The sequence below is a fragment of the Streptomyces sp. NPDC056347 genome, from assembly GCF_042262625.1.
Taxonomy (GTDB): domain Bacteria; phylum Actinomycetota; class Actinomycetes; order Streptomycetales; family Streptomycetaceae; genus Streptomyces.
In genome coordinates this window covers 1-56,925 of record NZ_JBHJQP010000013.1, presented here as the reverse complement: position 1 = coordinate 56,925, position 56,925 = coordinate 1, and the positions used below count along the sequence as shown (strand labels likewise).

General features: G+C 71.0%; 43 protein-coding genes and 6 pseudogenes (1 of these 49 only partly in view). 13 read left to right on the top strand and 36 right to left on the bottom strand.

Annotated elements, in window-relative coordinates:
* The 9 genes from ACFCV8_RS05640 to ACFCV8_RS05600 form a co-directional block, all read right to left on the bottom strand.
* Window positions 1–687: the 5' portion of a 4'-phosphopantetheinyl transferase family protein gene (locus tag ACFCV8_RS05640; protein ID WP_376683960.1), read on the bottom strand. It extends 102 nt beyond the left edge of the window; 687 of the gene's 789 nt are visible here — the first part of the coding sequence; it begins with the start codon at window positions 685–687; the stop codon falls past the left edge of the window.
* A gap of 36 nt (window positions 688–723) precedes the next feature.
* Window positions 724–2,100 carry an alkaline phosphatase family protein gene (locus ACFCV8_RS05635; RefSeq protein WP_376683959.1) on the bottom strand — a complete coding sequence of 459 codons (1,377 nt, stop codon included), beginning with the start codon at window positions 2,098–2,100 and terminating at the stop codon, window positions 724–726.
* Complete coding sequence (gene eboE / locus ACFCV8_RS05630; protein WP_376683958.1) at window positions 2,097–3,278, bottom strand: metabolite traffic protein EboE; 1,182 nt, start codon at window positions 3,276–3,278, stop codon at window positions 2,097–2,099. Before eboE ends, ACFCV8_RS05635 begins: the two co-directional genes overlap by 4 nt.
* Window positions 3,279–3,290: 12 nt before the next feature.
* Window positions 3,291–4,148 (bottom strand): TatD family hydrolase, encoded by an 858-nt coding sequence (locus ACFCV8_RS05625; protein ID WP_376683957.1) that lies wholly within the window; start codon window positions 4,146–4,148, stop codon window positions 3,291–3,293.
* 54 nt (window positions 4,149–4,202) lie between these two features.
* On the bottom strand, window positions 4,203–4,868 hold the full coding sequence (locus tag ACFCV8_RS05620; protein WP_376683956.1) for an EboA domain-containing protein: 666 nt from the start codon (window positions 4,866–4,868) through the stop codon (window positions 4,203–4,205).
* Window positions 4,865–5,746 (bottom strand): sugar phosphate isomerase/epimerase family protein, encoded by an 882-nt coding sequence (locus ACFCV8_RS05615; protein ID WP_376683955.1) that lies wholly within the window; start codon window positions 5,744–5,746, stop codon window positions 4,865–4,867. Before ACFCV8_RS05615 ends, ACFCV8_RS05620 begins: the two co-directional genes overlap by 4 nt.
* Window positions 5,743–6,684 carry an SCO3242 family prenyltransferase gene (locus ACFCV8_RS05610; protein ID WP_376683954.1) on the bottom strand — a complete coding sequence of 314 codons (942 nt, stop codon included), beginning with the start codon at window positions 6,682–6,684 and terminating at the stop codon, window positions 5,743–5,745. Before ACFCV8_RS05610 ends, ACFCV8_RS05615 begins: the two co-directional genes overlap by 4 nt.
* Window positions 6,681–7,868 (bottom strand): inositol-3-phosphate synthase, encoded by a 1,188-nt coding sequence (locus ACFCV8_RS05605; protein ID WP_376683953.1) that lies wholly within the window; start codon window positions 7,866–7,868, stop codon window positions 6,681–6,683. Before ACFCV8_RS05605 ends, ACFCV8_RS05610 begins: the two co-directional genes overlap by 4 nt.
* A gap of 103 nt (window positions 7,869–7,971) precedes the next feature.
* Window positions 7,972–8,763 (bottom strand): Tat pathway signal sequence domain protein, encoded by a 792-nt coding sequence (locus ACFCV8_RS05600; RefSeq protein ID WP_376683952.1) that lies wholly within the window; start codon window positions 8,761–8,763, stop codon window positions 7,972–7,974.
* Window positions 8,764–9,135: 372 nt separating this feature from the next.
* On the opposite strand from ACFCV8_RS05600, the gene ACFCV8_RS05595 reads away from it, so the two are divergent.
* The gene (locus tag ACFCV8_RS05595) at window positions 9,136–10,041 is read left to right on the top strand and encodes a hypothetical protein (RefSeq protein ID WP_376683951.1); all 906 of its coding nucleotides are present in this window, start codon (window positions 9,136–9,138) and stop codon (window positions 10,039–10,041) included.
* An 82-nt stretch (window positions 10,042–10,123) separates the two neighbouring features.
* Here ACFCV8_RS05595 and ACFCV8_RS05590 read toward each other — a convergent pair whose 3' ends face one another.
* The 13 genes from ACFCV8_RS05590 to sbnA all read right to left on the bottom strand — a co-directional run bounded on the left by ACFCV8_RS05590 (window position 10,124) and on the right by sbnA (window position 32,603).
* Window positions 10,124–11,533, bottom strand: a complete 1,410-nt coding sequence (locus ACFCV8_RS05590; RefSeq protein ID WP_376683950.1) for an MFS transporter — start codon at window positions 11,531–11,533, stop codon at window positions 10,124–10,126.
* Window positions 11,530–12,501 carry an ornithine carbamoyltransferase gene (locus ACFCV8_RS05585; protein ID WP_376683949.1) on the bottom strand — a complete coding sequence of 324 codons (972 nt, stop codon included), beginning with the start codon at window positions 12,499–12,501 and terminating at the stop codon, window positions 11,530–11,532. The genes ACFCV8_RS05590 and ACFCV8_RS05585 overlap by 4 nt, the downstream gene beginning before the upstream one ends.
* A 6-nt stretch (window positions 12,502–12,507) precedes the next feature.
* A complete protein-coding gene (locus ACFCV8_RS05580; protein WP_376683948.1) occupies window positions 12,508–19,074 on the bottom strand; it encodes an amino acid adenylation domain-containing protein in 6,567 nt (2,188 codons plus the stop codon).
* On the bottom strand, window positions 19,071–24,134 hold the full coding sequence (locus tag ACFCV8_RS05575; RefSeq protein WP_376683947.1) for an amino acid adenylation domain-containing protein: 5,064 nt from the start codon (window positions 24,132–24,134) through the stop codon (window positions 19,071–19,073). The genes ACFCV8_RS05580 and ACFCV8_RS05575 overlap by 4 nt, the downstream gene beginning before the upstream one ends.
* Before the next feature lie 73 nt (window positions 24,135–24,207).
* The gene (locus tag ACFCV8_RS05570) at window positions 24,208–24,429 is read right to left on the bottom strand and encodes an MbtH family protein (RefSeq protein ID WP_376683946.1); all 222 of its coding nucleotides are present in this window, start codon (window positions 24,427–24,429) and stop codon (window positions 24,208–24,210) included.
* Window positions 24,430–24,584: 155 nt separating this feature from the next.
* Entirely contained in the window at window positions 24,585–25,763 is a 1,179-nt protein-coding gene (locus ACFCV8_RS05565) for an FAD-dependent monooxygenase (RefSeq protein WP_376683945.1), read from the bottom strand.
* Window positions 25,760–27,199, bottom strand: a complete 1,440-nt coding sequence (locus tag ACFCV8_RS05560; RefSeq protein ID WP_376683944.1) for a condensation domain-containing protein — start codon at window positions 27,197–27,199, stop codon at window positions 25,760–25,762. Before ACFCV8_RS05560 ends, ACFCV8_RS05565 begins: the two co-directional genes overlap by 4 nt.
* A complete protein-coding gene (locus ACFCV8_RS05555; RefSeq protein WP_376683943.1) occupies window positions 27,196–27,912 on the bottom strand; it encodes a 2-hydroxychromene-2-carboxylate isomerase in 717 nt (238 codons plus the stop codon). Before ACFCV8_RS05555 ends, ACFCV8_RS05560 begins: the two co-directional genes overlap by 4 nt.
* Window positions 27,913–27,950: 38 nt before the next feature.
* Window positions 27,951–28,694 carry a 3-oxoacyl-ACP reductase FabG gene (gene fabG, locus ACFCV8_RS05550; RefSeq protein ID WP_376683942.1) on the bottom strand — a complete coding sequence of 248 codons (744 nt, stop codon included), beginning with the start codon at window positions 28,692–28,694 and terminating at the stop codon, window positions 27,951–27,953.
* A gap of 107 nt (window positions 28,695–28,801) precedes the next feature.
* The gene (locus ACFCV8_RS05545) at window positions 28,802–29,899 is read right to left on the bottom strand and encodes a beta-ketoacyl synthase N-terminal-like domain-containing protein (RefSeq protein WP_376683941.1); all 1,098 of its coding nucleotides are present in this window, start codon (window positions 29,897–29,899) and stop codon (window positions 28,802–28,804) included.
* A gap of 34 nt (window positions 29,900–29,933) precedes the next feature.
* The gene (locus ACFCV8_RS05540) at window positions 29,934–31,226 is read right to left on the bottom strand and encodes a beta-ketoacyl-[acyl-carrier-protein] synthase family protein (protein WP_376683940.1); all 1,293 of its coding nucleotides are present in this window, start codon (window positions 31,224–31,226) and stop codon (window positions 29,934–29,936) included.
* The gene (locus ACFCV8_RS05535) at window positions 31,223–31,486 is read right to left on the bottom strand and encodes an acyl carrier protein (RefSeq protein ID WP_376683939.1); all 264 of its coding nucleotides are present in this window, start codon (window positions 31,484–31,486) and stop codon (window positions 31,223–31,225) included. Before ACFCV8_RS05535 ends, ACFCV8_RS05540 begins: the two co-directional genes overlap by 4 nt.
* A gap of 67 nt (window positions 31,487–31,553) precedes the next feature.
* Window positions 31,554–32,603: a 2,3-diaminopropionate biosynthesis protein SbnA gene (gene sbnA, locus ACFCV8_RS05530; RefSeq protein WP_376683938.1), complete on the bottom strand. Its 1,050-nt coding sequence runs from the start codon at window positions 32,601–32,603 to the stop codon at window positions 31,554–31,556.
* A 219-nt stretch (window positions 32,604–32,822) separates the two neighbouring features.
* Here sbnA and ACFCV8_RS05525 point away from each other — a divergent pair, with 219 nt between their 5' ends.
* The 3 genes from ACFCV8_RS05525 (at window position 32,823) to ACFCV8_RS05515 (ending at window position 36,582) form a co-directional block, all read left to right on the top strand.
* Complete coding sequence (locus ACFCV8_RS05525; RefSeq protein ID WP_376683937.1) at window positions 32,823–34,439, top strand: tryptophan halogenase family protein; 1,617 nt, start codon at window positions 32,823–32,825, stop codon at window positions 34,437–34,439.
* A 93-nt stretch (window positions 34,440–34,532) separates the two neighbouring features.
* Complete coding sequence (locus tag ACFCV8_RS05520) at window positions 34,533–35,069, top strand: flavin reductase family protein (RefSeq protein WP_376683936.1); 537 nt, start codon at window positions 34,533–34,535, stop codon at window positions 35,067–35,069.
* Window positions 35,056–36,582, top strand: a complete 1,527-nt coding sequence (locus ACFCV8_RS05515; RefSeq protein WP_376683935.1) for a cation:proton antiporter — start codon at window positions 35,056–35,058, stop codon at window positions 36,580–36,582. Before ACFCV8_RS05520 ends, ACFCV8_RS05515 begins: the two co-directional genes overlap by 14 nt.
* A 461-nt stretch (window positions 36,583–37,043) precedes the next feature.
* On the opposite strand, the gene trpD is transcribed toward ACFCV8_RS05515, so the two are convergent.
* The 5 genes from trpD to sbnB form a co-directional block, all read right to left on the bottom strand.
* Complete coding sequence (trpD, locus tag ACFCV8_RS05510) at window positions 37,044–38,189, bottom strand: anthranilate phosphoribosyltransferase (protein ID WP_376683934.1); 1,146 nt, start codon at window positions 38,187–38,189, stop codon at window positions 37,044–37,046.
* A 19-nt stretch (window positions 38,190–38,208) separates the two neighbouring features.
* Window positions 38,209–38,589: a hypothetical protein gene (locus ACFCV8_RS05505; protein ID WP_376683933.1), complete on the bottom strand. Its 381-nt coding sequence runs from the start codon at window positions 38,587–38,589 to the stop codon at window positions 38,209–38,211.
* Window positions 38,590–38,835: 246 nt separating this feature from the next.
* Complete coding sequence (locus ACFCV8_RS05500) at window positions 38,836–39,474, bottom strand: anthranilate synthase component II (RefSeq protein ID WP_376683932.1); 639 nt, start codon at window positions 39,472–39,474, stop codon at window positions 38,836–38,838.
* A complete protein-coding gene (locus ACFCV8_RS05495; protein WP_376683931.1) occupies window positions 39,471–41,261 on the bottom strand; it encodes an anthranilate synthase component I family protein in 1,791 nt (596 codons plus the stop codon). The genes ACFCV8_RS05500 and ACFCV8_RS05495 overlap by 4 nt, the downstream gene beginning before the upstream one ends.
* Window positions 41,262–41,274: 13 nt before the next feature.
* A complete protein-coding gene (gene sbnB / locus ACFCV8_RS05490) occupies window positions 41,275–42,315 on the bottom strand; it encodes a 2,3-diaminopropionate biosynthesis protein SbnB (RefSeq protein ID WP_376683930.1) in 1,041 nt (346 codons plus the stop codon).
* Between the two features lie 385 nt (window positions 42,316–42,700).
* Between sbnB and ACFCV8_RS05485 the strand changes: the two genes are divergently transcribed.
* Both ACFCV8_RS05485 and ACFCV8_RS05480 read left to right on the top strand, forming a co-directional pair.
* Entirely contained in the window at window positions 42,701–43,264 is a 564-nt protein-coding gene (locus ACFCV8_RS05485; protein WP_376683929.1) for a dihydrofolate reductase family protein, read from the top strand.
* A gap of 157 nt (window positions 43,265–43,421) precedes the next feature.
* Window positions 43,422–44,171 (top strand): annotated as a pseudogene (locus tag ACFCV8_RS05480) (transposase family protein).
* Window positions 44,172–45,056: 885 nt separating this feature from the next.
* Here the strand turns inward: ACFCV8_RS05480 and ACFCV8_RS05475 are convergent.
* The 3 genes and pseudogenes from ACFCV8_RS05475 to ACFCV8_RS05465 form a co-directional block, all read right to left on the bottom strand.
* Window positions 45,057–47,174 (bottom strand): tetratricopeptide repeat protein, encoded by a 2,118-nt coding sequence (locus ACFCV8_RS05475; protein WP_376683974.1) that lies wholly within the window; start codon window positions 47,172–47,174, stop codon window positions 45,057–45,059.
* Complete coding sequence (locus tag ACFCV8_RS05470; RefSeq protein WP_376683975.1) at window positions 47,171–47,659, bottom strand: hypothetical protein; 489 nt, start codon at window positions 47,657–47,659, stop codon at window positions 47,171–47,173. The genes ACFCV8_RS05475 and ACFCV8_RS05470 overlap by 4 nt, the downstream gene beginning before the upstream one ends.
* A 70-nt stretch (window positions 47,660–47,729) precedes the next feature.
* Window positions 47,730–48,143, bottom strand: a pseudogene (locus ACFCV8_RS05465) (AfsR/SARP family transcriptional regulator); the annotation flags it as partial.
* Between the two features lie 620 nt (window positions 48,144–48,763).
* Between ACFCV8_RS05465 and ACFCV8_RS05460 the strand changes: the two are divergent.
* The 3 genes from ACFCV8_RS05460 (at window position 48,764) to ACFCV8_RS05450 (ending at window position 50,492) form a co-directional block, all read left to right on the top strand.
* Window positions 48,764–49,048, top strand: coding sequence for a hypothetical protein (locus ACFCV8_RS05460; RefSeq protein ID WP_376683928.1), 285 nt, complete (start codon window positions 48,764–48,766; stop codon window positions 49,046–49,048).
* A gap of 209 nt (window positions 49,049–49,257) precedes the next feature.
* The gene (locus tag ACFCV8_RS05455; RefSeq protein WP_376683927.1) at window positions 49,258–49,956 is read left to right on the top strand and encodes a tyrosine-protein phosphatase; all 699 of its coding nucleotides are present in this window, start codon (window positions 49,258–49,260) and stop codon (window positions 49,954–49,956) included.
* Between the two features lie 77 nt (window positions 49,957–50,033).
* The gene (locus ACFCV8_RS05450; RefSeq protein ID WP_376683926.1) at window positions 50,034–50,492 is read left to right on the top strand and encodes a PH domain-containing protein; all 459 of its coding nucleotides are present in this window, start codon (window positions 50,034–50,036) and stop codon (window positions 50,490–50,492) included.
* Window positions 50,493–50,558: 66 nt separating this feature from the next.
* Here the strand turns inward: ACFCV8_RS05450 and ACFCV8_RS05445 are convergent, their stop codons facing one another.
* Both ACFCV8_RS05445 and ACFCV8_RS05440 read right to left on the bottom strand, forming a co-directional pair.
* Entirely contained in the window at window positions 50,559–50,804 is a 246-nt protein-coding gene (locus tag ACFCV8_RS05445; protein WP_376683925.1) for a transposase, read from the bottom strand.
* Window positions 50,805–50,816: 12 nt separating this feature from the next.
* Window positions 50,817–51,634 (bottom strand): IS5 family transposase gene (locus ACFCV8_RS05440; protein WP_376683924.1). Its coding sequence is split into 2 segments (ribosomal slippage): window positions 50,817–51,286 and window positions 51,286–51,634, totalling 819 coding nucleotides; the frame shifts between segments, so codons are not numbered across the junction.
* Between the two features lie 590 nt (window positions 51,635–52,224).
* Here ACFCV8_RS05440 and ACFCV8_RS05435 point away from each other — a divergent pair.
* The 3 pseudogenes from ACFCV8_RS05435 to ACFCV8_RS05425 form a co-directional block, all read left to right on the top strand.
* A pseudogene (locus tag ACFCV8_RS05435) lies at window positions 52,225–52,376 on the top strand (IS5/IS1182 family transposase); the annotation flags it as partial.
* A gap of 55 nt (window positions 52,377–52,431) precedes the next feature.
* Window positions 52,432–53,081: pseudogene (locus tag ACFCV8_RS05430) on the top strand (IS5 family transposase); the annotation flags it as partial.
* A gap of 1 nt (window position 53,082) precedes the next feature.
* Window positions 53,083–53,358, top strand: a pseudogene (locus ACFCV8_RS05425) (IS5/IS1182 family transposase); the annotation flags it as partial.
* Between the two features lie 26 nt (window positions 53,359–53,384).
* Here the strand turns inward: ACFCV8_RS05425 and ACFCV8_RS05420 are convergent.
* The 4 genes and pseudogenes from ACFCV8_RS05420 to ACFCV8_RS05405 all read right to left on the bottom strand — a co-directional run bounded on the left by ACFCV8_RS05420 (window position 53,385) and on the right by ACFCV8_RS05405 (window position 55,914).
* Window positions 53,385–53,783 (bottom strand): hypothetical protein, encoded by a 399-nt coding sequence (locus ACFCV8_RS05420; RefSeq protein ID WP_376683923.1) that lies wholly within the window; start codon window positions 53,781–53,783, stop codon window positions 53,385–53,387.
* 61 nt (window positions 53,784–53,844) lie between these two features.
* Window positions 53,845–54,658 (bottom strand): annotated as a pseudogene (locus ACFCV8_RS05415) (peptidoglycan DD-metalloendopeptidase family protein).
* A gap of 2 nt (window positions 54,659–54,660) precedes the next feature.
* On the bottom strand, window positions 54,661–55,323 hold the full coding sequence (locus tag ACFCV8_RS05410) for a lysophospholipid acyltransferase family protein (protein WP_376683922.1): 663 nt from the start codon (window positions 55,321–55,323) through the stop codon (window positions 54,661–54,663).
* Window positions 55,324–55,536: 213 nt separating this feature from the next.
* Window positions 55,537–55,914, bottom strand: a complete 378-nt coding sequence (locus ACFCV8_RS05405; RefSeq protein ID WP_376683921.1) for a VOC family protein — start codon at window positions 55,912–55,914, stop codon at window positions 55,537–55,539.
* 182 nt (window positions 55,915–56,096) lie between these two features.
* On the opposite strand from ACFCV8_RS05405, the gene ACFCV8_RS05400 reads away from it, so the two are divergent.
* Window positions 56,097–56,885, top strand: a complete 789-nt coding sequence (locus ACFCV8_RS05400; protein WP_376683920.1) for an IclR family transcriptional regulator — start codon at window positions 56,097–56,099, stop codon at window positions 56,883–56,885.
* Window positions 56,886–56,925: the final 40 nt, after the last annotated feature.

Genomic DNA, 56,925 nt, shown 5'->3' with positions numbered 1-56,925 from the left:
GTGGGTTTCCTCTTCCCGGTAGCGGTGGGTGACCCGTACGGGGCCGTCCTGGTCGGGGTGGACGTCCAGGGTGTTGAGGGGCATGCCCAGGAGTCCGAGGCCGACGGCTTTGACGACGGCTTCCTTGCGGGTCCAGGCGCGGTGGAAGGCGGCGTCCCGGGCCGGGCCGGGGGGCAGGCCGAGGACGTGGGCGCTTTCGGTCGCGGTGAGGACGACGTCGGCCAGGGTGGCGGGTTCGACGGGTCTGAGGGCTTCCACGTCGACGCCGACCCAGGTGCCGGCTCTGAGGGCGAGTGTTCCGGCTCCGGCGGTGCGCGACAGGCTGACGGCGAGTGGGACGGGCGGGTGGGAGACGGCCGGCGGGCCGTGTTCCCGGTCGCCGCAGCCGGGGCAGACGCGGCGGCCGAAGGCGACGTGCGCGGGGTCGATGCCGAGCAGTCGGGCGACGGCGCGGCGGGCGTTGGCCCGGGTGGCGGTGAACGCGGCTGCGTCGGCTTCGGCGTGGAAGCGCTGGGCGCGGCCGCGTTCCACGTCGTCGAGGACGGCGTAGTCCGCCGGGTCGGTCCGTGTGCCGAGCGGCCACCACCATATGTGGGTTTCGCCCGTTTCCCTGATCCGGTCGACCGCTTCGAGCGCCGGTTCGGGTATGCGCACCTCGCTGGTTGCGGTGTTCCGCCGAGGTGTCATCTGGCCTCCTCTCGGTCCTTGTCGATACGGCCGGTCTCAGGCCAGTCCGTTGAGGCGCAGGAGGAGTTCCTTGACCTCGGTGGCGTGGTAGCGGTCCCGTTCCTGTGCCGGGTCGGAGCACAGCAGCAGTGGTCCGACCCGGTGGTCCTGGGGCAGCCGTCCGTGGCTGCCTTTGACGTGGGCCGCATCGAGCGGCACCACGGTGAGTGGTGCGCGCATTCCGGCCTTCTTGCGCAGCAGGGTGAGTGCTGCCTTCGCCTTCACCGCCTTGTCGGCGGGGTCGAAGAAAAGTTCGGCGGGGTCGTAGCCGGGTTTGCGGTGGATCTCGACGCCGCGTGCGAAGTCGGGGGCGCGGGTGTCGTCGAGCCAGTAGTAGTAGGTGAACCAGGCGTCGGGTTCGGTGACGGCGACGAGTTCGCCGGCGTTGGGGTGGTCGATGCGGTGGGTGGCCTGTTCGGTGCGGTCCCAGATCTCGTCGATGCCGTCGGTGTGTTTGAGGATGTCGCGGACGCGGGGGATGTCGGCGGGGTCGTTGATGTAGATGTGGGCGGCCTGGTGGTCGGCGACGGCGAAGGCGCGGGAGGTGCAGGGGTCGAGGTATTCCATGCCCTGCTGGGTGTATACGGACAGGAGTCCTTCGCGGCGCAGGGTGCGGTTGATGTCGATGGGGCGGGAGACGGGGCTGATGCCGTATTCGCTGAGGGCGACGACGGTGGTGCCGCGGTCGCGGAGGTCGGCGAGGAGGGGGGCGACGGCGGTGTCGGCCTCGCGGGCGGCGCGGACGGCCTGGGGGCTGTCGGGGCCGTAGCGCTGGAGGTCGTAGTCGAGGTGGGGCAGGTAGATGAAGGAGAGGTCGGGGCGGCGGGTGTCGGCGACGTGGCGGGCGGCTTCGGCGATCCAGCGGGTGGAGGCGAGGGAGGCGGTGGGTCCCCAGTAGTGGAAGAGGGGGAAGGTGCCCTGGCGGGTGTGGAGTTCGTCGCGCAGGGAGGCGGGTCTGGTGTAGCAGTCGGGTGATTTGCGGCCGTCGTAGTGGTAGACGGGGCGGGGGGTGAGGATGGTGTCGACGTCGGCGCCCATGGCCCACCACCAGCAGAGGTAGGCGGTGGTGTGGTCGGGGTTCTTGCGGCGGGCGGTCTGCCATACTTTTTCGCCGTGGACGAGGGCGTTGTGCTGGCGCCACATCATGATTTCGCCGTGGTCGCGGTGGTACCAGCCGTTGGCGACGGCGCCGTGGTCGCCGGGGTGCAGGCCGGTGGTGAGGGTGGCCTGGACGGTGGCGGTGACGGCGGGGAAGACGGTGTCGAGGCGGGCGGTGAAGCCTTCCTGGCCGATGGCGGCGATGTGCGGCATCTGGTCCAGGAGGCGTGGGGTGAGGCCGACGGTGCACAGGACGGCGGTCCGGCGGGGGGTCATGGGGTGTCTCCTGCGGGCGGGGTGAGGCCGAGGCGGGTCAGTTCGTCCCGGGTCCAGGCGAGTTCGGCGGCGATGCCGGTGGAGATGCCGGTGGCCTGGGTGGGGCGCAGTGAGGGGGGCAGGACGTCCCAGGTGTAGGTCTCGACCTCGATGTGGTCGGTGAGGGGGTGGGGTCCGCCGAGGGTGGCGCGCAGGGTTTCCCTGAGGATGTCGCTGGTGTTGTGCAGGGGCGGGGCGGGCTGGTCGTGCAGGGGTACGTGGTAGTGGATGCGCCAGGGGGCGCGGGCGGGGAGGGCTCCGGCGAGGGCGGGGGCGAGGTCGTCGCTGCCGTGGAGGGTGCCGTCGGGTCGCTGTTCGCGGACCTGGTGCAGGAAGCGGGGTTCGGCGAAGGGGCGCAGGGCCTGGCGGGTTGCGGGGTCGTCGGGGGTGTCGGTGACCAGGGCGGAGGAGGCCTGGAGTTTGACGATGGGGATGTTGTGGGCGGTAAGGGCGGCGACGGCGTCGTAGGGGTCTTCGTGCTGGACGGCGAGGTGGCAGGCGTCCAGGCACAGGCCGATGCGGTCGTGGTCGGTGTCGGCGAGGGCGCGGATGGCCTGGTCGGTGGTTTCGGCGACGCAGCCGGGTTCGGGTTCCAGGCCGACGCGGATGGTGCGGCCGGTCTCGGCCTCGATCTGTTTGAGTCCGGTGGCCAGGTCGTCGAGGTGGCGGGCGGCGGCGGAGCGCTGGACGCCGGTCCAGGAGGTGCGCCAGGCCAGGGGCAGGGTGGAGACGGAGCCGCGGGCGGCGTCGTCGGGCAGCAGGCGGGCGAGGATCCTGGCGAGGTTGAGGGTGTAGGTGAGGCGGGCGGGTTCGGACCAGTCGGGGAAGTAGACGCCTCGTTTGACGACGGGGGTGTGGAAGCCGCGGTAGGGGAAGCCGTTGAGGGTGACGGTCTCCAGGCCGCGGGCGGTCAGGGCGCGGCGCAGGGTGTCGGTGTCGGCGGGGTGGGCGGCGAGGTGGTGGGCGGTGTCGGCGGGGAGCCAGAGGCCGAGGCCGACGAGGTCGGTGCCCAGGTGGCGGCGTACGGGTTCGGCGTGGTCGGTGAGCTGGGCGGTGATGCCGTCGAGGGTTTCGGCCGGGTGCACGTTGGTGCAGTAGGCGAGGTGGACGGTGGTGGAGTCGGGGTGGTGCAGGCGCATGGCGTATCGACCTCAGCTGCCGCCGCGGGCGATCGAGTTTCCGGCGTACAGCCCCGCGGCCTGCACATCGTTGTAACCATCCAGGTCAAGCCTGCCCGACTGCCCGTAGAACATCAGCGGGTTGCGCCACATGACGCGGTCGACGTCGTCCTCGTCGAATCCGGCGTCGAGCATGGCCAGGGCGGTGGTGCGGGTGAGGAGGGGGTCGCTGTGTCCCCAGTCGGCGGCGGAGTTGACGAGTATGCGTTGTGTTCCGTGCTTCTTGAGGATGGCGACCATGCGCTGGGGGGTCATCTTGGTGTCGGGGTAGATGGAGAAGCCCATCCAGCAGCCGGTGTCGGCGACTTCGGTGACGGTGACTTCGTTGAGGTGGTCCAGGACGACGAAGCCGGGGTCGATGCCGGATTCCTTGATGACGGCCAGGGAGCGGGCGGTGCCGCCGGCCTTGTCGCGGTGCGGGGTGTGGACGAGGGCGGGCAGGTCGAATTCGACGGCGAGGGCGAGCTGGGTGGCGAAGGCGTGTTCCTCGGCGTCGGTCATGGTGTCGTAGCCGATCTCTCCGACGGCTACGACGGAGTCCTTGGCGAGGTAGCGCGGCAGGAGGTCCAGGACGGGGGTGCAGCGCGGGTCGTTGGCCTCCTTGGGGTTGAGGCCGATGGTGCAGTGGTGCCGGATGCCGAACTGGGCGGCGCGGTAGGGCTCCCAGCCCAGGAGGGAGTCGAAGTAGTCGGCGAAGCTGGCCGGGTGGGTGCGGGGCTGGCCGAGCCAGAACGCCGGTTCCACCAGGGCGCGGACACCCGCGTCGTACATGGCCCGGTAGTCGTCGGTGGTCCGGGACGTCATGTGGATGTGGGGGTCGAATATGCGCATGGCCGGGTCTCCGTCGGGTGGTGGCCCTGCCCGGTGGGGCAGGTGCGGTGGGTGTCAGTCGGTGTGGGTGGCGACGAGCCACAGGTCGGCGGGTACGGTGCGTCCGGCGGCGCGGCGTTCGGTGGCGAATGCGGTGGCCATCCGGGCGAGTTCGGCGTCGCGCCGTTCGTGGAGTCCGGCGACCTTGGCCAGGGGGATGCCGGTGAACAGGCATTTGAGGACGGCCTGGCGCCAGCGGTACTGGTCGAGGTGGGCGTGTGCGTAGGGGCCGAGGGCGGCGGCGATGAGGCGGTTGTCGTTGGTGCGCAGGGCGTCGTCGGTGAGGTGGACGGCGTGGGGGCCCAGGGGGAGGAAGGGCAGGGCGTGCAGGATGCCGCGGCGTTCGGCGGCGTCTCCGCCCCGGTAGCGGTGGGTGATCTCGTCGGTGAGGCGGGTGGGGGTGAGGTGGGGGTGGAGCTGGATGAGGAGGCGGGTGCGGATGGCGTCCTCGATGCTCCAGCCGGCCCAGCCGGGCAGGCGGTTGCGGCCGTAGACGCGGCCTGCGGCGGGGAAGAGGGTGTCCAGGGCGGTGGGGCCGTGTTCGGTGACGGCGGCGAGGTCGTGGGCGAGGCGGGTGCGGTGGTCCTGGCCGAGGGCGGAGCCCAGTGATTCGGTGAGGGCGCGCAGGGTGAGGGGGTGGTGTACGGCGGTGGGTGCCGTGGTGATCGTCGGTGCGGTCATGCCGGTTCGGTCTCCTTCGGCAGGGCGGCGGCGCGCAGGAACGCGATGCTGTGGCGGGCGGTGGCGGTGGCGGCGTGGCTGTGGCGGGGCAGTTCCACGGAGACCAGGCCCTGGTATCCGGTGTTGTGCAGGGCGTGCAGGACGGGCGGGAAGTCGATTTCGCCGGTGCCGAAGGGCAGGTGTTCGTGGGTGCCGCGGCGCATGTCCTCGATCTGGACGTGGGTGAGGCGGTCGGCGGCCAGTTCGACGCAGCGGGCGACGGGGTGGGGTTCGAGGCACTGGCAGTGGCCGATGTCGAGGGTGAGGCCGAAGCGGTCGGGGCGGCCGAGGTCGTGGTGGAGGCGGCGGTAGTCGGCGAGGTCGGCGACGAGCATGCCGGGTTCGGGTTCGAAGGCGAGGGCGGTGTGGGTGGTGTCCGCGTGGGCGAGGGTGGCGGCGCAGCCGTCGACGAGGCGCTGCCAGGCCTGTTCGGGGGTGGTGCCGGGGTCGGGGGTGCCGCTCCAGAAGTGGACGGCTTCGGCTTCGAGTTCGGCGGCGATGTCGATGGCGCGGTGGAGCAGGTCCAGGCGCAGGGCGCGGCCTTCGGGTTCGGCGGACAGCAGGGTGGGGCGGTGTTTGTGCCAGGGGTCCAGGAGGTAGCGGGCGCCGGTTTCGATGACGACGGCGAGGCCGGTGTCGGCCAGGGCGCGGCGGGTGGTGGTGATGGCTTGGGGCAGGTCGTGGGCGTAGGGGTCGAGGTGCTGGTGGTCCAGGGTGAGGGAGACGCCCTGGTAGCCGAGGTCGGCCAGGACGCGCAGGGCGTCGGGCAGGCGGTGGTCGGCGAAGCCGTTGGTGCCGTAGGCCAGGCGCGGGCCGGGGGTGGCCGGGTGGGTGTTCATGTCGGGGAGTTCTTCCGGGCGAGCCGGGCGGCCAGGGGCAGGGCGGCGATGAGCGGGAGGGCGAGCAGGGGGGTGCGGGTGCGGGCGACGAGGGTGGCCTGGAGGGGCAGCAGGGCGTGGATGCCGGTGCCGACGGCGGTGCGGACGCGGGGTGCGGTGGGGTTGCGCAGGGCGGCGGTCTGGGTGCGGGCGCAGGTGGTGGCGTAGGTGGTGAGGGCGGTGGCGGCGATCAGGGTGGCGGCGGGCCCGGCGGGTTCGGCGGGCCGGGTGGTGAGGAGGGTGGCGGCGGAGGTGGCGGCGGGCCGGGTGAGGCGGGCGGCGCCGGCGGCGGACAGCAGGCGGGTGGTGGTGATCGCGGTGGTGGTGGCCAGGGAGAGGGCGGGTTCGGTGGTGGGGGCGCCGTCGACCTCGTGGCGGCTGAGGCGGGTGACGGCGTAGGTGTGGGCGGCGACGGTGGCGGCGGCGGGGAGGGCGGGCAGGGTGCGGCCGGGGCCGGTGCCGTGCAGGACGTCCAGGGCGCGGGCGGCGGCCATGGCGGCCGGGCCGAGGGCGGTGTGTTTGAGGCCGAGGTCGTAGGCCCAGACGGTGGCGGCCAGGGGCAGGGTGCGGCGCATCAGGGTGCGGCGGCCGCCGGCGAGGGCGGCGAGGCCGAGGCCCGCGGCGGTGAGGCCGAGGGCGGTGGTGAGGGCGGCGCGGGGGGTGAGGCGGCCCGAGGGGATGGGGCGTTCTGGGCGTTCGGTGGCGTCCTGGGTGCGGTCGGCCCAGTCGTTGAGGGCCATGCCCGCCCAGTACAGGGCGACGGAGGACGCGGCGAGGCCGGTGGTGCGGGCGGGGCGGGTGTGGTGGGTGGCCAGTGCCCCGGCGACGACGTCGCCGGGGACGGTGAGGGCGGCGGGGGCCCGGACGAGTTCGGCGTAGGTGCGCAGGGTGGGGTTCATCGCGGGGTGCCTGCCGTGGCCGGGACGGGGGCGCAGGCCCAGGCGGTGAGGGTTTCGTACTGGAGGGTGAGGTTGTGTTCGCTGGATCCGGCCGGGTCCTTGAAGAAGAAGCCGAGGGCGGGCAGGGCGCCGGATTCGCCGCGGCGGCGGCCGTGGGCGGCCAGGCGTACGAGGTCGAGGACGAGGGGGGCGGCGAGTGCGGAGTCGCAGCCCTGCCAGGTGAACTGCATGGACATGCGTACGCCGAGGAAGCCTTCGAAGGAGATGTGGTCCCAGGCGGTCTTCCACTCCCCCATCTCGGGGACGTTGTCGATGTGGACCTGGCCCTGGACGGGGTGGCCGACGGTCTCTTCGAGGCTGCGCTGCTTGGACTCGGTCTTGCTGCGGGCGGCGGCGGGGTCCTGGAGGGTGGCGCCGTCGCCGCCGCCGAGGAGGTTGGTGCCCGACCAGGAGCGCAGGCGCAGGGCGCGCTGGGTGAACATGGGGGCCAGGGCGCTCTTGACGAGGGTTTCGCCGGTCTTGCCGTCGCGTCCGGCGTGCGGGACGCCCCGGGTGCGGGCGAGCTGTTCCAGGGCGGGGAGGAAGGCGCCGGTGGACGGGGTGAAGTTGACGTAGGCGCAGCCCGCGCGGAAGGCGGCGTAGGCGTACAGGGAGCTGGGGGGCAGCAGGTCGGTGCTGGTGGCCAGGACCTGGTCGAGGGCGGTGAGGTCGAGGAAGGCGGGGTCGGGGTCGGGCAGCGGTTCGGTGGAGGAGACGTTGACGACGACGACCTGTTCGAGGTGGTGGCGTTCGCGGAAGGAGACGATGTCGGCGGCGTAGCGGGCGGCGGTGGTGGCCTGGGTCTCGCCGGGGCGGGGTGCGCCGTCGCGGATCTCCCGGTCGGCGGTTTCCAGGGCGGTGCGCACGGTGTCGGGGAGGGCGGGGGGCAGGACGCCGGCGGCGGCGAGCTGCCCGGCCCTCGCCGTGAGGGTGACGGGCACGATGTCGTGTCCGCCGAACACGAGGTCGGCGAGGGCCGGGAGTGATGCGTCGCGGAACGGGGGGAGGTCCGTGACGCATCCGTTCGAGGAGGCGTGCCCGGCAACGATCGCGGCGGCTCCGGCGGTCGCGGTGGTGGCGACCGAGCCTCGTGCGCCGATCATCCAGACGCCGATGCGGGGGGATGTTCCGGTCGTGGCTCGCATGATGGGCTGTGCCTCCTGAGTGGTACGGGTGGTGGGTCGTGGTGTCCCGGGGGCGGGGTGCGGGGCATACCCGGCCCCCGGAGGCGCAGGGGTGGGGCGGGGGTCAGCGGGTGCCCATGTCGGCCGGGTAGGGGAAGGTGTCGAAGGCCGTGTCGAGCTGGGCGGGGGTGCGGTGGAGCCACTTCGTGGTGACGGCCCGGACGGTGCGGCCGGGCAGGCGCTTGTTGTCGTTCGCGTCGATGGCGGGCTGGGCGAGGGCCTGGAGTTCCCAGGCGGTGCCGGCGAGGCGGTTGATGTGTGTCCACCACTTGACGTCGATGTCCAGGAGCCGGAAGGCGGCCAGGAAGGGGTGCCAGCGGTGGTAGGCGTGGGTGAAGTCCGGCGGGGTGAAGTTCATCATGTGGACCTTGTTGCCCTCGGAGCGGCGCGGGTCGAACAGGACGCCCTGGCCGAAGTCCTGGAAGGCGCGGACCAGTCCGTGCGGGTCGTTGCCGTAGAACTCGCGGTAGACGTCGCGCTGGGCGTCGGACAGCAGGACGAAGGCGTCGCGGCTGGGGGCGACGAGCTCCAGGAAGCTGCGCGGGTAGCGGCCGCCGGAGCGGGTGGCGGCCCAGCCGATGTCGACCTTGGTGAAGCCGCCGAACGGCTGGGTGATGGTGTCGACGGCCTCGACGAGCTCGGGGGTGGGGTTGAAGTAGAAGCGCTCGTCGTACTCGTACCAGAACTCGTTGGCGCGGCGGTCGCCGACCATGCCGGGGACGTCGGGGAAGGCGGTGCGGGGCCGGGTGTGCGCGGCGGCCGGCAGGGTGGCGGCCACCGTTGCCGCGGCCGCCGCCCCGGCGATGCCGGCGGCGGCCTTGAGGACGCCCCGGCGGTCCATGGTGTTCTGCGGCATCGGTGGTTCTCCTTCGTCAGCAGGGGGGTTGGGGGATGTGGGAGTGATGCAACGACTCTCGCGGAGCGGACTATGTGCGTCCTATAACCGCCCCGGACTGTGGATTGCCTGGTCACAGGGGGTGGGGGTGGGGGTGAAGCCGTGGTGATGCCCGGACGATAGAGCGGCGGACTACGTTCTTCCGGAAATCCGCCGCGCCCGCGTCCGCGGGCGTGGTTGCGGGCCGTTCGCGCGGCCTGTTGGTCACTGCCCCCACCAGTGAAGGAGAAGTACGTGGTTACGCTCACGAGCGCCCGGGTCCAGGGCAAGGACATGGACGACCCGGGGGGACTCCCCCGATTACACGGCCCCCTCGCCTGGTGCGCGGTGGCCATGGCCGGGCTCGCGGTGATCGCCGCGGGCGGGCTGTTCTTCGACGACCGCACCGTGCTGGGCGAGGGGGTGTGGCTCAAACCCCTGAAGTTCGCGGTGTCCTTCGCGCTGTACACGATCACGCTGGCGTGGATGACCGGCCGGGCGGAGCGCTGGCGGCGTACGGTGCGCGGGATCGGTACCGTCACGGTGGCGCTGTTCGTCGTCCCGGAGATATCGATCATCACGTTCCAGGCGGTGCGCGGACAGCGCAGTCATTTCAATGTGTCGACCGTGTTCAACGACGTGCTGGTCAAGGCGATGGGCGGCGCGGCGTACGCCGGCTGGGCCATGACGCTGCTGCTGGGGGTGTTCCTGCTGTGGCAGCGCAGGGTGGACCGGCCGCTGGCCTGGTCCATTCCGATCGGTCTGTTCGTGTCCCTGGCGGGCATGTCGATCGGCTATCTGATGACCTCTCCGACGGCCGCGCAGCAGCGGGGCCTGGATGCCGGTGAGCATCCGGCGACGCTCGGCGCGCACAGTGTCGGGGTGCTGGACGGCGGTGCGGGTCTGCCGCTGACCGACTGGGCCGCCGACGGCGGTGATCTGCGCATATCCCATTTCGTGGGGCTGCACGCGCTGCAGCTGCTGCCGCTGTCCGCGGTCGTGCTCGGGCTGCTGGCCCGGCGGGTGGCGCTGCTGCGCGGTGAGGGTACGCGTACGGCGCTGGTCGTGGTCGGCGGTGCGGGTCATGCCGGGCTGACCGCGCTGCTGCTGTGGCAGGCGGAGCGGGGCCAGCCGTTGCTGGAGCCGGACCGTCTCACACTGACGGCGGGTGTCTGTCTGGCCGGTTCGGTCGTGGCGGGCGTCGTGGCGGTGCTGGTGACGGCGGCGGTGCGGGCGGGGCGTGGTTCTCCCGGGTGGTGATCCTGCCGGGGAGGAGCACGGACGAGGGAGGGGGCCGTCGCGGCTGCGGCGGCCCCCTCCCCCGTCTCCCCGTCTCCCCCGGTCAGCCGGTCGTCGTGGTGAAGGGGCCGCGGCGCAGGGCCGGGGAGATCAGGGCGGCGAGCGCGGTGGCGGCCATGGTGAGGCTGAGGGCGAGGATCGTGCGGGTCGCGCCGAGGCTCTCCAGGGCGAAGCCGGCGGCGACGGGGCCGGCGGCCATGGCGCCGCCGCCGACGAGCATGGCCAGGGAGTTGGCCCGGCCCCGCATGTGGTCGGGGGCGATGCGTACCAGGTAGACGCCTCCGGCGACGTTGAACACGCCGCCGACGTAGCCGCTCAGGGCGAAGAGGGCGCCCAGTGCGTAGGGGTCGCGGAGCACGGCGACGGGGACCATGAGCGCGGTCCATGCGGTCAGTCCGCCGATCACCAGGGTGCGCATGGAGAGGCGTTCGGTCCACCGGCCGCCGCTCAGTGCTCCGGCCAGGCCGCCCGCTCCGCTGAGCGAGAGGACGGCTCCGGCCTGGAACTCGGTGCCGCCGGAGGTCTGGATGCCGGACATGACGGCCAGGTTGAGGCCCTGGAAGAGGATGTTGGAGACGGCGACGGCGGCCATGACGGCCCGCAGGAAGTGCTGGTGCCACATCCACCGCAGGCCGGCGCGGACCTCGGTGGCCAGGGCGGTGCGGGGGGTGTCGGCGCGTTCCTGCTGGAGCTTGCCCCGTACGTTGAACAGGCAGGCGACTGCGGCCAGTTGGCCGAGGGCGGCGGCGAGGAAGGGGAGGGTGGCGGCGAGGGTGACCAGTGCGCTGCCCAGTGGCTGGCCCGCTATCGCGGCGCCGCGGGTGCGGGCCTCGTTGCCGGTCATGGCGGCGCCGATCTGCTCGGGCGGGACCACGGCGGGCACCGCGGCCCGTTCGGCCAGCTGGAACATCACGCCGAGGGTGCCTTCGGCGAACGCGGCGGCCAGCAGCGCCCACAGCCATGCGTGGCCGCTCAGCAGGAGCGCCGCGACCGCCCCGGTCACGGCCGCCTGGCCGAGTCCGGAGGCCAGCAGGATGCGGCGCCGGTCCCAGCGGTCGACGAGGGCGCCCGCGGGCAGCTGCACCAGGAGCTGCGGGAGCAGCAGTGCGGTGGCCACGAGTCCGGCGTCGCCGGGTGAGCGGGTCGCCCACAGGACGGCGAGGGGGTAGGCGACGGCGGTGGCGCGTCCGGCGAGCAGGGAGAGTCCGGCGCCGCCCCACAGGAGGCGGTAGTCGCGGTTGCGGCGCAGCGGTACGGGCGGCCGGGTGCCGGCGGTGTTCTTGCCGGCACCGGCGGTGATGCCGGCGTTTTCGGTGGCGGTGCCGGAGTTTTCGGTGGTGTCGGTGGTGGTGCCGGCGTTTTCGGTGGTGTGGTGTTGTTGTCCGGCCAGGTGCCAGGGCAGTGCCGCCGGGTCGGTGACGGACGGGGTGTCGGGGTCGGTGGCGGGTCTCATCGTGCGGCCACCGGGGTGCGGTCCTGGCGTGCGGGCGGGGTGGCGGGTGCGGGGGTGGTGCGGACGAATTCCAGGGCGGCCATGGCGCTGTGCATCTTGTTGGTGGCCTGGGCGAAGGCGATGCTGTGGGGTCCGTCCAGGACCTCGGCGGTGACCTCCTCGCCGCGGTGGGCGGGCAGGTCGTGCATGAACACGGCGTTCGGGCTGGTCTCCCACAGGGCGGTGGTGACCTGGAAGGGGGCGAAGGTGTCGCGCCAGCGGGGGTCGGGCTTGCTGGTGCCGGTGGTCTGCCAGCGGGTGGTGTAGATGACGTCGTAGTGGCCGTCCAGGTCGTTCATGTCGTGGCGTTCGGCCAGGACGGCTCCGGTGCGGGCGGCCTGGGCGCGGGCGCGGTGGGCGATGGGTGCGGCGAGTCCGTAGCCGGGCGGGGTGCGGACGTCGAAGCGGACGCCGGGGAAGCGGGTGAGGGCGAGGGCGAGGGCGGCGGCGGTGTTGTTGCCCTCCCCCGCGTACAGGATGCGCAGGCCGTCGATGCGGCCGAAGTGGCGCAGCAGGGTGGTGAGGTCGGTGAGGGCCTGGGTGGGGTGTTCCTCGGCGGTCATGGCGTTGATGACGGACATGGTGTTCTGGCGGGCCCAGCCGCGCAGTTCGGCTTCGGGTCCGGCGGTGCGGGCGACCAGGACGTCGAGCATGCCGGACAGGACGCGGCCGGTGTCCTCGGTGCTCTCGCCGGTGTTGAGCTGGAGGTCGCCGGGTCCGTAGGCGATGAGGGAGCCGCCCAGGCGCAGTGCTCCGGAGGAGAAGGCGGTGCGGGTGCGGGTGGAGGTCTTGGCGAAGTAGACGCCGACGATCTGGCCGTCCAGGGGGGTGGGGCGGGGGGTGGGTCTGGCGGAGAGCTCGGCTCCGCGGTGCGCGATCCGCCGCAGTTCGCTGTCGGTGAGGTCGGTGAGGGAGATGAGATGGCGCATGGCGGGTCAGCCTTCCTGGGCCGGGTCGTGGGCGGGGTGCGCGTCGAGGGCGGCGGCGAGGGTGCGCACCGTGTGGTGGCGCAGGGCGGTGGCCAGGTCGAGGGGCAGTCCGGCCCGGCGGGCGGCGAGGAGCAGGGGCGGGACGAGGAGGGAGTCGCCGCCCAGGTCTCTGAAGTCGTCGTTGGCGCCGACCTGTTGGAGTCCCAGGACTTCGGCCCAGACGGCGGCGAGGCGCTGTTCGGTGCCGGGGGCGGGTGGTTCGTAGGGGGCGTCGGTGGCGGTGGCGGCGCGGGCGACGAGGGCGAAGCGGTCGCGTTTTCCGTTGGGTGAGAGCGGGAGTGCGGGCAGGGCGGTGACGGTGGCGGGGATGACGGCGGCGGGCAGGAGGTTGCGGAGCCGTTCGCGCAGGGTGGGGACGTGGACGGTGTGTCCGTGGGCGGGGACGACCCAGGCGGCCAGGCGTTTGCCGCCGTCGGCGGCGTCGACGGCCGTGACGAGGGCTTCGTGGACGGTGGGGTCGGCGCTCAGGGCGGCTTCGGCCTCGCCGGGTTCGACGCGGTGTCCGCGGATCTTGACCTGGTCGTCGGTGCGGCCGAGGAATTCCAGGGCGCCGCCGGGCAGGCGGCGGGCGAGGTCGCCGGTGCGGTAGAGGCGGGTGCCGGGAAGGCCGTAGGGGTCGGGGAGGAAGGCGGTGGCGGTGAGGTCGGGGCGGTGGGTGTAGCCGCGGGCGAGTCCGTCGCCGCCGAGGTAGATCTCGCCGGTGATGCCGTCGGGGACGGGGCGCAGCCGGCTGTCCAGGAGGCGCAGGAGGGTGCCGGGGATCGGGGAGCCGAGGGCGATGTGGGTGCGGGGGTGGCGGGGGTGTTCGGGGGTGTGGAGGGTGTCGGCGTGCTGGAGTCCTGCGCGGATGCCGGTGGGGGCGGGTGCGGGGGTGGTGCGGCGGTGGTGGGGCATGACGCGCAGGGCGGTGGCGGCGACGGTGGTCTCGGTGGGGCCGTACTCGGCGGCCAGGGCCATGCCGCCGGGGCGGATGCGTGCGGTGACGCGGTCGGCCTGGGCGGTGGGGTAGGCGTCGCCGGCGCAGATGGCGAGGGCGGCGAGGCCGGAGAGCTGGGCGTCGGTGAGCTGGGCTTCCAGGAGGGCGAGGTGGCCGGGGGTGAGGGGGACGAAGGAGTAGGGGGCGCCCTTGAGGAGTTCGGTGCCGAGGTCCTCGGGGCGGTGGGTTTGCGGGAGCAGGCGCACGGTCTGGCCGGTCATCAGGGGTGCGTACAGGGCGGGGACGCAGAGGTCGAAGCCCGGGGAGGTGAACCAGGGGGCGCCGCCGGTGCCGGCTGTTGCGTACTGTTCGACGGCCCAGTGCAGGTAGTGGGCCAGGGCGCGGTGGGTGGTCTCGACGGCTTTGGGGGTGCCGGTGGAGCCGGAGGTGTGCAGGACGTAGGCGAGCCGGTCGGGGTCGTGGGGGGTGGTGGGCCGGGTGGTGGGGGGTGCGGGGGTGAGGTCTTCGGTGATCAGGTGGGGGGTGGTGCCGAGGCGGGCGGCGTGGCGGTGTTCGGTGACGGCGAGTGCGCAGTGGATGTCCGCGATCCGGGTGTCGGGGGTGCAGGGGTCGACGGGTACTTGTGCGGCGCCGGTCTTCCAGACGCCGAGGAGTGCGGCGACCAGGTCGAAGCCGCGGTCCAGGAGGACGGCGACGCGGGTCTCGGGTCCGGCGCCCAGGGTGCGCAGGTGGTGGGCGACGGTTTCGGCGCGGGCGTCGAGCTGGGCGTAGGTGAGGGTGGCGGTGTCGTGGGTGAGGGCGGTGGCGTGGGGGGTGGCGGCGGCCTGGGTCTCGAAGGCGGTGAGGACGTCGGTGGGGGTGTCGGAGTGCGGGAGGGGGGGTGCGGTCAGGGCGGCGCGTTCGCGGGGGTCGGGGTAGGCGCCCTGGGCGTTGCCGTCGGCGCCGGTGCGGGCCATGTCGGTGAGGACGGCGGTGTAGAGGGCGGCGAGGCGTTTGGCGCGGGGGCGGGAGAGGGTGCGGGTGCGGGAGGCGATGGAGAGGTGGCCGCGTACGGGGGTGCCGACGACGAGGCGGAATTCGTTGGGGCTGTCGTCGCGGCTGGCCATGATGTCGATGAGTTCGGTGTCGACCTGGTGGAAGTCGAGGTAGTGGAAGAGGACGTCGATGAGGTGGGTCTCGCCGCCGGGGCGTCGCATGGCGGGCATGGGGTAGCGGCGGTGGGGCCACAGCTGGATCTCGTGGGTGAAGACCTGCTGGGCGAGTTCGCCCCAGGTGGTGGCGGTGCGTTCGTAGGGGAAGGGGACGGAGTTGAGGTACATGCCGGAGACGCGTTCGGCGCCGGCCTGTTCGGGGCGGGCGTCGGCGACCATGCCGCCGCGGAAGCGTTCGGCGTGGGTGAGCAGGGAGAGGACCTTGTTGTGTGCGGCGTGCAGGACGCTCTTGTAGGGGACTTCGGCGGTGGTGGCCAGGGCGCGCAGGCCGGGTTCGATGCCGGTGAGGGGGATGTCGATGCGGTAGCGCTCGTCGGGGCCGTCGTCGCCGTGCCAGCCGGCGGGGACGGTGAAGCGTTCGTAGTCGTCGACGATGTGCTGCCAGTGGGCGCGGTCGGCGGGGTCGTCGAGGGAGGCCAGTTCGGCGGCGACGAAGTCGGCGTAGCGGACGGCGGGCAGCGGCGGGGCGGGGTCGGGGGTGGTGCCGGTGCGCAGGGCGCGGTAGGCGCGGAGCATTTCCATGAGCTGGGAGTGGTAGCTCCAGCCTTCGATGACGGGGTGGCATTCGGTGATGGACAGCCACCAGCTCTCGTCGTCCAGGAGGTGGACGGCCATGCGCATGAGGGGGGCGCGGGTGAGGTCGAAGAGGTTTTCGCGGTCGCGGTCGGCGAATTGCCACAGGGCCTGTTCGCGGTCGGCGGGCGGCAGGTGGCGCAGGTCCTCGAAGAGGCAGTCCATGGTGGCGGTGGTGTGGACGAGCTGGAGGGGGCGGGTGTAGCCGTCCAGGGCGAAGGAGGTCCGCATGACTTCGTGGCGTTCGACGATGAGGTCGGCGGCCTGCTGGAACGCTTCGGGGTCGAAGGGCAGTTCGTCGCGGATCCGGAAGGAGGTGATGTTGTGGTAGCGGTTCTCGGTGCTCTGTCCGTACATCTCGACGAGCATTCCGGCCTGGGTGAGGGAGAGGGGGTAGGCGTCGGTGATGTCGGCGGGCAGGGCGGTGCGGTCCTGGGGGCCGATGAGGGCGAAGCGGGCGACCGTGTCCCCTCCCCCGCTGCCGGTGCCGGTCGTGGTGGTGGTGTCGGTTTCGGTGGTGAGGGCGGTGGCGAGGCGGGCGACGGTGCGGTGGGCGAAGATGTCGCGGACGCTGGTCTCCCAGCCTGCTTCGCGCAGGGCGCCGACGAGGGTGACGGCGCGGATGGAGTCGCCGCCGAGCTCGAAGAAGTTGTCGTGGATGCCGACGGTGTCGCGGCCCAGGACGGTGGCCCAGACGGTGGCCAGGGTGTGTTCGGTGGTGGTGCGGGGGGCGGTGTAGGCGCCGACGGCGGTGGCGTCGCGGCCGGGTGCGGGCAGGGCGGTGCGGTCGAGTTTGCCGTTGGCGGTCAGTGGCAGGGCGGTGAGGGTGAGGCAGGCGGCGGGCACCATGTAGGCGGGGAGGGTCTCGGCGACGAGGGCGCGCAGGGCGGCCGGGGTGAGGTCGGCGGGGTCGGCGCCGGGGGCGGGGACGGTGTAGGCGACGAGTTCCTTGGTGCCGGGTGAGTCCTCGCGGACCAGGACGACGGCTTCGGCGACGGCCTCGGAGGCGGTGAGGGCGGCTTCGATCTCGCCGGGTTCGATGCGGTAGCCGCGGAGTTTGACCTGGTGGTCGGCGCGGGCGACGAAGTCGAGGTTGCCGTCGGGCAGGACGCGGGCGATGTCGCCGGTGCGGTAGAGGCGGGTGCCGGGCGGGCCGTAGGGGTCGGGGACGAAGCGTTCGGCGGTCAGGTCGGGGCGGCCGGCGTAGCCGCGGGCCAGTCCGATGCCGCCGATCCATACCTCGCCGGGTACGCCGACGGGCAGCGGGCGCAGGTCGGTGTCCAGGACGTACATGGTGGTGTGGGGGACGGCGCGGCCGATGGGGACGAGTTCGGTGGCCGGGGGGCCGTCGAGGAAGTAGGCGGAGTTGCCGACGGTGATCTCGGTGGGGCCGTACTCGGCGGCCAGGCGGGTGCCGTCGGGGCCGGCGGAGGTGGTCCAGCGTTCGGCGAGGCGGGTGGTGAAGGAGTCGCCCGCGGCGATGACGAGTCCGGCGAGGTTCTTGATCTGGTCGTCGGTCAGCTGCTGCTGGAGCAGGTCGAGGTGGCCGGGGGTGAGTTTGATGAAGGAGTACGGGGCTTTGGCGGTGAGCAGGGTGCCGAGGTCGGCGGTGTCGAAGTCCTGTGGGAGCAGGTCGACGTGGCGGCCGGTCATCAGGGGGGTGTACAGGTCGGGGACGCCGAGGTCGAAGGCGATGGAGGAGAAGAGGGGTGCTCCCCCGGGGCTTTCGCCGGTGTAGGCCTGGGCGGTCCAGCCGAGGTAGTTGGCCAGGCCGCGGTGGGTGATCAGGACGCCCTTGGGGTGGCCGGTGGAGCCGGAGGTGTAGATGACGTAGGCGAGGGTGTCGAGGTCGTGGGTGGTGGGCAGGGCGGCGGTGGCGTGGGTGCGGGCGGTCTGCTCGGCTGGGTCGTCGGTGACCAGGACGGTGGGGGCGTCGAAGCGGTTCTTGTAGCGGGTCTGGGTGAGGACGGTGCGGGTGCGGGTGGCCGAGAGCATGTGGGTGATGCGCTCGTCGGGGTAGCCGGGGTCGATGGGGACGTAGGCGGCGCCCGCGCGCCAGATGCCCAGGAGGGCGGTGATCAGGTGGGGTGAGCGGTCCAGGAGGACGGCGACGGTGTCCTCGGGGCCGATGCCGAGGGAGGCGAGGCGGCGGGCGTGCTGTTCGGATTCCTCGGCGAGGCGGCGGTAGGTGTAGGTGGTGGTGCCATGGGTGAGGGCGGTGGCGTCGGGGGTGGCGGCGGCCTGTTCCAGGATGGTTTCCAGGACGGGGCGCAGGGTGGTGGCGTCCAGGGGGTGGTCGGTGCCGACGGGGGTGGCGGGGCCGTCCAGGAGCAGGGCGCGTTCGGCGGGGCCGATCGGGTCGAGTGCGGACAGCGGGGCGTCGGGGGTGGCGGCGATCTGGTCCAGGAGGCGGGTGTAGTGTCCGGCGATCCTGGCGGCGGTGGGGGCGTCGAAGAGGGCGGTGGCGTATTCGAGGCTGCCGTGCAGGGTGCCGTCGGCGCGTTCGGTGAGGTGGAGGGTGAGGTCGAAGCGGGCGATGGCGCCGGTGGCGGGGACGGGCCGGGCGGTGATGCCGGGCAGGTCGGGGCCGTTGTTCTCGTCGCCGGAGACGAGGTCGAACATGACCTGGAAGAGGGGGGTGGTGGACAGGTCGCGTTCGGGTTCGAGTTCGTCGGCGATCTTGTCGAACGGGGTGTCCTGGCAGTCGAAGGCGTCCAGGACGGTGGTGCGGTTGGCGGCCAGGACGTCGCGGAAGGCGGGGTCGCCGGCCCAGCGTGCGCGCAGGACCAGGGTGTTGTACGCGTATCCGGCCATCCGGCGCAGTTCGGGGCGGGTGCGGCCGGAGACGGCGGTGCCGACGGAGATGTCGCGTGTGCCGGTGTAGCGGCCGAGGAGGTTCTGGTAGGCGGTGAGCAGGACCATGAAGAGGGTGGCGTCGCTGCGGCGGGCGAGGTCGCGCAGGGCGGTGGCGGTGGCGGCGGGGATGTCGAAGCCGTGGGTGGCGCCGTTCCAGGTGCGTACGGCGGGGCGGGGCCGGTCGGTGGGCAGGGCGAGGGGTTCGACGCCGGTGAGCTGTTCGCGCCAGCGTGCCAGGCGGCGGTCGGCTTCGGGGCCGCTCTGGCGGGTGGCGGCCCAGGCGGTGTAGTCGGCGTACTGGACGGGCAGTTCGGGCAGTTCCTCGCCGCGGTAGAGGGCGGTGAGGTCGGTCAGGAGCAGGGGGCGGGTCAGGGCGTCGCAGGCGATGTGGTGCAGGACGACGAGCAGGACGTGGTCGTCGGGGGCGAAGCGCAGCAGCCGTACCCGCAGGGGGTGTTCGCCGGCCAGGTCGAGGGGGTGGGTGGCGTGTTCCTCGGTGAAGGCGATGGCGGCGGTGTTTCGGGCGGCGGCGTCCAGGCCGGGGCGGTCGGTGACGGTGAGGTCGGTGGGGCCCGGGGGGTCGATGGCCTGGCGGGGTTCGGCGGTGTCCAGGACGTAGCGGGTGCGCAGGATCTCGTGGCGGGCGGTGAGCTGGTCGAACGCGGTGCGCAGGGTGGTGGTGTCCAGGGGGCCGTGGAGGCGGTAGGCCATCGGCAGGAGGTATTCGGGGCTGTCGGGGTCGAGCTGGTGGAGGAACCAGAGTTGGCGCTGGCCGGCGGACAGGGGCAGGGGGCGGGTGCGGTCGGTGCGGGGTATGGCGGTGGGGGGTGCGGTCGGGCGGGTGCCCTGTGCGGTGCGCCCGGCCAGGCGGCGTCGCAGGAGTTCGGCGCGCAGGTCCTGCTGCGTGGTCCGCGTCGGTGCGGTGGGTGCGGTCACGGCTGGTACTCCTGGTGGGCGAGGGCGAGTTCGGTTTCGGTGAGGGTTTCGATCTCGGCGGTGACGGCGTCTTCGACCGCCTTGGCGAGTGTGGTGACGGTGGGGTGTTCGAAGACGGCGCGCAGGGGCAGTTCGAGGTCGAACTCCTCCTGGATGCGGGCGATGACCTGTGCGGCGCGTACGGAGTTGCCGCCGGAGCGGAAGAAGCCCTGGCGGGTGCCGATGCGGCCGGGCGGGGCGTCGGGGCCGTGGAGGACTTCGGTCCAGATCCGGGTGATGATCTCTTCGACGGGGCCTTCGGGTGCGGTGTAGGGCTCGTCGGCGAGTGCGGCGGTGAGGTCGGGTGCGGGCAGGGCCCGGGTGTCGACCTTGCCGTGCCGGGTGAGGGGCAGGGTGGTGAGGGGGACCAGGAGTGCGGGGACCATGTAGTCGGGCAGGGTGCGGGCGCAGTGGTCGAGGAGTTCGCTGTCGCCGGGTGCGGGGGTGTGGGGGGCGGGGACCCAGTAGGCGATGAGGGCGGCGTCGGGTCCGGTGCCGTGGACGGTGATGTGGGCCTGGGTGACGGCGGGGTGTTCGGCCAGGACGCTCTGGACCTCGCCGGTCTCCACGCGTCTGCCGCGGATCTTGGCCTGGCCGTCGGCGCGGCCGGCGAATTCCAGGGTGCCGTCGGGCAGCATGCGGGCCATGTCGCCGCTGCGGTAGAGGCGGGTGCCGGGCTGTCCGTGGGGGTCGGGGAGGAAGGCGGCGGCGGTCAGGTCGGGGCGGCCGGCGTAGCCGCGGGCGAGGGCGTCGCCGCCGATGCACAGTTCGCCGGTGACTCCGTAGGGGACGGGGTTGAGGTGTTCGTCCAGGACGCGGGCGGTGCAGTGGGGGTAGGGGCGTCCGATGGGGGTGGTGGTCGCGGTGTCGTGGGTGTCCCAGCGGGTGGCGGCGATGGTGGTCTCGGTGAGGCCGTATTCGTTGATGAAGCGGCGCAGCCGTCGGGAGAGGTCGCGGGCGAGGGCGGGCGGGCAGTTCTCGCCGCCGGTCTTGCCGACGAGGGGGCGGCGGTCGAATCCGGCGTCGATGAGCATCTGCCAGTGGGCGGGGGCGGCCTGGAGGTGGCTGACGTGGTGCCGGTCGATCAGGGCGATCTGGGCGCGGTGGTCGCGCAGTTCGTGTTCCTGGGCCAGGACGACGCGGCCGCCGGCGGTCAAGGGCATGACCAGTTCGGTCCAGGAGATGTCGAAGGTGGGCTGGGCCAGGGCGAGGTAGGCGTCGTCGGGGCCCTGTCCGAAGTCGAGGTGGGCCTGGAAGGCGCGCAGGGTCGCCAGCAGGGTGCGGTGCTCGACGGCGACGCCCTTGGGGCGGCCGGTGGAGCCGGAGGTGTACATGAGGTAGGCGAGGCGGTCGGGGTCGGGTCCGGGCAGCGGTCCCCCGGCCCAGGTGCCGGTGCCGGGGCCGGTGTCGGTGTCGGTGTCGAGGGTGAGGAGGGGGCCGTGGTGGATGCGGGCCAGGCGGGCGCGGTGGGTGGTGTCGGTGACCAGGACGCGGGCCTGGGAGTCGGCCAGGATGTGGGCGATGCGGTCGTCGGGGGCGGCGGGGTCCAGGGGGACGTAGGCGGCTCCGGCGTGCCAGGTGCCCAGGATCGCGGCGATGAGGTCGGGGGTGCGGTCGGTGAGGACGGCGACGGTGGTTTCCGGGCGGGCGCCGAGGGTGTGCAGGCGGTGGGCGAGGTGGTGGGCGCGCCGGTTCAGCCGGTCGTAGGTCCAGGTGTCCTGGCCGCAGACGACGGCGGTGTCCTGGGGGTGGCGGCGGGCGGTGTCGGTGACGGCGGTGAGCACGGTGTCGCCGGGTGCGGGCGGGGCGGGGGTGCCCGGGTCCTGGGTGCCGTGGCCGTGGGTGAGGATTTCGGTGCGCAGGGCGGCGGGCAGGAGGTCGGCGGTGCCCAGGGGGGTCCAGGGGTTGTCGGTGACGGATTCCAGGAGGCGTGTCCAGCAGTCGGTGAACCGCTGGATGGTGGCGGGGTCGAACAGGGCGGTGGCGTACTCGGCCATGCCGAGCAGGGAGCCGTCGTCCTGGCGCTGCACGACGAGGGTGAGGTCGGTGCGGGCGGCCTGCCAGGCGCCCTTGAAGGCGTCGAGGTCCTTGGCGGAGGTGGCGGTGCCGGTGCGGCCTTCCTCGTGGAGGTCGAACATGACCTGGTAGAGGGGGGTGCGGGCGGTGTCGCGGTGGTGGTCGAGGTGGGTGACGAGGGTGTCGAAGGGCAGGTCCTGGTGGGCGAAGGCCTGGCGGGCGGTGTCGCGGACGTGGTGGACGGCGTCGTGGAAGGTGGTGGCGGCGTCCGCGGTGCAGCGCAGGACGAGGGTGTTGAGGAAGAAGCCGACGATGTCGGCGGTGGCGGGGTTGCCGCGTCCCGCGACGGGGATGCCGACGGGGATGTCCCAGCGTCCGGTGAGGCGGGCGACGAGGGCGGCGAACGCGGTGAGCAGGGTCTGCTGGAGGGTGGCTCCGCAGCTGCGGCCGAGTTCGGTGACGCGTTCGGTGAGGTCGGCGGGGACGGTGAAGAGGTGGACGGCTCCGTCGGCGTCGCGGACCGGGGGGCGGGGCCGGTCGGCGGGCAGGTCGAGCGGGGTGATGCCGTCCAGGACCGTTTTCCAGTGGTCGAGTTCGCGGGCGACGAAGGTGTCGGTGAGCAGGGCGCGGCGGTGGACGGCGTGGTCGGCGTACTGGAGGGGCAGGGCGGGCAGGCTGGCCCGGGTGCGGGTGTGGGCGGCCTGTGCGAGGGCGGTGAGGTCGCGTTCCAGGACGACGGAGGACCAGCCGTCGCAGGCGATGTGGTGCAGGGAGAGGATGACGTGGAGGGTGGTGTCGTGGCGTACGGTCAGGGCTCGCCAGACGGGTCCGTTCTCCAGGTCGAAGGGGCGGGCGAACTCTTCTTGGACCAGGGTGTTGAGTTCGGCCGGGGTGGTGGCGGTCGCGGTGCGCAGGTGCGGGGGGCGGGTGCGGGGGGCGTCGGCTACCTGGACGGGTCCGTCGGGGCCGGGGAGGTAGCGGGTGCGCAGGATCTCGTGCCGGTCGGCCAGTGCGTTCAGGGCGGTTTCGAGGGTGGTGTCGCTGTAGTGGGCGGGCAGGGTGAGGAAGACGGGGGCGTTCCACTCGCTGCTGTCGGGGCGCAGCTGGTGCAGGAGCCACATGCTCTGCTGGCCGGGTGACAGGGGCAGGCCCCGGGGGGTGCGGGGGGCGGGCAGGATCGTTTCGGCAGCGGGGTCGGTGCCGGTGTCCGGGCGGGTGAGGAGGCGGGCCTGTGTTTCGACGGTGGTCGCGGTGAACAGGTCGCGCAGCGGGATGCGGGTGCCGGTGCGGGTGGCGAGGAGTTCGCACAGGCGGGTGAGCATCAGGGAGGAGCCGCCGAGCTGGAAGAAGTCGGAGGTGGCGCCGATCTGTTCGGCGGGGGTGCCGGTGAGGTGGGCCCAGGCTTCGGCGACGGTGTGTTCGGTGGTGGTGCGCGGGGGGATGCGGGTGTCGGGGGTGGTGGTGTCGGCGGGGTCGGGCAGGGCGGTGCGGTCGGTTTTTCCGCTGGCGGTGAGGGGCCAGGTGGTGACGGTGGTGTAGAGGGTGGGGACGAGGACGTCGGGCAGGGTGCGGCGCAGGAAGGCGCGCAGTTCGTCGGGGCGGGGTGCGGGGGTGGTGCGGGGCTGGATCCAGGCGGCGAGGCGCTGTCCGGTGGTGCGGGGGTCGGGGACGGCGGCGACGGCGGCGTTGCGCAGGCGGGGGTGGGCGGTGAGGGCGGCTTCCACCTCGCCGGGTTCGATGCGTACGCCGTTGACCTTGGTCTGCTGGTCGAGTCGGCCGAGGTATTCGAGGGTGCCGTCGGGGCGCCAGCGGACCTGGTCGCCGGTGCGGTAGAGGCGGTGGCCGGGGGTGTGGGGGTCGGGGACGAAGCGTTCGGCGGTCAGGTCGGGGCGGTGGAGGTAGCCGAGGGCCAGTTGGGGGCCGCCGGTGTGGAGTTCGCCGGGGACGCCGACGGGGACGGGGTGTCCGGCCGGGTCGAGGACGAGGACGCGCATGTTGCCGATGGGGCGTCCGATGGGGACGGCGCCGGTGTCCTGTTCGGGGTTCCAGGGGTGTTCGGTGATGTCGACGGAGGCTTCGGTGGGGCCGTAGGTGTTCCAGATCCGGGCGTGGGGTGCGCCCTGGAGGATGCGGTGGCACAGGTCGGCGTGGAGGGGTTCGCCGGCGCTGAAGACCAGGCGCAGGGTGGTGGCGTGGGCCCAGCCGGGTTCTTCGACCAGGCGGCGGTAGACGGAGGGGACGCCCTGCAGGACGGTGACGCCGTGGTCGGCGACGGCTTTCAGGAGGGCGGCGGGGTCGTGTTCGGCTCCGTCGGGGGCCAGGACGAGGGCGGCGCCGCTGATGAGGGGGGAGAAGAGTTCGAGTCCGGCGGCGTCGAAGCCGATGGTGGTCTTGAGGAGGAACCGGTCGGCGGGGCCCAGGCGGTGGCGGTGGGCGAGCCAGCGGACCCGGTTGGCGATGCCGGCGTGCGGGACGACGACGCCCTTGGGGCGGCCGGTGGAGCCGGAGGTGTGCAGGATGTAGGCGGGGCGGGCGCCGTCGGGGGCGGGGCGGGGTGCGGCCGGGGCCTTGTCGGTGAGGGTGTCGGTGATGAGGGTGCGGGTGGTGGCGGGGAGTTTGGCGGCGGTGGTGCGGTCGGCGAGGGTGAGGGGGGCCTGGGTGTCGTCCAGGACGAGGGCGATGCGGGCGGCGGGGTGGTGGGGGTCCAGGGGGACGTAGGTGCCGCCGGCGAGCCAGATGCCCAGGAGGGCGGCGACCAGGTCGAATCCGCGGGGCAGGCATACGCCGGTGAGGTCGCCGGGGCGCAGGCCGGCCTGGTGGAGGTGGGTGGCGAAGTGTTCGGCGCGGGCGGCGAGTTCGGCGTAGGTGTGGGTGCGGGTGCCGATGACGGCGGGGGCGTCGGGGGTGCGGGCGGCCTGGGCGGCGAACAGCTGGGGCAGCAGGGGCGGGGTCGCGGGCCGGGCGGTCGCGCCGGTGTGCGGTCCCGACAGTGTGGGGTCGTTCACGATCTCTCCTTCATCGGGATCGGGCGGCGCGGTGGGGGCGCGGGCCGGGCCTCGGATCCGGCGGCCGGTTCGGTCAGGCGGCGGTGGTGGTGGTGTTCATGCGGCGGCGCAGGCTGAGGGGGCGCAGGTCGGTCCAGAGTTCGTTGATGCGGGTGAGGCACTGTTCGCGGGTGCCTTCGGTGCCTTCGGCGTGCCAGCCGTCGGGGAGGGTGCGGCTGGTCCACCAGATCGAGTACTGCTCCTCGTCGTTGAGGACGACGCGGTAGGACGTCTGCTCGTCGTGCTGTTCGCTCATCAGTTCGGTGTCCTTTCGTGTGGTCGGTCATGGCCATGGTTGGGCGGTGGCCTATCAGGGCCCTATGCCGGGCGTGTACGTTCCGGCGGGGCATGGGTGGGGCCCCTGGCTCGGGGAGCGTCAGGGGCCCTGGGGGTGCGGGTGGTGCGGGTGTGTCAGGCGGCGTGGAGGGTGCCGGGTTCCGGGGTGAGGGCTGCTTCGGCGTCGTGGCCGAGGATCCAGTCGATGCTGCCGGCGTCGGTGGGGCGGGTGGTCGCGGTGGGGGTGTTCCTGGTGTGGTGGGGGGTGCGGGAGCCGAGCTGGACGCGGGTGGTGTGGGGGCGGCGGGCCTGTTCGTAGCGGTTGAGGGCGGCGGCGGTGCCGGCGGGGCCGGGGGCGGCTTCCTTCAGGCAGACGGCGAGGGTGACGGCGTCCTCGATGGCCTGGTTGGCGCCCTGTCCGTGGTACGGGAGCATGGGGTGGGCGGCGTCGCCGAGCAGGGTGGTGCGCGGGGTGCTCCAGCGTTCCAGCGGGGCGCGGTCGTACAGGGCCCAGCGGCGTACGTCGTGGGCGGCTGCGGTCAGGGCGCGGACGGCGGGGTCGAAGCCGGTGAGGGCGGTTTCGAGGTCGGTGCGGTCGCCGGTGCTGGTCCAGGATTCGGGGGCGCCTTCGGGGGTGGGGGTGACCACGACGTAGGTGAAGCGGCGGCCCGCGTCGATGGGGTAGAGCAGGAGGCGGGCGGCGGGGCCTGCGTACATGTACATCAGGGCGGGGTCCAGGCCGGGCAGGGCGGTGGTGTCCACGGTGCCGCGCAGGGCGCTGTCGCCGGAGTAGCGGGGGGTGTCGGCGGGGGCGGCGGCGGCGCGGAGGGCGGAGTGGATGCCGTCGGCGCCGATGAGGACGTCGGCGTGGGCGGTGGTGCGGTCGGCGAAGTGCAGGAGGACGCCGTGGGGGGTTTCCTCGTGGCGGACGAGTTCCTTGCCGGTGTGGATGCGGTCGGCGGGGACGCGGGAGGCGAGGATGCGGTGGAGGTCGCCGCGGCGCACGGTGCAGTAGGGGGCGCCGTAGCGGTCCTGCCAGGTCTGGCCCATGTCCTGGCGGGTCAGGGTGGCGCCGTTGTGGAAGGCCCGTATTTCCAGGGCCTCGGGGCGTACCGCGCACTGCTGGAGCTGTGGTCCGAGGCCCAGGCGGTGCAGGAGGCGGGTGGCGTTGGGGCCCAGGTGCATGCCGACGCCTTGTTCGCGCAGGGTGGTGGCGCGTTCGTGGACGTGGGCGTCGAGGCCTTTGTGGTGGAGTGCGGCGGCGGCGGTCAGGCCGCCGAGTCCTGCTCCGGCGATGGCGATGCGCAGGGTCATCGGGGTTCCCAGGAGTTCTCGAAGGACGCGAAGTCGTCGAAGTCGTCGAAGTCGTCGGAGGTGGTGGTGCCCAGGGCGAGGAGGGCGGCGGTCTCGTCGGCGGTGGCGAGTTCCACGGCGGTGACGGGGGTGTCGGGGTCGGTGACGGCGGCGGTGAGCATGCGTTCGTAGCCGTCGGCGAGCCGTTCGACGGTGGTGCGGTCGAGGATGTCGGTGTCGTAGGAGAAGACGGTGGTGATGTCGTGGGGGGTCTGTTCGATGCGCAGGAGGAGGTCGAGCTGGCCTTCTTGCTGGGGTACGTCGATGAGGGCGATGTCCAGTCCCTTGTAGGGGATGGAGGGGCCGGTGGTGTGTCCGGGCGGGACGTTGGGGACGGGTGGGTCCATGCGGTCCATCTGGACGAGGAAGAGGGCGGTGCGGAAGACGGTGGCCTGGGGGAAGGCGAGGGCGCAGGGGTAGCGGATGTTGATCATGCCTTGCATGACGTTCTCGCCGGCCTGCTGTGCGGTGGTGGTGAAGGTGCTGGCGGGGGTGAAGCGGGCGTGTACGGGCATGGTGTTGAGGTAGCAGCCGATGATGTCGCGGTGGGCTTTGCCCATGCGGCTGGTGGCGGGGACGCCGAGGACGAATTCGTCCTGGCCGCTCCAGCGGTGGGTGAGGGCCTGGAAGACGCCCAGGAGGTAGGCGAAGGGGGTGACGTGCGCGGTGGCGGCGGCGGTGTCCAGGTTCTGGGCGGTGGTGGTGTCGAGGGTGCGGGTGACGGTGCCGCCCTTCAGGGAGCGTACGGCGGGGCGGGGGCGGTCGAGGGGGAGCTGGGCGGCGGGTGCGTGGTGGAGGGAGGTGCGCCAGCGGTCGGCGGCGCGTTGTCCGGATTCGGAGGCGGTGTGGCGGTGTTCTTCGGTGGTGTGGTCGGTGTAGGTGGCGGTGAGGGGGCGCCAGGCGGGCGGGGTGTTGGTGGTGTGGGCGGTGTAGGCGTCGAGGAGGTCGCGGACCAGGAGCCAGCGTGAGGTGAAGTCGCTGACGATGTGGTGGGCGGCGGTGACCAGGGCCCATTCGGTGTCGGAGCGGCGCAGCAGGACGACGCGGAAGGCGCTGGTTTCGAGGTGGAAGGGGCGGGCTCCGGCTTCGTGGACGGCGTGGCGCAGGGTGGTGTCGTCGGTGGTGTCGAGGTCGTGGGTCTCGAGGGTGACCGGGGGGTGCGGGCAGGGGGTGCGGACGGGGCGGCCGTCTTGTTCGGTGAAGGCGGAGCGCAGGAGTTCCTGGCGGTCGGCGACGGTGGTGACGGCGCGGGCCATGGCGTGGGGGTCGAGGGGGCCGCGGAGCAGGAGGGGCATGACGATGTTGTAGGCGGCGCTGTGGGGGGCGACGCGGTAGGCGGTCCACATCGTTTCCTGGACGGCGGTGAGCGGGAGGGTCTGGTGCGTGGTGGTGGTCATCCGCAGCCTCCGGCGTGGCTCATGTCGGTGGTGCGGCCGGCGGGGGGCTGGTCGGGCAGGCCGGTACCGGTGGTGGTTTCGGTGGTGGGGGTGGTGAGGGTGGCGGCGAAGGCGGGGAGGCGGTCCAGGCCCCAGTAGGGTTCGCTGCCGTTGATGAAGTAGGGGACGCCGAAGACTCCGTCGCGGTGGATGTCCAGGAGGGCCTGGGTGCCTTGTTCGCGGATGAGGGGGTGGTGGGGGGCCTGGTCGGTCTCGGTGCCGTCCAGGCCGATTTCCTCGGCGAGTTCGCGGATGGTGGCGGGGTCGCAGATGTCGCGTCCTTCGAGCCAGCGGGCGCGTGAGGCGCGCTCGACCCAGGTGCGGCCGAGTCCTTCGCGTTCGGCGAGGAACCAGGTGAGGTGGGCGGGTTCCCACCAGGGGTTGCGGTCGACGGGCCAGGTGAGGGTGAGGCCGCGGTCGGCGGCCAGGCGGCGGACGTCGCGCAGGATGTAAAACTGTTTGGCCCGGGACATGGGGTGGAAGGGGAAGGCGGCGGCGGGTGCGGCCTGGGTGAGGAGTTTCTCGCTGGTGGGGTCGGGTTCCCAGAAGGGGCGCCAGGTGACGTGGTCGAGGAGGTGGGGGTGGTTGCGTGCGGCGTCGTGGAGGGCGAAGAAGTTGTAGGGGCTGCGCAGGTTGAAGTAGAAGCGGGGCGGTGTGGCGGGGCGGGCGGTCATGACGGGCTCCTTGGGATCACGGGAGGGGCCGGGGGTGTTCAGACGACGAGGCCGCCGTCGATGGAGAGGACCTGTCCGGTGATGTAGGCGGCGCGGTCGGAGGCGAGGAAGGCGACGAGTTCGGCGACTTCTTCGGGTTGTCCGAACCGGCCGAGCGGGATGCTCCGGGTCATGTCCTTGACGTATTTTTCGGTGAGCTGGCCGGTCATGTCGGTGGTGATGAAGCCGGGGGCGACGGTGTTGGCGCGGAGTCCGGCGCGGCCGCCTTCCTTGGCCAGGGCCTGGGTGAAGCCGATGATTCCGGCTTTGGAGGCGGAGTAGTTGGTCTGGCCGGCCTGGCCGCGGGCGGCGACGGAGGAGAGGGTGATGACGGTGCCGCGGCGGCGTTTCATCATGGGGAAGACGAGGGCGCGGGCGAAGTTGTAGGTGCCGTCGAGGTTGGTGCGTACGACGGCGTCCCAGTCGTCGTCGGTGAGGGTGGCCAGGTTGCTGTCGCGGACGATGCCGGCGGCGGTGACGAGGGTGGTGACGGGGCCGAGGGTGTCTTCGACGTGGGCGGTGAAGGTGCGGACCTGGTCGCGGTCGGTGACGTCGACGCGGGCGGCGAGGGTGTTCGCGCCGTGTTCCTGGGCGGCTTTCTCGGCGAGGGCGGCGGCCTGGGACCGGGACTGGTAGCACAGGGCCACGTCGTGTCCGTCGCGGGCGAGGGCCTCGACGACGGCTCGTCCGATGCCGCGTGATCCGCCGGTGACCAGGGCGACGGGCCTGGGGGTGTCGGACATGGGTGTGTGCCCTTTCTGGGAGTGCTGTGGGCAGGCCCCGTGCGCGCGGGGGTGCGGGGGCGCTGCGGGGCGGGGTGTGGGTGTGCTGCGGGGCGGGGTGGTGGTTTTCAGTTGCCCAGGCGCAGGAGGGCGGCGCCGGTGGTGCCGTCGCGGTCGAGGGCGGTGACCAGGGCGAGGCGGCCGGTCAGTTCGGGGCGGTCGGCGGCGGTGGCGAGGGTGGCGGCGAGCTGGAAGGCGGCGGTGGCCGCGGTGGTGTCGCCGATGAGGGGGCGCAGGGGCAGTCGGGGTGCGTCCAGGCCGTCGAGGGCGGCGGTCTCTTCCTTGCCGAGGATGCCGGGCGGGGTGCCGGGGGCGATGAGTGCGATGTCGTGTGCGGTGTGTCCGGTGGAGGTGAGGATGTCGTCGATGCATTCGCCGAGGACGGTCGCGGCGTGGCCGGTGTGCTGGAAGGCGCGGAAGCGGCAGCCCAGGACGGTGGCCAGGACGGTGCGGTGGCCGGCGTCGGCGGTGGCGGCGTTCTCCAGGAGGAAGAGGGCGGCGCCTTCGCCGAGGGGTTCGGGGCTGTGGCCGCCGTGGTCGGCGACGTGTTCGAGGCGGGCGCGCTGGACGGAGAATTCCTCGGCGGCTCCGGCCAGGAGGGTGGTGGCGTGGCCGCCGCGCAGCAGCCGGGAGGCGTAGTTGAGGGCGAGGAGGCCGGTGGTGGCGCCGCCGGAGACGGTGACGTTGGGGCCTTTGAGGGTGTGGCGGATGGCGCTGTGCCCGGTGGGGCAGTTCATGACGGTGTTGGGGAATCTGGCGGGGTCGACGAGGTAGGGGGCCTGGCCGGTGAGGGCGTCGCGGGTGAAGTCCATGATGGACTGGACGCTGCCGGAGGTGCCCAGGACCAGGCCGGTGTCCTCGGGGGCGCTGGTGAGGTTGGTGCCGTATTCCTGCAGGAGCATGCCGACGGTGGTGGCGGCGATGGCGGTGACCCGGTCCATGGAGCGGGTGCCCTTGCGGCCGAGGACGGTTTTGATGTCGAAGCCGGGTATGAGTCCGGCCTCGGTGTAGGGGACGGGCCAGGCGGTGGTGTCCAGGGGGGTGACGGCGCGGTGGTGTCCGTGCAGTCCGGTGGTGAACTGGTCCCGGCCCAGTCCGTAGGGGCTGGAGACGGCCCAGCCCGAGATGACCAGGTTCTGGGCGGTGGGGGGCGCGTGGGGTGTCATGGGGCGGGCTCCTTTCCGGGCCGCGTGGGCCGGTTCATGCCGCGGTGGCGGCGGTCGGGGTGGCGGCGGTCGGGGTGGGGGTGTTCCAGCGGCCGAGCATGAGGACGGCGTTGTTCCCGCCGAAGGCGAGGCCGTTGTTCTGTACGACGTTCAGTTCGGCTTCGACGGCCTGGTTGGGTACGCAGTCGACGGCGCAGCCGGGGTCGGTGGTGCGGTGGTTGATGGTGGGGGGGATGAATCCTTCGCGCAGGGCGAGGGAGCAGGCGGCGGCGGCCAGGGCGCTGGCGGCGCCCATGGTGTGGCCGATCATTGATTTGATGGAGACGGTGCGGGGCAGGGTGTCGCCGAAGACTTGGCGGATCGCGCCGACCTCGGTGACGTCGTTGGCTTTGGTGCCGGTGCCGTGGGCGGAGATGAAGTCGACGTCGGATGCCTGGATGCCGGCGTTCTTGTGGGCGGCGGTGATGCAGCGTGCGATGGAGTCGCGGTCGGGGGCGACGGGGTGGCTGGCGTCGCAGGACAGTCCGTAGCCCAGGACCTCGGCGTAGATGCGGGCGCCGCGGGCGAGGGCGGAGTCGAGGGATTCCATGAGGAGGATGCCGGCGCCCTCGCCGGTGAGGATGCCCTGGCGGTCGGCGTCGAAGGGGCGGCAGACGTCGGGGGCGATGGTGCCCAGGCGGTAGAAGCCGGTGAACGTCTTGCGGCACAGGGCGTCGGCTCCGCCGCACAGGGCGGTGTCGACGTCTCCGGCGCTGATCGCGTCGTAGCCGGAGCCGACGGCGTAGTTCCCGGCGGCGCAGGCGGTGGGGACGGTGACGGTTTCCACGTCGCGCAGGCCCAGTTCGCGCACGATGCCGGCGGAGAGGCGGCCGGGCCAGACGCGGCGGGCGACGGTGGCGTCGAGGTGGTCGTCGCCCCGGTCGACCTGGAGGGCGGTGAGGTGGTCCAGGTCGCGGGACTCGCCGTCGGTGGTGCCGACCGAGACCAGGGTGCGTCTGGCCTGTACGTCGTTCTCGGTGAGTCCGGCGTCCGCGACGGCCATCCGGCTGGCGGCGACGGCGAACTGGGCGGCGCGGCCCAGTTCGTCGGCGGGTGTGTCGCGCAGCCAGGTTTCGGGGTCGAAGTCGGTGATCTCGCAGGCGTTGGAGTAGGCGAAGCCGGTGGTGTCGAAGGCGCTGATCGGTTTGGCGCCGCTGCGTCCGGCCCGCAGGCCCTGGGCGAAGGCGTCGACTCCGGTGCCGATGCTGGTGACGACGCCGAGGCCGGTGATGACCACCCGGCGGCGGGGCGGGGTGGGCGTGGTGGTGTCGTTCGTGGTGCGGGTCACTTTCCCTCGGCCTCCGCGACCACGGCGTAGACGCCGGCCAGGTTGATCATGCGGCTGAGCTCGGCCTGTTCCAGGACGAGGCCGAAGGTGCGCTCCATGGAGGCGAGGATCTCGATGGTGCGCAGGGAGTCGGCGTCGTGCTCCTCCTTGAAGAGGCTGGTGTCGGTGACCTCGTCGAGCTCGAGCTCGAGGATGTCGCAGACGAGCTCCTTGATCTGGGTCTTGCGCTCGGTGGTGAGGTCGGCGGTCTGGGTGCTCATGGTGGTGTCTCCGGGGTGTGGGTGGGTGCGGGGTGGTGGGACGAAAACAGCGTGCGGTGGTGCGCTATTACTTGGCTATATCGGCGAGTTGGCTGGTCAGGTGGGTGGTCGGCGGGTTTTTCCACAGGTGGGTGACGTCGCCGAAGTGGTGCTGGACCCAGGTGTCGTCGTAGATCGTGTCGAGGTAGCGGTCGCCGCCGTCGGGGAGCACGATCACGACGTTGGAGCCGGGGCGGACGGTGGGGGCCAGGCGGGTGAGGGCGGCGACGACGGCGCCGGAGGAGCCGCCGGCCAGGATCGCTTCGCGGGCGATGAGGGTGCGGCAGCCCACCACGCAGTCCAGGTCGCCGACGTGGATGACGTGGTCGGCGTCGGCGGGGCGCAGCAGCCGGGGGACGACGGAGGCGCCGTGGCCGGGGACGAGGCGGGTGCAGTCGGCCGGGGGGCCGAACAGGGCGCTGCCCAGTGCGTCGACGGCGTGGACGGTGGTGTTCATGCGGTGTTCGCGGATGTACTGGGCGCAGCCGCCGAGGGTGCCGCTGGTTCCGGCGGCGAGGAGGAGGTGGTCGACCTTGCCGTTCAGGGCCTGGTCGATTTCGCGCATGGTGGTGTGGTGGGCCTGGCGGTTGAGGGGGTTGGCGTACTGGTCGGGCCAGTAGGCGTCGGGGGTGGTGGCGACGAGTTCGGCGACCCGGTGGAGGCGGGCGGGCAGGAGCTGTCCGGTGGCGGGGTCGGGTTCGGTGACGGTCTCGACCTGTGCTCCGTAGGCGCGCAGGATCGCGGTGTTCTGGCGGGTGGTGCGGCTGTCGACGACGCAGATGAGGCGCAGCCCGTAGTAGCCGCAGATCTGGGCGAGTCCGATGGCGAGGTTCCCGGAGCTGGACTCGATGACGGTGGAGCGGCCCGGGACGAGTTCGCCCGAGCGGATCTTCGCGGTGACCATGTTCAGTGCGGAGCGGTCCTTGACGCTGCCGCCGGGGTTGAAGCGCTCCACCTTGGCGAATACCCGTGAGGTGAACCCCGGCATCAACCGTTCGAGCTCGACGAGCGGGGTTCCTCCCACGGTGGAAAGGATGCCTTTCAGCCCCGTTCTCGGCTCCCGTTCTGTGCTCGGCATGTGATGCGGCCATCCTCTGCTGGGGGTGCGGATTCATGGAAATCGACAGGTCCGATGCTGTGCCTGTGCGCTATACGCGCTCCATAAGTCCTGGCGCGGGGCGACGTCATTCAGCCTTTTGTTCCGGTTTATAGAAGTGCTGTAGGCGGGGTGTCGACTCTTGCCGCCCCGAGTTGTCCGAAGGGAAGTCAGCTCGGTTCACCGGAGGGAAGATTCGATATGACGGGTACTTTCGCACGTGACAATTCCATCAGGAAGGTCGTGGTCCTCGGCGGGGGTACGGCGGGCTGGATGACGGCCGCGTATCTCGGGAAGGCGCTGCATCGGACGGTCGAGGTGACGGTCCTGGAGGCGCCGGGTATTCCGCGGATCGGTGTGGGTGAGGCGACGGTGCCGAATCTGCACCGGGTTCTCTTTGATTTCCTCGGGATCGAGGAGGAGGAGTGGATGAGGGAGTGCAACGCCAGTTACAAGATGGCGGTGCGTTTCATCAACTGGCGTACTCCGGGCCGGGGCCAGAGTGGTCCGCGTGAGCTGGAGGACGGTCGGCCGGACCATTTCTATCACCCGTTCGGGATCAGTCCGGAGCACGAGGGTGTTCCGATGTCGCACTACTGGTTCAAGAACAAGTTCGAGGGTCTGACCGACGAGCCGTACGACTATGCCTGTTTCCGTGAGGCGCCGTTGATGGATGCGAACAGGGCGCCGCGGCATCTGGACGGTTCCTCCCCCACCCGGTACGCGTGGCATTTCGACGCGGCGCTGGTGGCGGATTTCCTGCGCCGGTTCGCGACGGGGAAGCAGGGGGTGCGTCATGTGCAGGACGAGATGACGCGGGTGGAGAAGGACGGGCGGGGTTTCGTGACCGCGCTGCACACGAAGGGGGGCCGGGTCCTTGACGCGGATCTGTTCGTGGACTGCTCGGGTTTCCGGAGTCTGCTGATGAACCGGGCGATGGGCGAGCCGTTCATCGACATGAGCGACCAGCTGCTGTGCGACCGGGCGGTGGCCACGGCCGTGCCGCACGACGACGGTGCCCATGGGGTGGAGCCGTACACGTCGGCGATCGCGATGTCGTCGGGATGGTCGTGGAAGATCCCGATGCCGGGCCGTTTCGGTACGGGTTATGTGTACTCCAGCCGTTTCACGACGCAGGAGGAGGCCACCGCGGAGTTCTGCGAGCTGTGGGGGCTGGACCCGGAGAAGACCGAGTTCAACCATGTGAAGTTCCGGGTCGGGCGCAACCGGCGGGCCTGGGTGAAGAACGTGGTCAGTATCGGTCTTTCGGGGGCTTTTCTGGAGCCGTTGGAGTCGACCGGGATCTATTTCATCACGGCGGCGGCGTACCAGTTGGCGAAGCATTTCCCGGACCGGACGTTCAATCCGGTGCTGGTCGACAACTTCAACAAGGAAATCGAGGTGATGTTCGACGACACGCGTGACTTCATCCAGACGCATTTCTATTTCGCGCCGCGTACGGACTCGCCGTTCTGGCGGGCGAACAAGGAGCTGAGGCTTCCCGGGAGCATCCGGGAGAAGATCGACGCGTACAAGGCGGGTCTTCCGGTGAATCAGGCGGCGACGGACGATGCGACGTACTACGGGAATTTCGATGCGGAGTTCCGTAACTTCTGGACGAACGAGCGGTATTACTGCATCTTCGCGGGTCTGGGCCTGGAGCCGGACGCGCCGCTGCCGGCGCTGTATCACAAGCCGGATGCGGTGGCGGGTGCGCAGGCCATGTTCGACCGGGTCAAGCAGGAGCAGCAGGAGCTCTTGAATTCGCTGCCGAGCAATCTCGAGGTGCTTCGTCAGCTGCACGGCATCGAGAAGTAGCAGCCGTGCCGCCCTGCGTGCCCGGCAGCCGGGGTTCCTGTCCGGCCGGCTGCCGGGTGCGCGGCACATGTCTTCGACAGGAGGAGTTTTGTCATGACCGATCGTGCTGGTGTGGATGCCGACATACGCCCGTTGATGGGCGGTTTCCCTTCGGGTGTGTCGGTGGTGACGGCGCTGGACGCCGATGGCAGGCCGTGGGGGATGACGTGTACGTCCCTGGCGAGTGTGGCGTTGTCCCCGCCGACGCTCGTGGTCTGTCTGAGAACCGGTAGTCCGACGACGGCCGGTGTGCTGCGCAGTGGGCAGCTGGCGCTGAATCTGCTGCATGAGGGGGCGCAGGAGGTGTCCGATCTGTTCGCCTCGGGTGATCCGCGGCGGTTCGCGCGGTGCGAGTGGCGGCTGCCGCTGGGTGCGGGGGGTCCGCATCTGACGCGGGCCGCGCACGCGGTCGCGGACTGTGCGGTGGTGGGGACGCGGGAGGTGGGTGACCACACGGCGGTGTTCGTGCGGGTGCGTGGTTTCACGTGCGAGGAGTCGGTGCAGCCGCTGCTGTACGGGCGGCGGCGTTACGGGTCGTGGTCGCGTGCGGTGGCCGTGGTGCGGGAGGGGGTGGGCCATGTCGGTTCGTGATCCGCTGCCGGATCTGCTGGTTGCTGTTCCGGTGGTGATCCTGGCGTGTCAGGCCGGGGCGCAGTTGTTCCGCAGGCTGGGGCAGCCGCCGGTGATCGGTGAGATCACGCTGGGGATTGTGCTGGGGCCGTCGTTGCTGGGGTGGGTGTCGCCCGCGGCGCAGGCCTGGCTGTTCCCGGAGTCGGTTCTTCCGTACATCGGTGCGTTCGGGAACATCGGGCTGCTGGCGTTCATGTTCCTGGTGGGTCTGGAGCTGGATCTGGGCGCGCTGCGGGGGCATCGGGGGACGGCGGTGTCGGTGAGTCAGGCCAGTATCGTGCTGCCGTTGGTGCTGGGTTCGCTGCTGGCGGTGGGGATGTTCGGCCGGTTCGCGCCCGAGGGGGTGGGGCGGTGGCCGTTCGTGCTGTTCATCGCGGTGTCGATGAGTATCACCGCGTTCCCGGTGCTGGCGCGGGTTCTGACCGACCGGGGGCTGTGCGGGACCAGGATCGGTTCGCTGGCGATGGCGTGCGCGGCGGTCGACGACGTGACGGCCTGGTGTCTGCTGGCGGCGGTGGTCGCGGTCTCGACGAGCGGTTCGGCGGTCGAGGCGCTGGTGACGGCGGCGGGGGCCGCGGTGTTCCTGGCCGTGATGGCCGGGGTGCTGCGTCCGCTGCTGGCGCGGTGGGCGGTGCGGGCCGGGCGGTGGGCGGACGCGGTGGTGCTGGTCGTGCTGTTCAGCGGCCTGTGCCTGTCCGCGCTGGCCACCGACCGGATCGGGGTGCATGCCCTGTTCGGGGCGTTCGTGTTCGGTCTGGTCACTCCTCGGGGGTCGGCGGTCGTCGAGCGGTGCACGGCGCGGCTGCGGGCGTTCTGCGTTCCGGTGCTGCTGCCTTTGTTCTTCGTGTCGACCGGGCTGCACACCGATGTGTCGCTGCTGGCCGGTGATCCGGTGCAGTGGCTGTGGGCGGGGGCGGTCCTCGTGGTGGCGGTGGCGGGCAAGTGGGGCGGGAGCACGGCCGGGGCCCGGCTCGCGGGACAGTCCTGGCGCGACGCGATGGCGATCGGGGCGCTGATGAACTGCCGGGGCCTGACCGAGCTGGTGGTGCTGAACCTGGGGCTGGAGCTCGGGGTGATCGGGCCCGACCTGTTCACGATGCTGGTGCTGATGGCCCTGGTCACCACGGCACTGACCTCGCCGGCCCTGTCCTGGATCCGGCGGGAGAAGCCCCGCCCCGCCCGACCGCCCGGAACCGGGGCCGGGGCCGGTGCTGGTGCCGGTGCCGGTGCCGGTGCTGGTGCCGGGGGGCCCGGAGCGGATACCGGGACCAGTGCCGGCGGACCCGGAGCAGCCGCGCCCGGCACCGGTACCGCCCGGTCCGGTACCGCCCGGTCCGGGACCGGCGAACCCGCAGCGGCCGTGCCCGGGACAGCAGGTGCAGCCGGGGCCGGCGGACCTGGGGCGGCTGGGTCCGGTACGGCGAGTACGGCGGGTACGGCGGCGGAGGTTCTCGCGCCCTCCTCCGTACGGTGACGGCAGCACTGCGGCACCGCCCGCCCTGCCCGTCCCAGGGGTCCCCGGGACCACGCCCGCCCCGGGGACCCCGCCCGTCCCCCAGGCCGCGTACGTCCCAGGGAGCCCGGGTGTCCTGCCCGTCCCCCAGGTCACGCACACCCCGGAGGCCCCGGGCACCCTGCCCGTCCCCCAGACCGCGCACGTCCTGGAGGCCCCGAGTGCCCTGCCCGTCCTCCAGGTCACGTACGTCCCAGGGAGCCCGGGTGTCCTGCCCGTCCCCCAGATCGCGCACACCCCGGAGGCCCCGGGCACCCTGCCCGTCCTCCAGGTCACGCACGTCCCGGGGGGCCTGGGTGCCCCCCGGGACGTGTCTGCTGCGGGAGGTGCGGGTGTGGTGGGGGCGGGGTGGTGCGGGCCGCGGCACGGGCTGTTCTGTGTCTCTTTCGCTGTTTCTTGCCGGCCGGTCCGGTGTGCGGTGTTCACGCCGCCGTCACGACCCTGATCTTCCCGGCGGCCTCGCCGGGGACGGAAGCCGCGGTCGCGGTGGCTGTGGTTGTGGCTGGGGGGCGGGGGGTGGAGGTGGCCGTGATCCACCGGTCGAGGGTGGCGGCCGCGGCGCCGGAGTCGATCGCCCGGCCCGCCGCTTCGACCGCCCGGCCCAGGCGTTCGGTGACGCTGCGGCCCGCCGCGCTCTCCCCCGCCACCAGCGCGGCCCCCGCCGAGAGCAGCACCGCGTCGCGTACCGGGCCGTGTTCGCCGTCCAGGACCCGCCGGGCCACGGCCGCGTTGTGGGCGGCGTCCTGTCCTCGCAGGGCTTCCAGTGGTGCGCGGGCGATGCCCACGTCGCGCGGGTCGAAGCGTTCGCGGGTGATTTTTCCCCCTTCGTCGACGCTCAGGACGGTGGAGGTGGTGGTGACGGTGAGTTCGTCCAGGCCGTCGTCGCCGCGGAAGACCAGGCCTTTTCCTCCCGTCCGGGCCAGTGTCCCGGCGATCAGCGGGAGCAGCCGGGCGTCGGCGACGCCGATGGCCTGTGCGGTGGGGGCGGCCGGGTTGGTGAGCGGGCCCAGTGCGTTGAAGACGGTCGGGATGCCGAGCTGTTTGCGCGGCCCGGCCGCGTGGCGCATCGCGGGGTGGAAGTCGGGGGCGAAGCAGAAGGTGATGCCTGCTTCGGCGGCGACGGCGGCGAGGTGTTCGGGCGGCAGGCGCAGGGTGACGCCGAGGGCTTCCAGGACGTCGGCGGAGCCGGAGGCCGAACTCGCGGCGCGGTTGCCGTGTTTGACGACCCGGGCTCCGGCTCCCGCCGCGACGATCGCGGACATCGTGGAGATGTTGACGGTGCGGGCGCCGTCGCCGCCGGTGCCGACGACGTCGACGGTCCGGCCCGGTACGTGGATGCGGACGGCGTGGGCGAGCATGCCGTGGACGAGTCCTTCGAGTTCGTCGACGGTCTCGCCCTTGGCGCGCAGGGCGACGAGGAATCCGGCGATCTGCGCGTCGGTGGCCCGGCCCCGCATCACCCGGTCCATCACCCAGGCGGTGTCGGCCGCCGTCAGGTCCCGGCCCTGAAGGACCTGTCCCAGCAGCAGGGGCCAGGAGGGGTCCTGCCGCGGTGTCGTGGCGCTCACGGTCTTCTCCTTCTTCGTGTCAGGCGTCCGATGCCGGGTGCCACGGGTCGTCCAGGGTGCCCTGTGCAAAAACGGCGGGGGTGGTGGCGGGGGTGGTGGGGTCGGTGGGGGCCGGGTGCCACGGGTCGTCCAGGACGAGGGAGGCGGGAGCGGGGTGCCAGGGGTCGTCCGGAACCGCACCGGCCGTGACAGCGGTGCCCGGGTGCCACGGGTCGTCCAGGACCCCGGCGGCCGTGACAGCGGTGCCCGGGTGCCAGGGGTCGTCCAGGACCGCGGCGGCGATGTGCCGGCCGGCCGGGGCCGGTGCGGTGGCCGTGTGAGCCACGGCGAACACGGCGGCGGCCGCGGCCGCGACGGCGGCGGTCTTCCGGATCTTCCCTGTGATCGTCCTGATCTCCATGGTGTATTCCCCCCATATGAACTGGTGCGGTTCGTTCCGACATCCAGAACATTAGGAAGGACCGGTTTCGATTCATTATCGCCGGGACTTCTCCCTGCCCCACCCGGCAATAAAATTGATATAACTGCTGCTCAGGCCCTTCCGGACCGGGATATTCCAGCCCCGGGGGCATGTTATCGATCTCCTTTGCGGTCTTCCTTCCGAACTGTCTTCGGAGCTTCCCCGCCGGGGGTTCACCGGGTGTCATTACCTGTCCGTCCCGTCCGGCATATTCCCCCGGCCCGTTCGTGCCGTCCCCAGGGCCGGGGAGCGGGCCTGGCGGGCACTGGTGAGGAAGTTGTCCAGGAGCCGTGCCCCGTTGTGGGTCGTGACGGATTCCGGGTGGAACTGCACTCCTTCCACCGGGAGGGTGCGGTGGCGCAGGCCCATGACGTATCCGTCGTCCTGGGCGTGCGCGGTGGCCAGCAGGGCGGGCGGCAGGGGTTCCTCGGCGATCAGCGAGTGGTAGCGGGTGGCGGTCATCACCGGTTGCATCCCGGTGAACACCCCGGCCCCGTCGTGGCGCACCGGGCTGGTCTTGCCGTGCCGCAGCCGCTGCGCGACGGTGACCCGGCCCCCGTAGGCCAGGCAGATCGCCTGGTGGCCCAGGCAGATGCCCAGCAGCGGTACGTGTCCGGCGAAGCGGTGGACGAGTTCGACGTGGCCGGAGTCGGCCGCGTGCCCGGGCCCGGGTCCCAGCACGACCGCGTCCGGGCGCAGGGCCGCGAGCTGCCCGGGGGTGCGGGTGCGTGAGCGTACGACGCGGGTGTCGGCGCCCAGGGTGCGCAGGTACTGGTCGATGATGTGGGTGAAGCTGTCGTAGGCGTCGACGAGCAGGACTTTCACGGTGTCAGCTCCTGTCCGGTCAGTGCCCAGTAGGCGGCGCCCATCTTGTGGAGGGTCTCGTGCCATTCGGCCCGGGGCGAGGAGTCGGCGACGATGCCCGCGCAGCTCTGTGTGGAGTAGGTGCCGGTGGCGGGGTCGTGGACGACGGTGCGGATGCACAGGGCCAGCTGGCTCCAGCCGCGCAGGTCGATCAAACCGGCCGCGCCCGCGTACATGCCGCGCGGCTGGTTCTCCAGTTCCTCGATGATCTCCATCGCGCGGATCTTGGGTGCGCCGGTGACGGTGCCGGCCGGGAACGTGGCACGCAGCAGGGACCAGGTGTCGTGGCCGTCGGCGAGGGTGCCCTCGACGGTGGAGACGAGGTGGAAGACGTGGGAGTACGTCTCGACGGTCATGAGTCCGTGTGCGTCCAGGGTGCCCGGGACGCAGACGCGGCCGATGTCGTTGCGGCACAGGTCGACGAGCATGACGTGCTCGGCGCGTTCCTTCTCGTCGGCGACCAGACGGGCCACCCGGGTCCGGTCGGTGGCCGGGTCGCCGGAACGCGGCGCGGTCCCCGCGATGGGCCGCATGACGGCCTTGTGTCCCCGGGTGGAGAACAGCACCTCGGGGCTCGCGCCGATCACGGTGCGTCCCGCGCTGGGCAGGAGGTACATGTACGGGGAGGGGTTGCGTGAGCGCAGGCGGCGGTAGACGTCGAGGGGGGTGAGGGAGGTGGTGACGTCGATGCGGTGGCCGATCTGGATCTGGTAGATGTCACCGACGCCTATGTGGTCGAGGCAGCGGCGGGCCCGCGCGAGGAACGTCTCGCGGTCGCACGAGTCGCTGACCCGGGCAGGCGGGGGCGCGTCAGGAACCCCACCCCCCACCCCGGCACCAGCACCAGCACCAGCACCCGCACCCGCACCAGCACCAGCACCGGGTACGGGTACGGGCCCGACTGCGGGTACGGGTCCGGGTCCGGGCGCGGGCCCGACTGCGGGTCCGGGTCCGGGTCCGGGTGCGGCGGGTGGGGTGGTGAGGGCGGTGAGGGCCTGGTCGAGCGGGCCGGGTGCGGGCGGCGGGGGGAAGGCGTCGCTGCACGCGGTCAGTCTGCGCACCACCACCCCCGCATCCCTCTCCACGCCCTCACCCGTCTCCGCGCCCGCACCCGCACCGGTGCCGGGGGTGGCTCGGGGGCCGGCGGCGGGTTCGTACCAGAGGGTGTCGCGGAACAGTCCGAGGACGATGTCGGGCCCTGCACCACCGTCACCGTCACTGGTGCTGGTGCGGGTGCTGGTGCTGGTGCTGGTGGGGCGGTTGTGGGCGGGGAGGGATTCCATGTGCCAGGCGGCTCCGTAGCCGAGGGTGGCGAGGAACCCGAAGGCGTAGGTGTCGCGGGGGCGGTCGCTGTGCAGGGTGAACAGGTCCTGCACGGCGCGCAGGAACTGCCAGGTCTGTTCGCCGTGGGTGAGGCCGCGTTCGCTGCCGGGCCGCGGGGTCAGGCCGGTGCGGTCCGCGACGGCCAGGACGGCGGCGGTCAGGGGGGTGGAGCCGTGGACGGTGACACGGTCGGCGTGGACGCGGATCTCGGCGAGCAGGCCGTGACCGACGACGGTGGCACCGGGGGTCTGTCCGGGGCCGTTGAGGCTCTCCAGGAGGAACACGTCCCGGGGGTCGCGGGTGTGCAGGGCCGTGTACAGGGCGAGCGGGTCATGGGGGGCGGGGGCCGACTGCGTCACGGTGACGGTGACACGGCCGGGGGCGGGGTGGCGGGGCCTGGGCGGGCTGTCGAGCAGGGTGGTCATGGCGGTCTCCTCCTCAGCCGTATCGGCGCATCTCGTGGAAGAAGCCGTCGACGACGGCGAGTTCGCCCCGCTGGTGCAGGGTGTCGTAGACATGGCGGCCCACCGCGAGGTCCAGGACACCGAGGCCGAACGGCGAGAAGACGACGGGCCGGTCGCCGGGGACGTCCACGGTGCCGGTCAGCACGTCGTAGAGGGTGCCGTCGATGAAGTCGCGTCCCCGGGTGGCCTGTTCGGCCAGGTGCGGGGAGGTATTGGCCTTCAGACAGTGCTCGGCGTCATCGACAATGTTCGCGGACGCGAGGATCACCTCGGGCGACAGGTCGCGCAGGGACACGTGCAGGACCAGCGGATGGTGGGCGAACCAGGCGGGATCGGTGACGTGCGGGGCGGAGGCGACGGTCGCGAAGACGACCAGATCACTGGAGCGGACCAGGTCCTCGGGGCTGGTGTGCAGGGTGAGGGTGCCGTTGTCTCCCTCGCGTTCCAGGTGCCGGGCGAACCCCTTGGCATGGGTGTCCGACACGTCGTACACGCCGGTCGCCTCGAAACTCCATCCGGTACCGGTGAGGTACTGATGGACGAACCGGGCGATCAGCCCGGTCCCGAAGAACCCGATACGCCGCGGCCTTCCCCGCCCCCGGCCACGGGCCAGAACGTCGGCGGCCAGCGCCGCCGACGCGGCGGTACGGGCCGCGCTGATGATCGAGCTCTCCAGACAGGCCATCGGGTAGCCGGTGACCGGGTCGTTGAGCACGAGAACGGCCGAGGCCCGCGGAATACCCGCTTCCACGTTCCGCGGGAAACTGGAGATCCACTTGATGCCGTCCACACCCGCACTGCCGCCCAGCGACGCCGGCAGAGCGATGATCCGCGAGTCCGGCCGGTCGGGAAACGTCAGGAAGTACGACGGCGGGTTGACCGTGTCACCACTACCGTGCACACGGTAGGCCGACTCCACGATCCGGACCACGTCCTCGTGCCGGCCGTCGAGGACCCGGTGCACATCCGCACCGGGAATCACGGCGAACGAGGGCACCGCAGGGGCAAGCGGCATCACAGACTCCACAGCTCTCTCGGGGAAAAAGAATCTCAGCGACGACGCTAAACACCCCTCTTATCAACGCGATATCACCGCACCGACACCCGAGAAAACCCCCACCACCCGGAACCCCGCAACACCCCGCACCCCCGGAACACCGGAACCCCGGAACACCCCCTCACCCCCGTGACCCGAAAAAGCAGAAACGCCCCGCACCCCGCCTGCGCCATCCCTCTTCCGCGCACTACCCCGTCTCTCTCTTTTTCTTCTCCACTCACTGAGGTTTTCTCAACGAAATGATCCCGTGAGGTGACTCGGCCCAGGAGATCTCGTGAGCCGCGACGAGTCCCGCGGCATCCGGCGGCCGTACTGTCGAACCCGTCACCGAGGAGGACCCCTGATGCGCAGCGTGACCTATTCGATGAGCGTCTCACTCGACGGATACATCGTCGGGCCGGACGGCGGCTTCGACTGGACGGCGCCCGACGAGGAAGTCTTTCGCCTGGCCACCGACGAGGTGCGAGAGACCGGCGTCCACCTGTTGGGACGACGGCTGTACGAGACGATGCTGTACTGGGAGACCGCCGGCCAGAATCCATCGCTCGGCTTCTCCACACTCGAGTTTGCCGCGATCTGGAAACCGCTCCCCAAGGTGGTGTTCTCCACCACGCTCTCGGCGGTACAGGGCAATGCCCGCCTGGCCTCCGGTGGCCTGGCCGCGGAGATCGAGCGCATGCGAGCCGAGCCGGGAGACGGCAACATCGCGATCGGCGGCGCGACTCTCGCCGCCGAGGCAGCCGCGTCGGGACTGATCGACGAGTACCGGGCCAGGGTCTACCCGGTACTGGTCGGCGGCGGCACTCCGTTCTTCCCCCGGCACGAGCGCCAGGTCGATCTCGAACTCGTCGAGTCCCGCACCTTCACCTCAGGAGTCCTCTACCTCCGCCACCGCGTGACGCGTTAGCCGGCTCGCCCGCCGGCCCCCGGGAAGAACGGGCCGACCAATGAGCTCCTTCGATGCGGCCACCGATCGGGTGACGGTCCGTGAAGCGCAACGGCCGAGGCCCCCGGGCTGTTGACCGAGATGTCCGACGTCTCAATCACGCTGCTCGGGGGCCTCGTTGGTGATCCATCCTGCCGCAATCGACCTGCCGCACGCACTCGTGGAGTGGGTCACCATGCTGATCGTCACCCGTGAGGGCGGACCGGCGCCGCACGCTACGTCCGTCCCGGCGAGCGATAGTGGCACTTGGTGTACCTGCGCGAGCACACCACTTCGGCGGAGATCGCCGCCGGGTTCGGGACCAGCGAGTCCACCACCCACACATACACAGCGCGGTCGTCGACCTGCTCGCCGCACGTGCTCCGGGTCTGCTGAAGACGCTGCGCGAGCGTGATCCCGGCTTCGTCCTGCTCGACGGGACCCCCGCCGAGCGCGACCGGGTCGGCGACGGCCGGGCCGACCACTCCCACAAACATCGGCGCCACGGCGTGAACGCACAGGTCGCCACCGACCCCGGCGGCCGGCCGCTGTGGCTCTCGCCCGCCCTGCCGGGCCGCACCCACGACCTGACCGCCGCCCGCACCCACCGGATCATCCGAATCCGCGAGCGCCAAGGCGATCCCATCGCGGCCGATCCCGCCCACCAGAGCGCCGGCCCCTGGCTGACCACCGCCATCAAACGCAGACCGCGGCAGGAACTCACACCCACCGAGAAAACCCGGAACCGTGCCCTGGCCACGGCACGGACACCCGTCGAACGCGGCGTCGCACGCCCGAAGCCCTGGCGGATCTTCCGCAGATCCCGGGCAGCCCCAACCCCATGACGTCAATCGCCAAGGCCGTCCGCGCCCTGGAGCCGCAACGCTGAAGAAGCTCAGCAACGCCCTCTCAGCGAAACGACCTGTACGAAACGGCATGAAACACCCCTGGCGAAAGCGAGCCGGACAGGCCATGCCCGACCGCAGAAGCAGGCAATACCCCTCTGGCAGGACAGGCCTCACCACAAGATCACAGCCGCAACAACCCAGAGGCTGCACATGGGTCACCCACATCACCACACTCGACACCCCGAACCACATCACGGACCACCCGGCCCGGTCGCCGGCCCTGCACCGCCGACAGATCAAAACCCCGAACGGAGCGCAGGCGCCGGGCCCGCCCCGTCAGACGGTGCCGGTGCCACGCTGATTCCCTGAGCAAGGCTGTGCGAGCGAGGCTGTATCCACCGCCTCGCCCGGGACACCCGGGCATCCCAGACAACCAGCCACCGCCACCGCCACCGCCACCGCCACCTGCGCGAGGGCATCAACGCCCTCGCAGACCAAACCCCCGACCTCTATGCGGTGTTGGACCGCTGCCGCACCAAAGGCATGACACACCTGGTACTGGATGGCACATCCATTGCACGTAACCGGGTCGCCGGTACGCGCGAGAGCTTCACGAGCCGGCGTCCGCCCTCCCCCGCCCCCGACACGCCCCCGGCGTCCTCACACCCGTACCGCACCCCCATGGCCGGCACAATCAGCAGCCCGGAAAAGGCTCGGCATCCGGCACCGAAGACGCGGCCGATCCGGCACTCCGCCCGACCTCACCACAACACCTCAACCGGCCAGGGGCAAAACAGACCGGTCCCCCGCCCCCTCCCCGACAGCCCCTCCCCAGACACCCCTGCCCAGACAAACCCCCGACAGCTCCTCCCGCACAGCCCCTCCCCGGACAGCTCCTCCCCGGACAGCTCCTTCCCAGGCAGCCTCTACCCGGACAGCCCTTCCACCGGCAGCCCCTTCCCAGCCGCCCCCTCCACCGGCGGTTCCTTCTCCGGCGGGCCCTGGAGAAGCTCCAACTCCCGGGCCGCTTCCTCCTGCCAGTGCGTCGCCCCCCTCAGCGTGAACAGCTCCCCCGCTCCCGCCAGCTCCCCCCGCGCCTCCTCCACACGCCCCAGCTCACGCAGCAGCACCCCCAGCTTCAACCGGATCGACCCCTCCACCACACTGCTCCCCAGACCCCGCGCAACCCGCCGCCCCTCCACAAAAGCCGCCTCCGCCGACTCCGCCTCCCCCAGCACCACCCGCGCCCGCCCCAACCCGTACAGCGCATGCGCCAGACCATGCGTATCCGCCTTCACCCGCGACAACTCCTCCACCCGCACGAACGACTCCTCCGCCTCCTCCGCCCGCCCCGCCAGCAACTGCGCACTCCCCAGCCGGTACAGACACTGCGCCAGACTCCGCGACACCCCCGCCGACTCCGCCACCCTCACCGCATCCCGCGCAAACCCCAGACTCTCCTCCAACAGCCCACGGTCCAACGCCAACTGCGCCATGTTCTGCAACACCGACGACTCCGACAGCACATCACCCGCCCCACGGAACACCGGCAACGCCTCACGCAACCGCCCCTCCGCCGCCACCAGATCCCCCTGCAACCGGTCCACCACCGCAAGATTCCGCAACACCAACGCCCGCCCCACCTCCACACCCAGCTCCCCGTACAACCCCAACGCCTCCAACGACCGCGCCCTCGCCTCGTCCATACTCTGCCGCAACAACGCCGCCGCCCCCACATGATGCAGCATCACCGCCTGCCCCAACCGGTCCCCCGCCACCCGCGCCGCCCCCAACGCCACCACCGCACACCCCTGCCAGTTCTCCACATAACTCCGCGTCTCGAACAACACCGACGCCACCCCCGTCAGACCCCACGCCAGATCCGCCATCCCCAAACCCGCCGCCTGCTCCACCATCCCCACCAGACACAACCGCTCCGCCTCGAACCACGCCAACGGATCCGCCAGCAACTCCTCCATCAAATCCGCATCCACCACCCCCACCCCCGCATCCGCATCCGCCCCCGCGCCACCGCCCACCACACCCACACCCCCGCCGTTCTCCCGCCCGAACGCCTCCCGCGCAATCACCAAAGCCGCCCCGAACACCCGACGGCACGCCTCCCGCCCCGCCCCCCGCGACTCCTCCTCCCCCGCACGCTCCCGCGCATACAACCGCAACAAACTCTGGAACCGGTAACGCAACCGCCCCGTCGCATCCACCCCCACCACCTCAAGAAACTGCGTATCCACCAAATCCTCCAACAACAACTCCGCATCCATCACCTCCACCCCCAACAACGCCGCCGCCACCCACGACGTGAAATCCGGAACATCCACCAACCCCAACCGCCGATACAAACGCGCCGCATCCACCGACAAATACCGGTAACTCAACTCAAAACCCGCCCTGACCCGCGAAGCCCCCTGACTCAACTCATCCAGACGACGACGCTCATCACTCAACCGCACCACCACATGCCGCACCGACCAATGCGGCTTCGACGCCAACCGCGCCGCCGCGATCCGCAACGCCAACGGCAACCGGTCACACAACTCCACCAACCGCACCACATCCCCACCCGCACCCACCACCCGCCCCTCACCCGCAATCCTCCCCACCAACTCCACCGCCTCCTCCCGCGGCAACACCCCCAAATGCACCCGCGCCCCCGACGGCCACGTCACCAACTGCTCCAACTGATCCCGGCTCGTCACCAGAACACAACTCTCCCCACCCCCCGGCAACAACCCCGCCACCTGCCCGAACGTCCGCACATTATCCAGAACAATCAACACACGACGCCCCGCCAGCACACTCCGGTACAACGCAACCCGCTCCTCCAACACCTCCGGAATCTGCTGCCCCGACACCCCCAACGACCGCAAAAACCTCCCCAACACATCCGCCACCGACGCAGGCTCGTCCCGCTCGTCATAACCCCGCAAATCAGCAAACAACCGCCCATCAGGAAACTCACCCGCCACCCGATGCGCCCACCGCAACGCCAACCCCGACTTCCCCACCCCCGCCACACCCGTCACCAACCCCACCCCCGACGAACACCCCACCAAACCATCCAACACCCCCAACTCCCCCACACGCCCCGTAAACCCAGGAACATCCGGCGGCAACTCCGACGGCACCACCACCTCACCACCACCCACAACACCCCCACCCACACCCACACCCACACCCACACCCACACCCACACCCACACCCACACCCACAGCATCAACACCACCCACAGCGTCAACACCACCCACAGCGTCAACACCACCCACAGCGTCAACACCACCAGTACCGGCAGCCACCCCAGCACCAGCAGCAGCACCAGCAGCCCCGACACCAACCCCAACCCCAACCCCCGCACCACCGACCACACCCACACCAGCAGCTCCGACACCAACCCCCGAACCAAGCCCAGCACCCGCACCCGCACCCGCACCAAGCCCAGGACCGGCACCAAACCCGGCACCGGGACCGGCAATACCCGCAGCCAGCACACCACCCACCAGACCAGCACCACCCACCAACCCCACCCCCAACACACCACCCTCACCCCCCACCAACGACGGATCATCCCGCAGAATCAACTCATGCAACCCACACAGATCCGGCCCCGGCTCCAACCCCAACTCCTCAACAAACAACCCCCGCGCCAACCGAAAAGACTCCAACGCCTCAGCACGACGCCCCGCCCGATACTGCGCCAACATCAAATGACACCGCGTCCGCTCACGCAACGGAAACTCCCCCACCACCCCACCCAACCCCGGCAACAACTCATAATGCCGCCCCAACGCCAACTCCACCGCCGTCGCATCATCAAAAGCATTCAACCGACACTCCCCCAAACGCACCCCCTCCTCCTCCACCAACACACCCGACACACCCTCCAACACCCGCCCCCGCCACAAACCCAAAGCCTCCCGATACAAACCCGCCGCCTCCACCAAACGCCCCTCCCTCACCCCCAACTCCGCACGACCCACCAACCCACCAAACTCCACCCAATCCACAAAATGACCCCCACCCTCCAACACATAACCCGGATGCACCGTCACAATCACCCCCTCACCACACCCCACCCCCCGAAACAACTTCCGCAAACCCGCAACCACAATCGCCACCTGCGTCCGCGCCGTCACCGGCGGACACCCACCCCACACCGCCTCCACCAACACATCCACCGGAACCACCCGACCCACATTCAACAACAACACACCCAACACAGCCCGCTGACGCCCACCACCCACCACCACCTCACCCCCACCACCCACACCCACCACCAACGGACCCAAAACCCGAAACACCAACCCAACCCCCACCCCAACCACACTCCCCCCACACCCGACCAATACCCACCCCACACTACCCCCCCACACAAACCAAACCCCCAACCACCAACAAACAATTCAATAATGCCCCTTGCACCCAATCACCCTCATGCCCGGCCACCTACCAAAACGCCTGGTCGACCCAGCCCGCACGTCAAAGGCCGAACATCCTTCAGCTGGCCTCGCGGGGCCAAGGGAGCACACCGACCCCTCCGGGCTCCTTGGACAGCCTGCCTCGGACCAGGCCGGGAGTAGGCTCGCAGCGCCGAACCCGAACGGACAGGAGCCACAAGGTGATACGAGATCTCTACAACGTCAGGTCACTCCCCGCGGACGGCTCCGCCACTCCGCTGACCGAGGACGAAGAGCAGCGTTTCCGGAACGTTCTGTTCAGCGAATTCGGCAACCAAATCGCCGACCACGGCTGGACACGTTTCCCGGCCCGTACACCTGAGGACCGACGCCGACTCATTGTCGTCGGGCAGCGCCTCACCGAATATTGGGGGCAGCAAGTATTTGTCCACCTCGAGGACGAGTGCCGCATTAGGCTCTTCCTCGCCGGAAACGAAACCACCTGACTCCATTTCGAAGTCACAGCCGATCTCATAATTCCCGCAGAATGACGAAGAAATAGAGAGTCAAGACAGCCGAATGAGCGAACGCCCCTCCTCGTGCTTTCGTATCGATGAAAGCCACCCCCAGAGGGGTAGGGGTCGAAAATACTCGTCTCCCACTCACACTCAGCCCCGGAATATTTCCCCGGCCTGCGGGGACGTAGAGTGGGCTGATGGCGAACAACAGCGCGGGGACAGCACCGCCGACCAGCATCGATGGCGTACGGAACTTCCGGGACGCCGGTGGAGTGGGAACACTTCCGCATGGTGTGCTCTTCCGCTCCGGAGCCCTGCACAGCCTGACGGCGCAGGGTGCGCAGGAGCTGGAGGAGATAGGGGTACGTACGGTCGTCGACCTGCGCAGCCGACCCGAGGTCTCCGAACGCCCCGACAGCCTGCACGGCGCGGGCATCAAGTATCTGCATGTGCCCGTGTACGCCGAGCAGCGGTGGCCGCAGGAGCAGATGGAGCTCTACCCGTCGATGGCCGAGCACGCCGGACGTGCTGTGCTGAGCGTGCTGCGGCAACTGACCGCCGAACACCCGACACCGGTCCTGGTCCACTGCGCCTCGGGGAAGGACCGTACCGGTGTGGTGATCGCCGTCCTGCAGAGCCTGTTCGGTGCCACCGAAGCCGAGGTCACCGCAGACTTCGTGCGCACCAACACCGAGCTCAACCTCACCCCTGCAACGGCACCGGCACCGGCCTTGCGGGGGCACAACACACGTCCCGTCGCGCCCGAGCACCTCGGGCGCGCCCTCCTGTGGATCCGAAGCCATCACGGCTCCCTCTCCGGCTATCTCCGCACGCACGGCGCCGCACCGCACGAGCTCCCCGCCGATCTCGCCACCCGTGAGGGTCACTCCCGCTGAACGCGAGGACGCCCCGCCCGCCCGCGGGGAAGGTGCTCCTATGTGGTTGGTCAAGCTGCCTGGCTCACAATGCGGGTATGGACTACCAGGGTGGGGACTCGGTGTCGGTATGGCGAGTGGGTGGCGTGGCTCGCGTGGCGGGCTATGCCATCCCGGCCGTTGCAGGGGTGACGGCGCTCGTCGGTTGGGCTGGGTGGGTTTCCTCTCCGAGCGTCGAGACGGCACGGCCGGCCGGGCTGTGGACGGGGCTGGCCATTGGCTTTGCGTTGTTCTTCTGGTGGATGATTCTCAGGGTCCGGCTTGAGGTCGGCCCTGACGGGATCGTGGCGGTCAACCCGTGGGGGACCCACCGCCTGGGACTGGGCGAGGTGGCTTCGGTGCGGCTTGGTTCGTGGGGCGCGGAGTTCCATCACGGGGACGGCTTCAAGACCACGGCCTATGCACTGAGCGAGCTGGCCGCGGGAACCTCGCAGGACCGGCGTTTCGCAGAGCTGCTGGCTGTCCTGGAGGTGGGCCCCGACTCCTCGGCGCGGTGACATCTGACAGGGAAGGCGGCCATGGGCCGGCCGGTCGCGGTTCGTAGAAGGTTCCGTCGCCGAGCATCACGAAGAGGACGTCTGCCCGGCGTCGGGCCAGGCAGAGCGGGGCGGAACCTGGGTGTGGTGCGTGCCCCGCGCGATCCCCTTGTCGCAATAGGCCAGGGAATGCGAGGCGCTCAGAGCGGCGAAGGCGGAGAGGAAGAAGGCTCGCTTGAGCTGCTTGCTTCCTCTCCAGGAGAGCTGTCCGCCTCGGTTCGAGGAGCCCGATCTCAGGGTCGCCGGGACGGGCCCCGCGCAAGGGCTGTCCACTAAGACGGTGTCCTATGTGGTGAGTCGAAGGAGGCGTTTGTAGCAGCAGAGTGCGGCGGCGAGGCCGAGGAAGGCGAGGTAGTTGCGGGGGTGGCGTTCGTAGCGGTGGTTGAGTCTGCGGTAGCCGGACAGCCAGGACATGGTGCGTTCGATGACCCACCTTCGGCGTCCGAGCCGTTCACTGGATTCGATTCCCTTGCGGGCGATACGGACGCCGATGCGCTTCCCACGCAGCCATTTACGCAGGTCAGGGATGTCGTATGCCTTGTCGGCGTGGAGTCTGCGGGGTTTGTAATGCCAGCCGCGGTGGGGATCGTGTCTCGTTTGGAGACCGGCCACCATGGGCTTCAGTCCTTGGCTGTCGTGGGTGTTGGCGGCGGAGACGCCGACGACCAGGGGCAGTCCGTTCGCGTCCGACAGGACGTGCATCTTGGAGCCCGGCTTACCCCGGTCCACGGGGCTCGGGCCTGTGAGTTCGCCCCTTTTTTGGCCCGTACATGGGCGGAGTCGAGGACTACGCGGGAGAGGTCGAGCAGGCCGCACTCGTCGATGCGGTCGAGTATCGCCTCGTGCAGCCGGCCCCAGACACCGGCCCTGGACCAGATGACGAAGCGCCGATGGGCAGTCGACTTCGAGACCCCGAAACACGGTGGCAGGGCCCGCCAGGCACACCCGCTCACCAGCACGTAGACGATGGCCGCGAACAGCGTCTCATCAGGTGTGTCCTGTGTCCCGCCACCTTGCGGGCGCACCTTCGACGGCGGGATCAACGGCTTCGCGATCTCCCACAGCCCGTCCGGAACAATCCAACTCCACGTATCCCGCCCCATGAACAGCCCAACGAGCGATCGCCACATAGGACACCGTCTAACTGCTGGTCGAGGTGAGCTGCGGTTGGGCGGTCCAGGTGTCTGTTGATGGCCAGCCGCAATGCCAAGATGACGGCTTCGACTGTACTGAGAGGTTATTTTCGTGCCCACGCCTGCCGACTACCTCGCACTGGCGCATGCCGAAAAGGACGGCTCTGTCCTACACCGCCTCGTTCAGTGTCCGTACCCCTTCGTCTGGCAGGCTCTGGCCACCAATCCTCACACCCCGCCCGCGGCTCTCCTGGAGCTGAGCAAGGCTCGCGACAGTGTCTGGAACGACAACCGGCTCCTTCGCCTACTGGCCGAACGTCCAGGTGCAAACCGCATCGTTCTCCGAGCTGTGCTCGATGGCGTTGCAGCGAAGCTTGACGAAGGCGAAAGGCCCTACGCCGCTGTGCTTGCTCTCGCGGGCAGGCCGGAGCTTGAGACGGACGAGGTGAGGAAGCTCGGGACTCTTCGGGGGTCCTCTGCTCGTCTACGCCGCCTGCTTGCACTGCGGCTGAGCTCCCGCATCTGAATGATCATGCTGCTCCAGGTGCGGTGATCACGACGTGGCTGGTGTGATCACGGCGTCGGAGCCTTCCTGGATAGCCCCACCGGGCTGAGCCCGCGTGCCTTCCGGAGGCTGATAGCGGTTCTGCGTCGCGGGGGAGCGGACGCGGTCCGCAAGGGTCGGCCGTGGAGCCTTCCGCTGGAGGACCGGGACCGGCCGACGTCACAGCACTCACGTCGCTTCGACCAGGCCGAGATCTCGACACGTGACTGACAATCTCGTTCCTGATGACCTTTGGGAGCGTGTCGAGCCGTTGCTTCCCTCACCACCGGCGCGCAGGCACCGACCCCCTGGACCAGTGCGCACTCCCGACCGGGTGGCACTGGCGGGCATCGTGTATGCCCTGCGCAAGGGAGTGGCCTGGAGAGACGTGCTCGCAATGCTGATCGGTTGCCCAGGAATCACCAGCTGGCGACGCTTGCACGATTGGACTCAGGCCGTGTCTGGCCCCGCCTGCATCAAGTACTCCCGACCGAGCTGCGGACCGCAGGAAAGCTGGAGATGGACGACTGCGCGATCGACGGTTCACACGTCAGCGCGTTGATAGGAGGGAGAGATGTCGGGCCATCTCCGGTTGACCGCGCTCACCCAGACCCCAAGCACCACGTGATCGTTGACCGGCACAGTACTCCGCCGGCCGTTTCTCTGACCGGAGGGAATCGTCACGACGTGACGGAATTGATCCCGCTGCTGGGTGCAATTCCGCCGATACCTGGGCTGCGCGGACGGCCCCGCAGCAGGCCCAAGCGCCTGTTCGCCGACCGCGGCTACGACTTCGACAAGTACCGTCGGCTGCTGTGGAAACGCGGCATCAAACCCGTGATTGCCCGGCGCGGTGTCCCGCACGGTTCTGGTCGACACCGGCTACCGCATCAAGGTCATCGGCCACGGGGCCACTCTCGGCATCGACGTGGAAGTCACCCGCCGCGACCCCAGCCAGAGGGGCTTCGAGGTCATCCCGCGGCGCCGGGTCGTCGAGCGGACCTTCGGCTGGCTCATGCACCACCGCCGCCTGTCCCGGCACCACGAGAGCCACCCGCACCGCTCCGAAGCCGTGATCCGCGTCGCGATGATCGACCTCATGAGCCGCAGACTCACCCGCGAATCAACCCGCAACCGGCGGGACAGCTGAACGGCGACAGAGTCGGGCTCTGTGAATCACAGCAGGTAGGGCCACAGGCTGATGCTGTTCCGCTGCACACGGACCTCGACCCATGTTCCATCACTTGCCATCTGTGGCGGCGGGTCGGAGAGGTCGAACAGGATCTGGGTGCCGGCCACTTCCAGCAGGGCCCCACCATCGCCCGTGAGACTCAACCGACCCCGGAAGACAACCTGACCGCCGTCCTCGCTCAACGCGGGTGAGGACAAAGTGGCTGGCCGCGTGTTGCCATCCCAGGCCACCCTTTCATCGACAGTCCACTCCACATGATGCTCGCGACCCACTACCGTCGGGTCCCCGCACCAGAACGCCGCGGCGGTGCCCACCTCCGAGCGCACCCGGACCGTAGTAGCACCGCCCGGGGCCTTTTGTACTGCTTCTATCTGCACCAACATCCCGTAATCATCTTCGGCAGCGCTGCGTTACCAAACACTCCTGCCAGGACAAAACACTCTTTCAGATCCTCAGGATCCAGTGTCTCGTGTGTCCGACATCAGGGGGCAAGGCCCGGTTGACGCTCTGGAAGGACCGCACGGCCGTGTTGGTCACCGCGCCGAGGCCACCGTCGACGGCCAGGCCCGCGCTGTGCTCGTTCAGCGCCACTTGGAGGGCCCGTACATGCGCCGCCGAGCTGGTGCGCCGCAGCGAGTACACCAGGCTCGTCCAGGCCTTCGGCCCGACCCGGCCGTCCGCCGCCAGTTTCTTGGCGGCCGGAACTTCTCGACCGCGCGGACCGACACCGAGCCATGGTTCCCGTCGGCGGCCAGCACGCTGCCGCGCTGGGTGATCAGGTACTGGATGGCCTTGACGGTCGCACCGGTGGCGCAGGGGTTGATGACGGGCCAGCCGCCGCCCAGGTCCACGCCCCGCGCGGCGAGGAAGGGGACGGGGTTGGTGGTCGAGCCGAGCCGTCCGGTGTGGGTCTCGAAGTGCGGGTGAGGACCGATCACATGGCCGGTGTCGCCCATGTCCGCGATGCACTGTACCGCCGCGACCCGGGCATCGGGGGGAACGCGGAACGCGCTGAGGTGCCCGTAATAGGGGTACGTGCCCGAGCCGTGCGCGATGACCAGGCCGTTGCCGGGACGTCCGGTCAGTACGCTTCCGCCACGCCGCACCACGGTCCCGGCGGCCGCCGCACAGGCGGCGGTGCCGGTCGAGTTGGTGACGTCCTGGCCCGCGCGCGGGTAGCTTTCGCGCGATGCGCCGTAGTGCCCCCCGCGGGAAAGCGGCCCCGGGCCGGACTGCACCACCGGCCGTCCGGCCACATGGTCACCCGGACAGTGCGGCAGGTTCGCGGAGGCGGGCGGCGGCCGTTCGCCAGGCGGCGGTCACCGCTGTACGGGCCCGTGCGGTGCGGGCTGCGCGGTCACCGGTCAGCTCCAGGGGCGTACCCACGTGCACGTGGAGGGTTGGGCGGCGCAGCGGCGCTGTCGCCAGGCCCGCCAGCTGCTTGGCGGCGTTGCCCGAGGCGACCCGGCGGGCACCCGCCTGACCCACCGGGATGACGGGAGCGCCGGTGTGCTCGACGATCCGGGCCAGGCCACTGCGGAACGGTCCGGGGGCCGCTTCCGCGACGTCCCGGCGGCGGGGCAGGCCGCCCTCCGCGTAGATGAGGACCAGCCGCCCCCGCTCCAGGGCCTGTGCCGCGAGGTCCAGTGCGGCTGCCGCACGGCGGTCCCCTCTGATGACGGGGATGTGGCCTTCGCGGGCGAGCGCGCTGCCCAGCAGCGGGATCCGCCACAGCCCCGCGGCCGCCATGATGACCGGCTCGGCGCCGAGGCGGCGCAGCGCGGCGATCACGATTGCGGGGTCGGCCAGGGACGTATGGTTCGCGGCCACGATGCTCCCGGGCGCGAGACCGGCGCCGGGGTCGGTGGTCACCGACAGACGGCCGGCTGCGGGTACCAGGACCTCGGCGATGCGGCTGAGCATGAACGGGCTCCCTGACTCTGCGGGTTCGGCATGCGGGCGATGCCGGTTCTCGTCGCGTACGGCCCTCATCGTCAAGGGTGGAGATGCTCCTATGCCTGAGTCGGGGTACTCATCTTCTTCCCGTACGTCCCATGTGCGCTGACGGAAGACCGGCAGTAGGCCCACCGGGGCAAGGTGCCGCGTCACCGGCCGGGCGCCGGGCGGAGCTGCCGGTCAGTGCCGGACGAAGCAGAACGGGTGCCCCGCCGGATCTGCCAGGACGCGCCAACCACGCGTCCCGCCGCCCGCGTCGAGCGGTGTCGCCCCCAGGCGGACGGCGTCCTCCTGCGAGCGGTCGAGGTCCTCGACGGCCAGGTCGAGATGGAACTGCTGAGGGCGGGCGGAGTCCGGCCAGTGCGGCGGCCGGTAGTCGTCCACGCGCTGGAAGGCCAGTACCGCGCCGTCGTCGGTGTGCAGCGTCGCCCAGGCGTCCCCGGTCGACCAGCGGGGGTCGGGGCGGTTGACCTGCCCGCCGAGAAGTCCCCGGTAGAAGCGGGCCAGTTCGACGACGTCGACGCAGTCCAGCACCACGCACTGCAGCTTGGCGATCATGCGGCGCAGCGTCTCACGGCGGGCGGCGCGCCTGCGAGGCAGCCCCTCGCACGCGTTGTCGGAAGCACGACCCCCGCAGGAGTCCCTTCCGGCCATGAACTGGCAAATTCCTCTAACAGGGTGGCCGAATAAACGATATGCTGATGCAGAATGTGCAAACGATTTGCAGAATGAGGAGGGTCATGGCTACTCGGGCGACCGACGCCGGGACGAACCAGAGCGTCGAACGAGCGGTCTCGGTGCTGCGCGCACTCGACTCGGGCCGCGCCGAACTACGCGTCTCGGACGTCGCCGAACTCACCGGACTGGGCTCCTCCACGACGTCCCGGCTGCTGTCCACCCTCGAACGTCTCGACATGGTGGAACGCGACCCCGTCAGCAACCTCTACCGCCTCAGCCTCGGCATCCTGCCGCTCGCCGCCACCGCCACCAACCGCCACCCGGTGCACCGTGCCGCCCGCATGGTCCTCCAGGACCTCGCCACCCGTACCGGGCTCGGGGCCAACGTCGCCATCCGGCGCGGCACCGAGCTGATGTTCCTGTGCAACTTCGAGGGGACCCGCACCCCCAAGTCCTATACGCAGGCCGGGCACAGCGCCCCGCTGCACGCCACGAGCATCGGAAAGTGCCTGCTCACCGGGCTCACGGCCAAGGAGCGCCGCAAGCTGCTCCCCGAGCCGCTCGCGGCGCACACCGACTACACGACCACCAGTCACGATCTCCTCGACTCCGAGATCGACACCGTGCGCCGCACCGGGTACGCCGTGGAGGCCGAGGAGCGCGCCCTGGGCCGGGCCTCCCTCGCCGCCCCCGTCCGGGACGCCTCGGGAGACGTGGTCGCCGCCATCTCCCTGTGGGGGCCCACGTCCCTGCTCGGCAACCACACCGAGGCCGAGGGGCAGCGTCTCGCCCTGACCCGTGAGGTCATCGAGGCCGCCGACGTCATCAGCCAGGCGCTCGGCGCCCTCTGATCCACCGGCGGACCAAGGGGCCCGGTGAAGGCGGTTCGCC

Bases quoted from the DNA above. Each gene is read 5' to 3' on its own strand.
- ACFCV8_RS05635 (WP_376683959.1), bottom strand. From the start codon at position 2,100: ATGACCCCCCGCCGGACCGCCGTCCTGTGCACCGTCGGCCTCACCCCA.
- eboE (WP_376683958.1), bottom strand. From the start codon at position 3,278: ATGCGCCTGCACCACCCCGACTCCACCACCGTCCACCTCGCCTACTGC.
- ACFCV8_RS05625 (WP_376683957.1), bottom strand. From the start codon at position 4,148: ATGCGCATATTCGACCCCCACATCCACATGACGTCCCGGACCACCGAC.
- ACFCV8_RS05620 (WP_376683956.1), bottom strand. From the start codon at position 4,868: ATGACCGCACCGACGATCACCACGGCACCCACCGCCGTACACCACCCC.
- ACFCV8_RS05615 (WP_376683955.1), bottom strand. From the start codon at position 5,746: ATGAACACCCACCCGGCCACCCCCGGCCCGCGCCTGGCCTACGGCACC.
- ACFCV8_RS05610 (WP_376683954.1), bottom strand. From the start codon at position 6,684: ATGAACCCCACCCTGCGCACCTACGCCGAACTCGTCCGGGCCCCCGCC.
- ACFCV8_RS05605 (WP_376683953.1), bottom strand. From the start codon at position 7,868: ATGCGAGCCACGACCGGAACATCCCCCCGCATCGGCGTCTGGATGATC.
- ACFCV8_RS05600 (WP_376683952.1), bottom strand. From the start codon at position 8,763: ATGCCGCAGAACACCATGGACCGCCGGGGCGTCCTCAAGGCCGCCGCC.
- ACFCV8_RS05595 (WP_376683951.1), top strand. From the start codon at position 9,136: ATGGCCGGGCTCGCGGTGATCGCCGCGGGCGGGCTGTTCTTCGACGAC.
- ACFCV8_RS05590 (WP_376683950.1), bottom strand. From the start codon at position 11,533: ATGAGACCCGCCACCGACCCCGACACCCCGTCCGTCACCGACCCGGCG.
- ACFCV8_RS05585 (WP_376683949.1), bottom strand. From the start codon at position 12,501: ATGCGCCATCTCATCTCCCTCACCGACCTCACCGACAGCGAACTGCGG.
- ACFCV8_RS05570 (WP_376683946.1), bottom strand. From the start codon at position 24,429: ATGAGCGAACAGCACGACGAGCAGACGTCCTACCGCGTCGTCCTCAAC.
- ACFCV8_RS05565 (WP_376683945.1), bottom strand. From the start codon at position 25,763: ATGACCCTGCGCATCGCCATCGCCGGAGCAGGACTCGGCGGCCTGACC.
- ACFCV8_RS05560 (WP_376683944.1), bottom strand. From the start codon at position 27,199: ATGACCACCACCACGCACCAGACCCTCCCGCTCACCGCCGTCCAGGAA.
- ACFCV8_RS05555 (WP_376683943.1), bottom strand. From the start codon at position 27,912: ATGACCGCCCGCCCCGCCACACCGCCCCGCTTCTACTTCAACCTGCGC.
- fabG (WP_376683942.1), bottom strand. From the start codon at position 28,694: ATGTCCGACACCCCCAGGCCCGTCGCCCTGGTCACCGGCGGATCACGC.
- ACFCV8_RS05545 (WP_376683941.1), bottom strand. From the start codon at position 29,899: ATGACACCCCACGCGCCCCCCACCGCCCAGAACCTGGTCATCTCGGGC.
- ACFCV8_RS05535 (WP_376683939.1), bottom strand. From the start codon at position 31,486: ATGAGCACCCAGACCGCCGACCTCACCACCGAGCGCAAGACCCAGATC.
- sbnA (WP_376683938.1), bottom strand. From the start codon at position 32,603: ATGCCGAGCACAGAACGGGAGCCGAGAACGGGGCTGAAAGGCATCCTT.
- ACFCV8_RS05525 (WP_376683937.1), top strand. From the start codon at position 32,823: ATGACGGGTACTTTCGCACGTGACAATTCCATCAGGAAGGTCGTGGTC.
- ACFCV8_RS05520 (WP_376683936.1), top strand. From the start codon at position 34,533: ATGACCGATCGTGCTGGTGTGGATGCCGACATACGCCCGTTGATGGGC.
- ACFCV8_RS05515 (WP_376683935.1), top strand. From the start codon at position 35,056: ATGTCGGTTCGTGATCCGCTGCCGGATCTGCTGGTTGCTGTTCCGGTG.
- ACFCV8_RS05505 (WP_376683933.1), bottom strand. From the start codon at position 38,589: ATGGAGATCAGGACGATCACAGGGAAGATCCGGAAGACCGCCGCCGTC.
- ACFCV8_RS05495 (WP_376683931.1), bottom strand. From the start codon at position 41,261: ATGACCACCCTGCTCGACAGCCCGCCCAGGCCCCGCCACCCCGCCCCC.
- sbnB (WP_376683930.1), bottom strand. From the start codon at position 42,315: ATGCCGCTTGCCCCTGCGGTGCCCTCGTTCGCCGTGATTCCCGGTGCG.
- ACFCV8_RS05485 (WP_376683929.1), top strand. From the start codon at position 42,701: ATGCGCAGCGTGACCTATTCGATGAGCGTCTCACTCGACGGATACATC.
- ACFCV8_RS05455 (WP_376683927.1), top strand. From the start codon at position 49,258: ATGGCGAACAACAGCGCGGGGACAGCACCGCCGACCAGCATCGATGGC.
- ACFCV8_RS05450 (WP_376683926.1), top strand. From the start codon at position 50,034: ATGGACTACCAGGGTGGGGACTCGGTGTCGGTATGGCGAGTGGGTGGC.
- ACFCV8_RS05420 (WP_376683923.1), bottom strand. From the start codon at position 53,783: ATGTTGGTGCAGATAGAAGCAGTACAAAAGGCCCCGGGCGGTGCTACT.
- ACFCV8_RS05410 (WP_376683922.1), bottom strand. From the start codon at position 55,323: ATGCTCAGCCGCATCGCCGAGGTCCTGGTACCCGCAGCCGGCCGTCTG.
- ACFCV8_RS05405 (WP_376683921.1), bottom strand. From the start codon at position 55,914: ATGATCGCCAAGCTGCAGTGCGTGGTGCTGGACTGCGTCGACGTCGTC.
- ACFCV8_RS05400 (WP_376683920.1), top strand. From the start codon at position 56,097: ATGGCTACTCGGGCGACCGACGCCGGGACGAACCAGAGCGTCGAACGA.